We start from the raw sequence: 55,938 nt of genomic DNA, 5'->3' as shown, positions 1-55,938 counted from the left end.
ATTCGATACCGAACAGGATCTGCCCGTACTGCTCGACGATCCCGAGGATCAGGCCGCCGAGCAGCGCGCCGCGCAGGTTGCCGATACCGCCGAGCACCGCGGCGCTGAACGCCTTGATGCCGAGGATGAAGCCGCCCGAGTAGATGATCGCGGGTGGGATCTTGATCGCGTACAGCGTCGCCGCCGCGCCAGCGAGCACACCGCCGATGAGGAAGGTCAGCATGATCACCCGCTCCCGCGAGACGCCCATCAGCGTCGCGGTGTCCGGGTCCTGCGCCACGGCGCGGATGCCGCGGCCGAATTTCGTTCTGTTGATGAGCATTTCGGTGGCCATGGCGAGCACCACCGCGGCGACCACGATGAGGATCGCGATATTCGTGACGTCGGCGCCGCTGAAGCTGAACTGCACCGTCGGCTCGACGAGCTGGATCGGCTGCTGGGCGTTGGTGCCGCCGAGATCGGGATTGATCTTCGGCAGGATGAAGTGCACGAACTCCTGGATCACGAACGACATGCCGATCGCGGTGATCAGGAAGGCCAGCGGTTTGGCCCCGCGTTTACGCAGCGGGCGATAGGCGACCCGCTCGAGTCCGACCGCAGCGCCGCCGGAGACCAACATGCCGACGATCATCGCCAAACCGATGTAGACGACCGTCAGCAGTACGCCCTGGTTGTAGACATCGGGGCTGGCGGCGAAACCGAACAGCATCAGTCCGATCAACTGACCGAACATGCCCAACATGAATATTTCCGAATGGGCGAAATTGATGAGCCTGAGTACGCCGTAGACCAGGGTATAGCCCACCGCTACCAAGGCGTAGATGGAACCGTAGGTAACTCCGTCGACGGTCAGTCGCCAGAATTGATCGATCACTCCCTGATAGTCGAAGTCGATCGAACCGTCGGCGAGGTATGCCACGCCGGCCAGTGCTGATGCTGTCATTCGAAAAACGCCCTCACCCGGTGCCCCTCATGAAACAGCACGTACGGGGGCGTTACGGGCACCCCCGTACGTGCTGGGTTCGCGGTACTTACTTGACTTCGTAGATCCAGATCTGCGCGTTGGCCAATTCGCCGTTCGGGCTCCACTTGTAGTTACGCGCCAGACCAGGCCCGTCGTAAGAGCGCACGAATTCGAGCAGATCGGGGCGGGTGACCTTACCGCCGTCGATGCCCTTGGCCAGGATGGTGGTCAGGTCGTAGGCCTCCACCGAGTACACGCCGGGCGCCTGCCCGTTGAGCGCCTCGTAGTCCTTGGCGAACTTCTCCGGAGCCGGGCCACACGGGCAGGTGAGGTTCGCGCCCTTGGCCGCGCTGCCCGCCTGCGAGATGAACTGCGGGTCGTTGACACCGTCCGGGCCGACGAACACGGCCTTCACGCCACCGGACTTCAGCTGCTGCGCCAGCGGCGCGCCCTCGGCGTAGTAGCCGGAGAAGAAGACCGCGTCCGGGGCCGCCGCCGCGATCTTGGTGACGGTGGCCGAGAAGTCCTTGTCACCCTTCTTGATGCTGGCCGCGCACGCCGGATCGGCGGCGGCGCCCAAGCCCTCGGTGACGCTCTTGGCCAGGCCGACACCGTAATCGGTGTTGTCCTGCACCACGCACACCTTCTTGTAGTTCGCGGTGCCGACCAGGTACTTCGCCACCGAAGGACCCTGCACGTCGTCGTTGGCCAGGCCGCGGAAGAAGGTGGTCCAGCCGTTCTGGGTCAGCGTCGCGTTGGTCGCCGAGGAGGTCACCGCCACCAAGCCCGCGTCGCTCAGGATCTGGCCGGTCGCCTTGGTCTCACCGGAGAACGCCGGGCCGACCAGGCCGATGATCGACTTGTCGTTGACGATCTGCGGGATGACCTGGGTCGCCTTCTGCGGATCGCCCTCGGTGTCGAACTGCTTCAGCTCGATCTTGCAGCCCGGATTCGCCTTGTTGTGCTGATCCAGCGCCAGCTTCACGCCGTTGACGATGTTGATGCCGAGCGCGGCGTCCGGGCCGGTGAGCGCGCCCGCCATGGCGACAGCGGTACCGGGAGCACAGGTGGCCTTGCCGTCACCCGCCGGGTCGGCCGCCTTCGCTGGGTCGGTCTTCGGCACTTCCTTGCCCGCCGTGTCCACCTGCATGACCGGCTGAATGGACAGGCCTCCCGTACCGGCGCCGGTCGCGTCCGAGCCGCTGTCGGTGGATTTGTCGCTGCACCCGGTCAGCGCGAGCGCCGCGGCCGCACCGATGACCAATACACCCCGCGTCGAACGACTGCGCCATGTCGAACTAAGCACGTCTCACCTCTACGTCCTGTGCTCCCCCGGCAATCCGAGGAGGCCGACCACGTCAGCCCGGTCAGAACATAGCGTCGGCACGTTAGATCCGCATCACATTCGCATCATGCGGATGACATCGTGTCGAATTCTTTTTGGCGATCGCGTTTCCAGCGCGTAAATCTTTCCAGCCCACATCGACCCGAGGGGTGGCGCATCACTTCGGCGCCAGGTTCTCCAGCACCACCTCGGCGACCGCCTTCATGGTAGTCCGGCGATCCATCGCGGTCCGCTGAATCCACTTGAAAGCCTGCGGCTCGGACAACCCCTGCGTCTGCATCAGCACACCCTTGGCCCGCTCCACCAGCTTGCGCGTCTCCAGCCGGTCGGCCAGATTCGCGACCTCGCCCTCCAGCGCGGTGATCTCGTGGAAACGGCTCGCCGCCAACTCGATCGCGGGCACCAGATCCGACTTGGTGAACGGCTTCACCAGATACGCCATCGCGCCCGCGTCCCGCGCCCGCTCCACTAGATCACGCTGACTGAACGCGGTCAGAATCACCACCGGCGCAACACGTTTCGACGCGATCTCGGCGGCGGCGTCGATACCGTCACGGCGCGGCATCTTCACATCCATGATCACCAGATCTGGCCGGTGCTCCACCGCGAGATCCACCGCCTGCTGGCCGTCGCCCGCCTCGCCGACCACCTGATAACCCTCTTCGGTCAGCATCTCGACCAGATCCATCCGGATGAGCGCCTCGTCTTCGGCGACGACGACCCGCTTCGCACCGGCGTCCTTCTTCGTGCCGGCGCCCCCTGCTGCAGTAGTGCTCATAGGTATGCCCCTCTGGTTCCGATGCCTGTCCCGACACGCGCGAATGGGCCGAGACCCAACCAACCGGTCTCGCCCCACCCTGCACGCTATCGAGTGATGTAGAGAGTACCTTTCAGTTCGGCTCACAACGCATATACCCTGCGCAAAGAGGAAACTGTGGCGTACACGGCAACCCGTTCGCGGAAGGCCACACCGACCCGCTATAGTTCACAACCGGTGCGCCGGGTTGGCGGAACTGGCAGACGCGACGGTCTCAAAAACCGTTGTCCGAAAGGACGTGTGGGTTCGAGTCCCACACTCGGCACCAATGCTGGGTGAGCCCTGCTTGCGCGCTTCGCGGCGGCGCCGGGGCATTGGTGTTCGTGTTCATCTGGGGGTGCAACCCCCAGGCCCCGCCCGGCGGGGCTTCGCCCCCCCGGACCCCCCATGTGGGTGGTTGCGTTGGGTGGGTTGCTCGCGATTGATTCTCTGGAAACCGCTTGGTGTGTGCCCTCGGGAGCTTCTGCGGCCACATCGTTGTTCTGTCGCGGTGTGCGGGACCGCTGCGGAGCTCTTTGGGAACCGTTCGATGTGCGCGTGGGGGCGCTTTCCTGGTGCATTGCGAGCTGTCCGCCGCTGATATCGTTCCTGCCGACCGTGGAGTAGCTCAGCGGTAGAGCACCGACACGACACCTGGGAGGACGCTGGTTCGATCCCCGCCTCCACGGTCGCCTTCTCTGTCGCCCGGATGGCGACTCGGCCCTGATTTCCGAGTGCCTCTTCGGTGTTCGCGCTCTTGTTCCGCCATTGGCCGCCAGTCGGCCATGGATCTCTGCGGCGATTGTTGCGCGGGCTCTCGTCGTCGGCGTCGCCACGCGCGGCGGACGATCCGGATGAACCAAGGTCGCGGCTCACACGTACCTCGTAGGGTGGGGCGTACAGGTGCGCGCCGTTGCGGAGGTTGCGGTATGCGGGTGAGCAGGATGACCGTGGATCTGTCCGGGTATCCGGATCTGGTCGTCGTCTACCTCGGGATGCGGGTGCGGCGGCCGAGGGGGATGCTGCGGTTGCTGGGGTTGGGGCCGAAGCTGTATCGGTCGCATCGGGACCGGCCGGACGGGCTGCTGCTGCACGAGGACGTCGTGTGGGGGTTGTTTCCGCCGCACTGGGGTGCGCGGCAGTACTGGCGCGATCTGGACAGCCTGGAGCGGTGGACGCGGTCGGAGCCGCACCGGGAATGGTGGGCGCGATTCCTGAAGGACTCGGGCGGGACGGGGTTCTGGCACGAGGCCTACTTCGCGCGCGGCGGCATCGACGCGATGTACGACGACATGGCGCCGGCGACGGGGATGGCTCGGTTCGCACCGGTGATCGCCTCCCGTGGGCCGATGTTCTCCACGCGCGGGCGGGTGCACGGCGAAAAGTCGAAAGTTGCGCCGGTGGTCTCCGAAAGTTCTTATTACCGAAACGAATCCGAGTGAGTGAGCGCACAACGCCGCGACGGCAGGTCGATGATTGAAGATCGAAGCGGCTGGGTAAGTTCACCGATAAGCCCGGCGCTCGATCGTGACGTGCATCGAGAATCCGCCTGAATACCCGGGTGAGCTTTGTGTACGGCACGCGACACCGAGATGAATATGTGTCTGCGCACCTGTGATTCGATCTTGCGCGCCTTCAGGTCCGCGACCGGCCGAATTACCGTATTCCCATGCACGTCCTGTTCGTCTGCAACGGCAATGTCTGTCGTTCGGTCATCGCCGAACGGCTCACCCGCGCTCTCGCCGTCGAACACGACCTCGCCGGTCTCACGGCGGAAAGCGCGGGCACCCGCGCGCTGGTCGGATTCCCCATCGAACCGCTCACCGCGCAAACCATTTCCGGTCTCGGCGCGAATCCCGACGGCTTCCGCGCACGCAAACTGAAGCCGGAAATGATCGACCGCGCCGATCTCGTGCTCGCGATGACCGAACAAATCCGAGATCAAGCCGCCGACATGGCATTCGGTGCTGCCGCACGAACTTTCACGCTGCTGGAAGCGCACCGAATCGCCAAGGTCACCGGCGCGCGCACGGTCGCCGACATGAATTTGGCCCGCAACGACCTGTCCCTGGTCGGCAGGGAGAACATCGCCGACCCGGTCGGCCTCTCCGAGGCCGCGTACTGCGAAGTCGGCGACCGCATCGCCGAGGCGCTGGTGCCGCTGATGCTCGCGCTCGCCCCGCACGAACAGGCCAGGCCCGAAGACGACGACCGCACCGGACTAGTGCTGCAACCGGGCGCCGCGCCCGCGCCGCTCTCGGCTTTCCTGGCGGCACAGCGCATCCGGTGACGCACCGAGTCCGGCTGACACAGCCCATTCGGTGACGCAACGCAATCCGTCGCCGTCACACCAACGATGAACGTCACGAAATCAGCACGCGCGGGTGAAATCACACCCGGCTGTGTCACGTACGCCCACCGAGGCACTACACTCCCCGCGGACAGCATCCGCCGTTGATGGTTCGACACACGACAGGAACCAAACATGCCGAAACGCATATCGGATGTTTCGCTTCATGTTTATGTCACACCGGAAACGCTCGAACAGGTTGTCGAAACGGTGCGCGCGGTGGTGGACGACCACCTGCACGACCGCGACGTCTTCGCCTGGCGTTTCACCTTGCCCGTCGAGACCGACCACCCCGCCCACGTGATGCTCGAAACCCAATGGCGCGGAGGTCATCCCGGCAGCGAACCGGAGACGCGCCGCACCTATGAGATCGCGCTCAGCCTGGTCGGCGCACCGCGCGACCTGACCGCCCCGAGCCTGGCCGCGCTGGAACGGCGGCTGATGATCGAAACATCCTGCGGCACCGCCGATCCCGATGTGCCGCGCACGATAAGCACGCAGCGCAGGGACAGCTTCGATTTCGAGACGGAGCGGGAAATCCTCTAGCGCCCCGCGCCCGAAATCCTCTAGCGCCCCGCGCCCGAAATCCTCTAGCGTCCCGCGCTTGAGATCCGCTGGCGCGCCTTCACCGCCGGGACGGGAAGTGGCGGATCAGGCCTTCCTGCACCGTGGTGGCCAGGAGCTCACCGCTGCGCGAGTAGAACCGGCCGGTGGCCAGTCCGCGCGAGCCCGCCGCGACCGGGGACTCGGTGGAATACAGCGCCCAGTCGTCGAAGCGGAACGGACGGTGGAACCAGATGGAGTGGTTCACGGTGGCCGCGACGATCCGGTCCAGGCCCCAGGACAGGCCGTGCGTGGTGATGATCGAGTCGAGCACCGTGGTGTCGGACGAATAGCCGAGCGTGGCGACGTGGATCAGCGGATCGTCGGGTAGCTTGCCGTCGGCGCGCATCCAGACCCGATTGTGGTTGAGCCGCTCCCCCGTGCCCTTCAGGATCCAGGCCGGGTCGTTGGTGTAGCGCATGTCGATCGGATGCGGCGCGTTGACGAACATCTCCAGCTTGTCCTCCAAGCCTTCGAAGCTCTCCTCGACGCGTGGCAGCTGCTCGGGGTCCGGCACCTCGGGGTGGGGATGGGCGTGCTCCAGTCCCTTGCCCCAGTCCTGGAAGGCGGCCAGCATGACGAACAGCTCCTGATCGTCCTGCACCGCGGTGACCGTGCGGTTGGCGAAGGAGCGGCCGTCGCGGTGCCGGTCCACCCGGTACTCGATCGGCTGCTTCGGATCGCCGCCCCGCACGAAATGCGCGTTCACGGCGTGCACGGGCCGGTCGCCCACGGTGCGACCGGCCGCCATGATCGCCTGGGCGACCAGCTGTCCGCCGAAGGTCCGGCTCCAGACCTTCTCCGGATGGTGACCGACGAAGACGTCGGTGTCCATCTGCTCGAGCTCGAGCAGACCGAGCAACACATCCAGATCGGACCGCGTCGTCGACCCTGGGGTGCCGACGGGGTCGCTCAGCGAAGCACTCACTCTAATGGTCCTCCTCACCGATACGGTGCACGTGGATCAGGTTGGTGGAACCGACAGTACCGGGCGGGGAGCCCGCCACGATGACCACCAGATCACCTTTCTTGTATCGGTCCATCGACAGCAGCGCCTGGTCGACCTGATGGATCATCGCGTCGGTGGTCTTCACCGTCGGCACGATGAACGTCTCGGTGCCCCAGGTCAGCGCCAGCTGGCTGCGCACCTCGGGCAGCGGGGTGAAGGCGAGCAGCGGCAGCGGGGTGTGCAGCCGGGCCAGACGGCGCACGGTGTCGCCGGACTGGGTGAACGCCACCAGCGCCTTGGCGTTGAGCCGCTCGCCGATGTCGCGCGCCGCGTAGGAGATGACGCCGCGCTTGGTGCGCGGCACGTGGGTCAGCGGCGGCACCCGGGTGGAGGACTCCGCCTCGACCGCGTGCACGATCCGCGCCATGGTGCGCACCGTCTCGATCGGGTACGAGCCGACCGAGGTCTCACCGGACAGCATGACCGCGTCCGCGCCGTCGAGCACCGCGTTGGCCACGTCCGAGGCCTCGGCGCGGGTCGGGCGCGAGTTCTCGATCATCGACTCCAGCATCTGGGTCGCGACGATGACCGGCTTGGCGTTCTCCCTGGCCATCTGGATGGCCTTCTTCTGCACCAGCGGCACCTGCTCCAGCGGCAGCTCGACGCCGAGGTCGCCGCGCGCGACCATGATCGCGTCGAAGGCGAGCACGATGGCCTCGAGGTTGTCGATGGCCTCGGGCTTCTCCAGCTTGCCGATCACCGGGACGCGCCTGCCGACCCGGTCCATCACGTCGTGCACCAGCTCGACATCGGACGGCGAGCGCACGAACGAGAGGGCGATGAAGTCGACGCCGAGCTTCAGCGCGAATTCCAGGTCCTCGATGTCCTTCTCCGATAGCGCGGGCACCGAGACGTCCATGCCGGGCAGCGAGACGCCCTTGTTGTTGGAGACCGGCCCGCCCTCGGTCACCCGGCACACCACGTCGTTGCCGTCGACGGCGGTCACCGTCAGGCCGACCTTGCCGTCGTCGACGAGCAGGCGGTCGCCGGCCTTGGCGTCCTTGGCCAGCTCCTTGTAGGTGGTCGAGACGCGGCTGTGGCTACCGTCCACGTCGTCGACGGTGATGCGCACTTCCTCGCCGGTCGCCCACACCGTGCGGCCCTCGGTGAACCGGCCGAGCCGGATCTTGGGGCCCTGTAGATCGGCGAGAATGCCGACCGCTCTGCCGACGTGGTCCGAGGCCTGACGCACCTTCTTGTAGTTCTCGGCGTGGTCCGCGTGCTCGCCATGGCTGAAGTTCAGCCGCGCAACGTCCATCCCGCTCTCGACGAGTTCGCGGATACGGTCCTCGGTGGCAGTGGCCGGGCCGAGCGTGCACACAATCTTCGTCCGTCGCATCACGAGTAGAGCCTAGTCCTGCTGAGTGGTACGGGCCCGTCGCGGCCTCGATGAAGAATTGGTGAACTGGTCCTCACCTGGCCACGTGCCGGGATAGGCGCGTCTCCAGGCGAGTCTGACCGAAGCCGAGAATCAGGCAGATGACCCAGTAGTACAGCGCGGCAACCCCGTAGAGCGCGAAGAAGTCGAAGGTCGGCGCGGCCGCCAGCTGGGCGGTGCGCAGCAGTTCGGTGACCAGGATGGTCGAGGCCAGCGAGGTGTCCTTCACCAGCGAGATGAGCGTGTTCGACAGCGGCGGCACCGCGATGCGCGCGGCCTGCGGCAGGATGATCAGCCGCAGCATCATCGGATACGACATGCCGAGCGCCTGCGCCGCCTCCCACTGGCCGTGCGCCACCGACAGGATCGCGGCGCGCACCACCTCGGCCGCGTAACCGCCGACGTTCAGGCTGAACGCGATCACCGCCGCGGGGAACGGATCGATGACGATGTCGAACTGCGGCAGCGCGTAGAACACGATGAACAGCTGCACCAGCAGCGGCGTGCCGCGGATGATCGAGATGTAGAACCGCGCTGGCGCGGAAAGCAGCCAGGTCGGCGACATCCGCGCCAGCGCGACGAACACCGCGAGCACCAAACCGATCGCGAAGCTGATCGCGGTGAGCGGGATGGTCTTGGTGACGGTGGCCTCGAGCATCGGCCACAAGTTGCGCCAGATCAGCTCCCGAGTCGCGGCATCCACGGGCGGTTACTTGCTGACGTCGACGCCGAAGTACTTGTCCGAGATCTGCGCCAGCCTGCCCTCGGCGCGCAGCTCGTCCAGCGCGCGGTTCACCTCGGCGATCAGCGGGTCGCCCTTGCGGGCTGCGAAGCCCATCGTGCTGGTCTCGCCGGTCTGCGCGGCGATCTTCACCGACTTGTCGCCGGAGGTCTTGGTGTACTCGTTGAACACCAGGTTGTCGTTGACGGTGCAGTCGACGCGGCCGTTCTTCAGCAGCTGGATGGCCTGCACCCAGCCCTCGACGGCCTCCACCTTCGCGCCCGCGCCCGCGGCGACCGCACTCCAGTTGCTGGTGGCCGACTGGGCGGAGGTCTTGCCCGCGAGATCGGCGAGCGAGGTGATGGCGTTGTTGTCGGCGCGGGTGACGATGACACCCTCGGAGGTCGTGTACGGCTGGGAGAGCTCGTACTTGTTCTTGCGCTCGTCGGTGATCGAGACCTGGTTGGCGACCAGATCGAAGCGCTTGGACTCCAGGCCAGCGAAGATCGCGTCCCACGGGGTCTGCACGAATTCGACCTTGCGGCCGAGCTTGTCGGCTACGGCGCGGACCACGTCGACGTCGTAGCCGGTGAGCGCGCCGTCGGAGCCCTGGTAGCTGAACGGCGAGTAGGTGCCCTCGGTGCCGACCTTCAGCACGTTCGGGTCGTCGCCGCTGCCGCAGGCGGTGAGGCCGGTGGCGGCGACGATGGCGAGCATGGCGGCGGCGAACAGCTTGCGACGCACGAAATCCCTCTCTCCGGTGCGTGGAGGCCCCACACACGACACACAGATCCGGCCCAAGTTACGCCCGTTGCGGGCCGTTGCACAGTATTTCGCTTACCGTGCGCGAAAGGTCGCATCACGGAAACACGAAGGGCGCCGCCTGCTCGGCGACGCCCTCTCGGATGGCGATCAGTCCCGCAGGGGTCGCCCGTTGGCGTCGGGCACCTTGCCGGTAAGGATCATGATCCCGTCGATGAGCGACCAGATACCGCAACCACCGCAGGTGACGATCTGCAGGATGCCGATGGTCGTGTAGCCCAGGTAGAAGCGGCCGATGCCCAGGGTGCCGACCAGCAGCTGCAGGATGCCCGCGATCATCTTCTGCTTGTCGGAGAACGGCACGCCCATCATGTCACGGCCGTACGGGGCCTCCGGGTCGGCCGGGTTGTAGCCCTGCGGCTGCGGCTGTCCGTACGGCGCGGCGGGCGGGTAGCCACCGGGCTGCTGGCCGAACTGCTGCTGACCGTACGGGTCGACGGGCTGGCCGTACTGCTGGCCAGAAGCGTCCTTGTTCAGGTCCGGTCCGGTACCGGGCGGGCCGTACTGCGGGCCGCCGAAGCCCTGGTTGTTCTGGTAAGGGTCGGTCACTCATGTCCTCCTCATCAAGTGGGCACCCATTACTGGCCCCCGATTTCCACGATCGCCTCGAACAGGCCCGCGACGATCACCGGTCATTCTTGCCGGAATCGACCGATTTTGTCGCATCGGCGCCCATCGGGCACGGGGTCCGAGGAAATGAATTCCTCGGACCCCGTGTGGTTATCGCGCCCTATGGTGAATGTGTTGCCTACGCCGTCGATTTCGCGGCGGCGAGTTACTTGCCGTTGTCGGCGGTGGACTTCTCGCCTACACCCATGCCGGACTTCGCTTTCTCCGCGCTCGTCTGCGGCGAGTCGTCCGCCTCAGCGGATTCCTCAGCCGCGGCAGGCTTCTCGGCCGCGCTCGGCGAGTCGCCAGCCGCCGATTGCGCATCCGCGGCACTGACGGCCGACTTCTCGCTTACAGCCGCGAGGGACTTCTCGTTCTTGTCCGCCGACTTCCCGCCAGCACCCTCGGCGGACTTCCCCGAAGTCGCCCCTGCCGTCCCGCCGGGCTCATCCGACTCGCCGGCGACCGAGCCCACCTCGCCCGCGGCGTCCTTGTCCAGCGCCACACCGCTCGCCGACGCGGCGCCCGCCGCACGCAACGCGCCGATCTGCCACGGCCACGGTCGATTCATCGCGCCGGGTTGCAGCTGATCCGCGGTCTCGCGTCCCTTGGTGGCGAACACGAAATAGGCGATGGCCGCGAGGAAGACGAGCGCCGAGGTGAACGAGTTGATGCGGATGCCCGCGATCTCGGTGGCCTCGTCGTCGCGCATCAGCTCGACGAAGAACCGGCCGAAGCTGTATCCCGCGACGTAGAGCGCGAACAGTCGACCGTGGCCGATCCGCCAGCGCTTGTCGATCTGCACGAGCAGCACCACGATCAGCACGTTCCACAGCAGCTCGTAGAGGAACGTCGGGTGCACGATCTTCTCGACCACGCCGTTGGAGACGCCGTTCATCGGGTCGGGATCGCCGTTGGCGTCGAACCTCGGGTAGATCTCCAGCCCCCATGGCACGGTCGTCTCGCGGCCGTAGAGCTCCTGGTTGAAGTAGTTGCCGAGGCGGCCGATGGCCTGGGCGAGCAGGATCGGCGGCGCGATGGCGTCGCCGAACGCGGGCAGCGGGATGCGGTACACCCGGCAGCCGATCCAGGCGCCGACGCCGCCGAGGAACACCGCGCCCCAGATGCCGAGGCCGCCCTGCCAGATGTAGAGCGCCTCGATCGGGTTGCCGCCCGCGCCGAAGTACTTCTGCCAGTCCGTCGCCACGTGGTAGAGGCGCCCGCCGACCAGACCGAACGGCACCGCGAACATGGCGACGTCGAGCACCGTGCCCGGCTGACCGCCGCGCTCCTGCCAGCGCCGCTCGCCCCACCAGATGGCGACGACGATGCCGAGGATGATGCACAGGGCGTAGGCCCGTAACGGGATCGGCCCGAGTTGCCACACGCCCTGCGGGGGGCTGGGAATGTAGGCCAGCACATCGCTTCGTAAGGTCACGGTGGCCACCGTAGTCGAGGACCCGCCGAGTGCACGATCCGGCGGTGCGCGCGCCGTAGCTCCGGCTTCGCTCCGGCCGGTCCGAGGGACTTCGCCCGACGCCTACGAGGCGACTGTCGCCGAGCGCACGCCCTCGGCGAGTTCGCGCGTCAGCGCGCGTACCGCGTCCAGCCCCTCGCCCGCCGCCGTGACCAGCGCCGAACCCACGATCACGCCGTCGGCGTAGCTCGCGATCTCGGCGGCCTGCGCGCCGTTGCGGACGCCGAGGCCGACGCCGATCGGGATGTCGGAGTGGGCGCGGACGCGGGCGCACAGCGCGGGCGCCGCGGAGGACACGACGTCGCGCGCGCCGGTGACGCCCATGGTCGAGGACGCGTAGATGAAACCGCGGCTCGCCTCGAGCGTCTTCACCAGTCGCTCCTCGGTGGAGGACGGCGCGACCAGGAAGATGCGGTCCAGATCGTGCGCGGCCGAGGCGACGAACCAGTCGTCGGCCTCCTCCGGGATGAGGTTCGGGGTGATGAGACCCGCGCCGCCCGCCGCGGCCAGATCGCGCGCGAAACGGTCGACGCCGTACTTGAGCACCGGGTTCCAGTAGGTCATCACCACGGCCTTGCCGCCCGCCTTGGCGATCGACTCGACCACCGTGAACACGTCGCGCACCCGCACGCCACCGCGCAGCGCCTGCTCGGCGGCGGCCTGGATGGTCGGGCCGTCCATCACCGGGTCGGAGTAGGCGACGCCGACTTCGATGATGTCGCAACCGGATTCGACCATCGCGCGGCATACGTCGATGGAACCGGCGAGGTCCGGGTAGCCCGCGGGCAGGTAGCCGATCAGCGCGGCCCGGTTCTCCGCGCGCGCCGCGGCGAAGGTGTTGGCCAGACGGGACTGCTGACTCACGACTCGGTCTCCTGCGGTGCGTCGAACAGCCCGAACCAGCGGGCCGCGGTGTCCATGTCCTTGTCGCCGCGGCCGGACAGGTTGACCAGGATGATCGCGCCGGGGCCGAGTTCCTTGCCGAGCTTCAGCGCGCCCGCCACGGCGTGCGCGGACTCGATCGCCGGGATGATGCCCTCGCTGCGGCTGAGCAGCAGCAGCGCGTCCATCGCCTCGGTGTCGGTGATGGGCTGGTATTCGGCACGGCCGATGTCCTTGAGGTAGGCGTGCTCGGGGCCGACGCCCGGGTAGTCCAATCCCGCGGAGATGGAATGGGATTCGATGGTCTGGCCGTCCTCGTCCTGCAGCAGGTACGAGTAGGCGCCTTGGAACGCGCCCGGCGTTCCGCCGGTGAAGGTCGCGGCGTGCCTGCCGGTGTCGACGCCGTCGCCCGCCGCCTCGTAGCCGATCAGCCGGACGCTCGGATCGTCGAGGAAGGGGTGGAAGATGCCGATCGCGTTGGAGCCGCCGCCGACGCACGCGGTCACCGCGTCGGGCAGCCTGCCGGTCAGGTCCCGCACCTGCTGGCGCGCCTCGAGGCCGACGACGCGCTGGAGATCGCGCACCATGAGCGGGAACGGGTGCGGGCCCGCGGCAGTGCCGAAGCAGTAGTAGGTCTGCTCGGCGTTGGTGACCCAGTCGCGCAGCGCCTCGTTGATGGCGTCCTTGAGCGTCTGCGAACCGGTGGTCACCGAGATCACCTCGGCGCCGAGCAGCCGCATCCGCGCCACGTTCAGCGCCTGGCGGGCGGTGTCGACCGCGCCCATGTAGATGACGCAGTCCAAACCGAGCAGCGCGCACGCGGTGGCGGTGGCGACGCCGTGCTGGCCGGCCCCGGTCTCCGCGATAACGCGGGTCTTGCCCATCCGCTTGGCGAGCAGCGCCTGGCCGAGCACGTTGTTGATCTTGTGCGAGCCGGTGTGGTTCAGATCCTCGCGCTTGAGCAGGATGCGCGCCCCGCCCGCGTGCTCGGCGAGCCGCTTGCACTCGAACACCGGCGAAGGACGGCCGGTGTAATCGCGCTGCAGGCGGTCCAGCTCGTCGAGGAAGGTGTGGTCGGCGCGGCACTTCTCGTACTCGGCGGTGACCTCCTCGATCACCGCCATCAGCGCCTCTGGCACGTGCCTGCCGCCGTAGACGCCGAAGTGGCCGCCGAGATCCGGTTCGTGCGAGCTCGGGTGCGCGACGCCCGCGCTGGCCTGGGGTAGTCCGTGCACCGCCATCACCGGCCCCGCCGGGCCGGCTTGGGGCAGGACGGGTGAGTGCCCGCGGTCACCAGCTCGGACACCGCCGCGCGCGGGTCACCGCTGGTCACCAGGCCTTCGCCGACGAGGACGGCGTCCGCGCCCGCGCCCGCGTAGGCCAGCAGGTCGGCGGTGCCGCGGATGCCGGACTCGGCGATGCGGATGACCTCGGTGGGCAGTCCGGGGGCGATGCGGGCGAACACGTCCCGATCCACCTCGAGCGTCTTGAGGTTGCGGGCGTTCACGCCGATCACCGACGCGCCCGCGGTCAGCGCGCGGTCGGCCTCTTCCTCGGTGTGCACCTCGACGAGCGCGGTCATGCCGAGCGATTCGGTGCGATCGATGAGCGAGGAGAGCACGTCCTGCTCGAGCGCCGCGACGATCAGCAGGATGACGTCGGCGCCGTGCGCGCGCGCCTCGTGGATCTGGTAGGGACCGACCACGAAATCCTTGCGCAGGATCGGGATGTTCACGGTGGCGCGCACCGCGTCCAGGTCGTCGAGCGAGCCGCCGAAACGGCGTCCCTCGGTGAGCACGCTGATGACGCGGGCGCCGCCGTCCTCGTAGGCCTTGGCCAGGCTCGCGGGGTCCGGGATGTCGGCCAGCGGTCCCTTGGACGGGCTCGCCCGCTTGACCTCGGCGATGACGCCGATGCCGTCTTCGAGGAGTGCGGCGCGCGCGTCCAGCGGGGCGGGCGCGGCGGCGGCTGCGGCCTTGATGGCGGGGAAGTCCAAGAGGGCTTCCCGAGCGGCCACATCCGCGCGGACCCCGTCGAGAATCGAGTCGAGTACCGTCATCTGGCTCGAATCCTTTCTGGGGAGACGGACTTGCTGCCTGAGAATCCCCCCAGGCGCTGTCTCACCGATGCTGACAAAGAATAAATGGCTGTACCTCTTGTCTCCGCGCCGGGGTTCGGCTCCGCGCGCCGTCGATGGTCGCGGCGGGGAGTCGACCCGCGGGGCGGGGCGTGGGCGGTCACGTCAGCCCGCACCGCCGTCCACTGCGCGGCGGGGGGAATCGAGCTCCGCGTTCCGGCGCGAGTCGGAGGCGGTGTCTCGAAGTGAATCGGTTTCGGTGTCCGTTGGCGCAACAGAACTGGCGTCCCGGCGCGAATCGGAGCCGACGCCCGGGCGTGATTCGGACGCAACGTTGCCACCCGGTTCGGCGGACTCGGTGTGGCCCGCCGTGCCGCGTGACTCCGTTCCCGGCAGCGCGGTGTCGGTGTCCTCGGTCGGGTCGGTGCCCGCGTCCAGCGCGTCCCACAGCACCCGCTCGGAGAGTTGCCCGGAGTTGTCGGCGGCGCGGCGCTTGGTCACCTCTTCGGTGGCGGCCTCGCGGCGGACCACCGGGCTCTCGTATTTGCCGGAGAGCCTGCCCGATTCTCGCGGCATCCTGGCGAGCAGGACTCCGGCGGCGAACGCGGCGAACGCGGCGGCCAACGTGAGCACCGCGGGCAACGGCGCGGTGGTCACCTCGGTGACGGTGGCGCGGCCGGGCAGTTCGGCCAGCGCGGCGGCACGCTCCGCGGTCGCGCCCTGACCGGTGAGCAACGCGAAGGCGGGCACGGCGGTCGCCGCGGCGACGAGCGCGACCAGCACGCCGACCATCCGGCGCAGCCACCCTTTCGTGGCGAGCAGCGCGGCGATGGCCGCGAGCAGCACCAGCGCCAGCGGCGTGAGCGCGCCGAACCAGACGCTGCCGTTCAGCTCGTCGGTGCGCGGTTCGGTGAGCCCGTCCGAGGACGAGACCGTTACCCAGGTCAACCGCGACGAGCCCCACATCAGTGCCGCGGCGAGCGCCAGCAGAACGATCGCCCCGATCGGATACTTGCGGCCCGCCGGGGACTCGCCGGATTCGACTGCCTCGGCCGACGCGCCGGGATCTCGGTCCGGTTCCGCGCTCGTCATAGGGCGCCGCCGTCCTGATTCGCCGTTCCCACGGCGTTCACGCTCTCAGCGCCTGTGGTGCCCGTGCTCTCGGCACCCGTGGCACCCAGGCTCTCAGCGCCCGTGGTGCTCATGCTCTCAGCGCCCGTGGTGCTCATGCTCTCAGCGCCGCTGCCCACTGTCTCGGCGTCGGCGGCGCGCACGGAATCGGTGCCGTAGGCGCGCACCGTCTCGGCGGCGGCGACGGCCTTCAGCACCGCCATCGCCTTGTTGCGCGATTCCACGTCCTCGTAGTCCGGGTCAGAGTCGGCGACCACGCCCGCGCCCGCCTGGACGTAGGCGACGCCGTCCTTGAGCAGAGCGGTGCGGATGGCGATCGCGGTGTCGGCGTCACCCGCGAAGTCGAGGTAGCCGACGACGCCGCCGTAGACGCCGCGCCGGGTCGGCTCGAGTTCCTCGATGAGTTCCATCGCGCGCACCTTCGGCGCGCCCGAGAGCGTGCCAGCCGGGAAGCAGGCGCTCACCGCGTCCAACGCGACCTTGCCCGGCTTCAGCCGCCCCGACACCGTCGACACCAGGTGCATGACGTGGCTGTAGCGCTCGATGTGCCGGTACTCGGTGACGCGCACCGTGCCAGGCTGGCAGACCCGCCCGAGATCGTTGCGGCCGAGATCGACGAGCATCAGGTGCTCGGCGTTCTCCTTCTCGTCGGCGAGCAGGCCCTTCTCCAGCAGCAGGTCGTCCTCTTCGGTGAGGCCGCGCCAGCGGGTGCCAGCGATCGGGTGCGTGGTCGCCACGCCTTCCTTCACGGTCACCAGCGATTCCGGGCTGGAGCCGACGATGGAGAAGGCGGTGCCGCCCTCGCCGTCCGGGACGTGGATCAGGTACATGTACGGGCTGGGATTGGAGGCCCGCAGCATCCGGTAGAGGTCGAGCGGCTCGCCGTGGTAATCCATCTCGAACCGCTGGGAGAGCACGACCTGGAACGCCTCGCCCGCCTCGATCTCCTTCACCAGCCTGCGCACGCCAGCGCCGAATTCGTCCGAGGTGCGCTGGCGGCGGTAGGTCGGCTCCGGCTGGTCGAAGACCGAGACGGTGGACGGTGCGGGCGCGGCGAGCGCCTCGGTCATCCGGTCCAGCCGCGCGACCGCGTCGTCGTAGGCCTCGTCGACCCGATCGGCGGTGCCGTTCCAGTTCACGGCGTTGGCGATCAGGGTGATGGCGCCCTCGTGGTGGTCGAAGGCGGCCAGGTCGGTGGCGAGCAGCAGCACCATCTCGGGCAGCTGCAGGTCGTCGGCGGCCAGGTTGGGCAGCCGCTCGATGCGGCGCACCGCGTCGTAGCCGAGGTAGCCGACCATGCCGCCGGTCAGCGGCGGCAGATCAGGCAGCCGCTCGGTGCGCAGCAGTTGCAACGTCTCGCGCAGCGCGAGCAGCGGGTCGCCGCCCGAGGGGGCGTCGACCGGAATGTGGCCGAGCCAGGCCGCTTCGCCGTCCACCACGGTCAGCGCCGACGGGCTGCCCGCGCCGATGAACGACCAGCGCGACCAGGACCGTCCGTTCTCGGCGGACTCGAAAAGGAAGGTGCCCGCCCGGTCGGCGGCCAGCTTGCGATAGGTCGACAGCGGAGTTTCGGAGTCCGCCAGCACCTTTCGGGTCACGGGAACCACCCGGTGTTCCGCGGCGAGCAGATGGAACTGTTCGCGGGTCGTGGTGGTGGGAGTGGACGCGCCAGGCATTACTCCATCATCCCAGGGCGGGAGCTCGGGCTTCGTCCGGCCCGGTCCAAGGCCCCCATCGGCGCGTCGCCGCCGACCAGCGCACCCGGTACTGTCCTGATCATGCGCAAAGGACAGCTCGCCCCGCAGTTCGAGCTCCCCGACCAGTCCGGCACCCTCCGCTCCCTCGACGAGTTGCTCACCCACGGGCCGCTGGTGCTGTTCTTCTATCCGGCGGCGAACACCCCGATCTGCACCGCGGAGGCGTGCCACTTCCGTGATCTCTCCGCGGAATTCGTCGCACTCGGCGCGTCCTGCGCCGGCATCAGCGCCGACGCCGTGGACACCCAGGCGGGCTTCGCTACCAAGCAACGGCTCGACTACCCCCTGCTGTCCGATGCCGACGGCGCGGTGGCCGCGCAGTTCGGCGTCAAGCGCGGACTGCTCGGCAAACTCGCGCCGGTGAAGCGGCAGACCTTCGTCATCGACACCGACCGCACCGTGCTCGAAGTGATCACTGGAGAGTTGCGGGCCGACGTGCACGCCGACAAGGCGCTGACCTTCCTGCGCGAGCGCGTGCGCTGAGCTCCGCCGAGGCGAAACGCCGGGGCGCGCGCCGCCGACCGTAGACCGACCGGTCGGCCTACGCTGAAATCATGACTTCGAGCGAGGTTCGGCCGGACGGCAAATCCAGCGCGTCCGTCTGGCGCAATCGGATCATCGGCGGCGCGGCCCTGTTCGTGGCCGCCGTCGTCACCTACCTCATCCTGGCCGCCTTCATCCCGCGGTGGTGGGCGCAGCGGCTCGCCGAGATGGTGAACGGCAGCTTCGCCAAGGGCATCGGCTGGGGACTGCTCCTCGGCGGCATGTGCACCCTCGTCCCGCTGTTGTTGCTGCTGTTCGCGGTGCTGATGTGGCGCAAGCGGGCGGGCAAGTTCCTGGCGGGCGCGGCGGCGGTTCTCGCCGTCCTCGTGGCGATACCGAATCTCATGACGCTGACCATTGTGCTCGGCGGCAACAACGCAGCCCACGCGGGCGAGCGCATCCTGGACGTCGACGCGCCCGCGTTCCGCGGCGCCTGTCTGGTTGGCGCGGTGCTCGCGGTGCTGTTCTTCCTCGGCGCGGTGTATCTCGCCACCCGCCGCGAGATGCGGCGCAGGAAGGCCGCCAAGCAGAACGCCTCCGGGAACACCGCGACACCGACGGCCACCACGCCGGACACGTCTCCGACACGCCACGACCACCTGTGAATGAACTCACGACACGGGTGATCCGTATGACCGCCGAGCGAAGTCGTGGCAAACTCGTGCACGCGAGTGACCGTGACTACGTTTCCCTCTGATCGATAGGCTCCCTGACTATCCCACGTCACTTGGCTCGAAAGAAGGCGCATAGTGACGAAGTGGCTGGATCCCGTGGAACAACGGGCGTGGCGCGCGGTCGTGGCGCTGATGACACGGCTGCCGAGCGCGTTGGATACGCAATTGCAGCGTGAATCCGGAGTCACTCATTTCGAGTATTGGGTTTTGACGTTGCTTTCCGAGGAACCGGGACATCGGCTCCAAATGAGTGATCTTGCCCACAAAGCAAATGCCTCGCTATCGCGTCTGTCCCATGTCATTTCAAAGCTGGAGCGCATGGGCTGGGCGCAACGCTCGGCGACCGTCGGTCGCCGCGGCGTCCAGGCCGTCCTCACCGACGACGGCTACCTCAAGGTCGTCGAGGCGGCGCCCGGATATCTGGACGCGGTGCGGCGCTTGGTTTTCGACGGATTGGACGCCACACAGAAGGCGCAGCTCGCCGATCTCAGCGAGGTCCTCGCGCAGCGACTGACCGAGGTGATCGGCCAGCTCGCGTCGGCCGACGGCGCCGGGCGGCGGGACCGGGCAAGCGAGTGAACGCCTGAGCCGTCAGCTCGGTTCGCCGAGCAGCACATCCGAATCGAAGCAGGTGTGGGTGCCGGTGTGGCACGCCGCGCCCTCCTGGTCCACGACGAGCAGGACGGTGTCGCCGTCACAGTCCAGCCGCACCTCGTGCACGTACTGGGTATGACCGGAGGTCTCGCCCTTGACCCAGTACTGCTGGCGCGAACGCGAATAGTACGTCGCCTTGCGCGATTCCAGCGTGCGGGCCAGCGCCTCGTCGTCCATCCAGGCGACCATCAGCACATCGCCGGTGCCGCGCTCCTGCGCGACCGCCGCGACCAGCCCCGCGTCGTTGCGCTTGAGTCGGGCGGCGATGGCGGGGTCGAGTGTCATGCCACCGTTATAACAGGGCGGTCGCGGCGTCGGTCGATCGACCGGGGCGGGGTCAGCGGACGACGATGTTCTCCGCGCGCATGGAGTCTTTGACCTGGCCGATGGTGAGGTCGCCGAAGTGGAATACGCTGGCGGCGAGGACAGCGTCCGCGCCCGCCTGCACCGCGGGAGCGAAGTGTTCGAGGGCCCCGGCGCCACCGCTGGCGATGACGGGCACCGACACGGCGGCCCGGACCGCGCGGATCATCGGCAGGTCGAAGCCGGTCTTGGTGCCGTCGGCGTCCATCGAGTTCAACAGGATCTCGCCGACGCCCAATTCCGCACCGCGCACGGCCCATTCGACGGCGTCGATGCCGGTGCCGCGCTTGCCGCCGTGCGTCGTGACCTCCCAGCCGGAGGAGGTGTCCGGCTGGCCGTCGGGCACGGTGCGCGCGTCGACGGAGAGCACGATGCACTGCGAACCGAATCGCTCCGACATCTCCCGCAACACCTCGGGCCTTGCGATCGCGGCGGTGTTCACCGAGACCTTGTCCGCGCCCGCGCGCAGCAGCCGGTCCACGTCCTCGACGGTGCGCACGCCGCCGCCGACGGTGAGCGGGATGAAGATCTGCTCGGCGGTGCGGGTCACCACGTCGATCATGGTGCCTCGGTCGCCGGTGGAGGCTGTGACGTCGAGGAAGGTCAGTTCGTCGGCCCCCTGGGCGTCGTAGAGCGCGGCCAGCTCGACCGGATCGCCCGCGTCGCGCAGGTTCTCGAAGTTGACGCCCTTGACCACCCGGCCCGCGTCCACGTCCAGGCACGGGATCACGCGTACGGCCAACGTCATCGGCTCATCCTTCCTCGGCGGTCGACGGATCGGCGACCGTGCAGATCATCTCGAGCAGTTCTTCGTGTACCCCGGGTGCCGCCGCGAGCACCGAGCCGGAGGTGATGGTCCACGGCTCGCCCGCCAGGTCGGTCACCACGCCGCCCGCCGCGCGGACCAGCGCGACGCCCGCCGCGTTGTCCCACGGGTGATGGCCGAACACGATCGCGCCGCCGAGCACCCCGGCAGCGGTGAAGGCCAGGTCGATGCCGGTGGAGCCGTGCATGCGCACCCGGGAGGAGAGCCTGCTGAGCGGGCCGAGCAGATCGAAGCGGAAGCGGCCGGGGATGCGGCCGTCGGAATCGACGTTGAAGGCGCCGAATCCGATCATCGAGTCGGCCAGCTTCGCGGGCGGCAGCGGCGCGAGCGGTGTGCCGTTGAGCAGTACCGGCCCGCCGCGCATCGCGGCGTAGCGCTGCCCGAGGATCGGCAGCCAGGTCAGCCCGAGCACCGGTTCGCCGTCGCGCACCAGCGCGAGCAGCATGCCGGACAGGGGGTGGCCGGAGGAGTAGTTGAAGGTGCCGTCGATCGGGTCGAGCACCCACGCGGTGCCGGAGGTGAGCTGCGGACCGCCGAATTCCTCGCCGTGCACCTCGATTCCGGTGCGCAGGGCCAGCCCCTCGGAGACGGTGCGTTCCAGCTCCAGGTCGAGTTCGGTGGCGAAGTCGTTGCGGCCCTTGGTGACCGCGCTCGGCGCGCCGAGCCCCTCGACGAAACGCCCACTGGCGTCGTCGAGGATCTCGCTCGCCACGGCGAGCAGCTCGGGAAGCTCCGCGATCGGGTTGGCAGCCATCGGTTTTCGGTCAGCGCACCGCGGCGAGTGCCTCGGGCAGGGTGAACCGGCCCGCGTACAGCGCCTTGCCGACGATCGCGCCCTCCACGCCGTCGGGCACCAGCCCGGCGATGGCGACCAGGTCCTCGACCGTGGAGACGCCACCGGAGGCGACCACCGGGGCGTCGGTCGCCGCGCACACGTCGCGAAGCAGGTCCAGGTTCGGGCCGGTCAGGGTGCCGTCCTTGGTGACGTCGGTGACCACGTAGCGCGAGCAGCCGTCACGCTCCAGGCGCTCGAGCACCTCCCACAGGTCGCCACCGTCACTGACCCAGCCGCGGCCGCGCAGCCGGTGCTCGCCGTCGATGATGCGCACGTCGAGGCCGACGGCGATGCGCTCGCCGTGCCTGGCGATGGCGCTGGCGCACCACACCGGGTTCTCCAGCGCGGCGGTGCCGAGGTTGACGCGGGCGCAGCCGGTGGCCAGGGCCGCCTCGAGGGATTCGTCGTCACGGATGCCGCCGGACAGCTCGACCCGCACGTCGAGCTCGCCGACCACCTCGGCGAGCAGTTCGCGGTTGGAGCCGCGGCCGAACGCCGCGTCCAGGTCGACCAGGTGCACCCACTCGGCGCCCGCCTCCTGCCAGGCCAGTGCGGCGTCGCGGGGCGAGCCGTAGCTGGTCTCGCTGCCCGCCTCCCCCTGGACCAGGCGCACGGCTTCTCCATTGGCGACATCGACGGCAGGTAGCAGCACAAGACTCACTCCGAGCAGCATAGTCGGCCACTCCCCGCGCCCCACCTCCGGCCTGCGGAAACACCGACGAGCTCGCCGCCGGTCAAGATCGCGAGTGATCGTCCAGTATCCGGGTGAGCAGGCCGACCAGCTGGCGGCGCTCGGCGGCGGACAGCGCGGCGAGCAATTCGTCCTGCGCGGTGTCGAGGCGACCGTCCAAATCGTCGAGATGGCGTGCGCCGGAGCGGGTCAGGGTGACGATGTTGCGGCGGCGATCGCCCGGGTCGGGGTTGCGTTCCACGAAACCGCGGTCGGCCAAATCGTTGAGCGCCGCGACGATGTCGCTGCGATCGATGCGGGTGCGGCGGCCGAGATCGGCTTGGCTCGCTGGACCGAACTCGCGCAGCGTGGTGAGCAGGGCGTAGTGGTGTCGGCGCGACCCGGTGTCTTCCAGCGCCCGTTCCGTCGCCCGGTCGGCCACGAGGGCGACCTGGTTGATCAGCCGGGTGGGCAGCGCACGCAGCCTGCCCGCGACGCCATTGTGCGCGATCTCCATGGCACCAATCTAGCAACCCACTTGTTGGCGCGACCAACATTCTATATCGTTGGACTTACCAACGTTGGAGACGCCAACATTCGATACGAAAGGCCATCGCCATGAAGAAGATCAGCCTCGTCCTCCCCCTCGCCCTGCTGTCGATCGCGGTGCTGGCCGCCTGCTCGTCCACCTCGACGGCCGCCGACCCCGAGCGGCGGGAGATCCGAGAGCTGTTGGACCGCAACCACATAACCGCACTCGTCGACCGCCTCGGCCAAGTGCTGGACGAAGGCGCGTTCGAGGACTTCCGGGAGATCTACACCGCCGACGCCACCGCCAGCACGCCCGGCGGCACCGCACGAGGAGTCGACGCGATGATCGCGCAGGCGGGCCGAAGTCACTCCGCGGACAAGAAGATTCAGCACTTCATCAGCAATGTGATCGTCGACGTGCGCGGGGACACGGCCGCCGTGCGCGCCAACCTGCTGGCCACCTTCGCGCCCGCGGCGGAGGGTACATTGACCGAGCCCAAGTACACCCTCGGCGAGATCTACAGCTTCGACGCCGTGCGAACCGCGGAGGGATGGCGGCTCTCCCGGGTGCAGAGCACGCCGCAGTGGGCCATCGGTACGCGGTTCTAAGTGTGTCGGGGTGCTGGCACACACTTCGTGCACTCCTCACACAGGCGGTGGCTATGCGAGGCGTACACGAAGTGTGTGGAAGCTGCGGGTCAGAGGGAGTCGATCCAGTTGCGCAGCAGGTGAGCTCCCGCGTCGCCGGACTTCTCCGGGTGGAACTGGGTGGCGGACAGGGCGCCGTTCTCCACCGCGGCGAGGAACGGCACGCCGTGTTCGGCCCAGGTGAGCTTCGGGGAGGCGAAGTGCTCGCTCGCGGGGAGGTCCCAGGTCTGGGCGGCGTAGGAGTGGACGAAGTAGAAGCGGGTGTCGGCGTCCATGCCCTTGAACAGCACGCTGTCCGACGGCGCCGACACGGTGTTCCAGCCCATGTGCGGGAGCACCGGGGCGGACAACCGCTCCACCACGCCGGGCCATTCGGCGCACCCTTCGGTCTCGACGCCGAACTCGACGCCGCGCTCGAACAGGATCTGCATGCCGACGCAGATGCCGAGCACCGGACGCCCGCCCGCCAGGCGCTGGCCGATGATGCGTTCCCCGCGCACCTCGCGCAGCCCCGCCATGCAAGCCGCGAACGCGCCGACGCCGGGCACCACGAGACCGTCGGCGGCCAGCGCGATCTGGGGATCGGCGGTCACCTCGACGCGCGCACCCGCGCGCACCAGCGCCCGCTCCGCGGAGTGCAGGTTGCCGGAGCCGTAGTCGAGCAGGGCGACGGATTTCGTTGTCACAGCGTTCCCTTCGTCGACGGCACACCGCTCACCCGCGGGTCGAGCTCGACGGCCGCGCGCAGCGCCCGCGCCACCGCCTTGAACTCGGCCTCGGTGATGTGGTGTTGGTCGCGGCCGTAGAGCACCCGCACGTGCAGCGCGATACGGGCGTTGAGCGCGATCGACTCGAAGACGTGACGGTTGAGCACCGTCGAGTACGGCGCGCCCGGCTCGGAACGGCCACGCACCGGGCTGCCCGGAATCACCGCGTGCAGAAGGTGTTCCGGCTCGCCGGTGTGCACGCAGTACGGCCGTCCCGACACGTCGACCGCCGCGTGCGCGAGGGTCTCGTCCATCGGGATGAAGGCGTCGCCGAAGCGGCGGATGCCGGACTTGTCGCCCAGTGCCTTGCCCAGCGCCTGGCCGAACACGATGGCGGTGTCCTCCACCGTGTGGTGCGCCTCGATCTCTATGTCACCCTCCGCGCGCACGGTCAGGTCGAAGCTGGCGTGCGCACCGAGCGCGGTGAGCATGTGGTCGTAGAACGGGACGCCGGTGGAGATCTCGGTCTTGCCGGTGCCGTCCAGATCCAGTTCGACGACGATGCTGGATTCCTTGGTGATGCGCTCGACCCGCGCGGTTCTGGTCATCGGTGTGTCCTCCACGGGGTTCATCGGGGCGTGAGTTCGGTGGCCGCCAGCTCACCGCTGACGCGCAGGAACTCGTCGTTCTCGGCGGCGAGGCCGATGGTCGCGCGCAGATAGCCGGGGATACCGACGTCGCGAATGAGCACGCCGCGATCCAGGTATCGCTGCCAGGCGCGGCCCGCGTCGGTGAACCGGCCGAACAGCACGAAATTGGCGTCGCTCGGCACCACCTCGAAGCCGAGCTCGGCGAGCGCGGCCGCGACCCGATCGCGCTGCGCCGCCAATTCCGCGACGCTGCCGAGGGTTTCGTCCGCGTGCCGAAGGGCCGCGCGCGCGGCGGCCTGGGTGACCACCGACAGGTGATACGGCAGCCGCACCAGCAGCATCGCGTCGATCACCGCGGGCGCGGCGACCAGGTAGCCGAGGCGGCCGCCCGCGAACGCGAAGGCCTTGCTCATGGTGCGGCTCACCACCAGCTTGGCCGGGAAACGGTCGATCAGCGCGATCGCGCTCGGCGCCGCCGAGAACTCGCCGTAGGCCTCGTCGACCACCACGATGCCTGGCGCGGCATCGAGGATGCGCACCAGGTCGTCCTGCGGAATGCTGTGTCCGGTGGGGTTGTTCGGGCTGGTCACGAAGACCACGTCCGGCTTGCGTTCGGCGATGGCAGCCAGCGCGTAGTCGATGTCGAGGGAGAAGTCGGCATTGCGCTTTGCCTCGACCCACTCGGTGTCGATGCCCTCGGAGATGATCGGGTGCATCGAGTAGGACGGCACGAAACCCAGTGCGCTGCGGCCCGGTCCGCCGAAAGCCTGGAGCAGCTGCTGCAAGATCTCGTTGGAACCGTTGGCCGCCCAGACGTTCGCCGTATCCACCGTGACGCCGGTCTGGCGGGTCAGGTAGTTCGCCAGGTCGGTGCGCAGCGCCACCGCGTCGCGATCCGGGTAGCGGTGCAGGTCGGCGGCGGCGGCGCGGATGGACTCGGCCACGTCGTCGATGAGGGCGCGGCTCGGCGGGTGCGGGTTCTCGTTGGTGTTCAGTTGCACAGGAACGGTCAATTGCGGTGCGCCGTAAGGCTTCTTGCCGCGCAGGTTCTCGCGCAGCGGCAGATCGTCCAGGCCGATGGCCGACCCGGGCGCGACGAGCTGACCGGTCATGACAGCGTCTCGAATCGCACCGTGACGGCCTGGCCGTGCGCCGGAAGATCCTCGGCGTTGGCCAGCGCGACCACGTGCCCTGCGACATCCTTCAGCGCCGCCTCGGTGTACTCGACGACGTGGATGCCGCGCAGGAAGGTCTGCACGCTGAGTCCGGACGAGTGCCGCGCGCAGCCCGCGGTGGGCAGCACGTGGTTGGAGCCCGCGCAGTAGTCGCCCAGGCTGACCGGCGCGTACGGGCCGACGAAGATCGCGCCCGCGCTGCGCACCCTGGCCGCGACCGCGGACGCGTCGACGGTCTGGATCTCCAGGTGCTCGGCCGCGTAGGCGTTCACCACGCGCAGGCCCTGGTCGATGTCGTCGACGAGCACGGTGCCGGACTGCTTGCCGGTCAACGCCTCTCGCACCCGGTGCCCGTGCTTGACGACGGTCATCTGGGTGCTCAGCGCGGCGTCCACCGCGTCGGCGAGCTCGACGCTGTCGGTGACCAGCACGCTGGCCGCCAGCACGTCGTGCTCGGCCTGGCTGATCAGGTCGGCCGCGACGTGCGCCGGATCGGCGGTGGCGTCGGCCAGGATGGCGATCTCGGTCGGGCCCGCTTCGGCGTCGATGCCGACCAGGCCGCGGCACAGCCGCTTGGCCGCGGTCACGTAGATGTTGCCAGGACCGGTGATCAGGTCGACCGGCTCGAGTTCCGCGCCGTCGGTGTCGACGCCGCCGTAGGTGAGCAACGCGACGCCCTGCGCGCCGCCGACGGCCCACACCTCCTCGACGCCGAGCAGTTGCGCGGCGGCCAGGATGGTCGGGTGCGGGAGCCCGCCGAACCGGGACTGCGGCGGCGAGGCAACCACCAGCGAACCGACGCCCGCGGTCTGCGCGGGCACCACGTTCATCACCACGCTGGACGGGTAGACGGCGTTGCCGCCGGGCACGTACAGCCCGACCCGCTCCACCGGCACCCAGCGTTCGGTGACCGTGCCGCCGGGCACCACCTCCGTGGTGGTGTCGGTGCGGCGCTGATCGGCGTGCACCGCGCGAGCCCGCGCGATCGATTCCTCCAGCGCGGCGCGCACCGCCGGGTCCAGCTCGTCGAGCGCCTTCACCAGCTCGGACCGCGGGACGCGGACGGTCGCCGGAATCACACCGTCGAACCGCTCACCGAACTCAAGCGCCGCCGAGACGCCATGGTCGCGGACCGCCTCCACCACCGGACGCACCTGATGCAGCACCGAGTCCACGTCGACTCCCCCGCGCGGCAGCGCGGAGCGCAGCTCGGCAGCGGAAGGAGTACGACCGCGCAAGTCGACGCGGGCGAGCTCGATGCGGGATGTCATGTCGGTGTCGATCCTTGTCTCCAGCTGGTCACAACAGGAAAGTTGCCGCTACCAGCCTAGTGGACGCCGCCGGACGCCAGTCCGCCCGTAGCCCGCGCACGGCCGGAGCGCCCTCTTCAGCCGATTCGGCGGTAGATCAGGTCGAAGTCGTGTTCCCAGCGGGCGCCGTCCGCCGAGGTCTCCCAGGCCCCGCGCAGGGTCGTCCCCGTCTCGTCCAGGGTCGCGGTGAATCGCTGCGAGAAGCCGGGGGCGTCCCGCCAGACTCGCCAGTGCCCGCCGCCGAAGGCGCTGCGATAGACCCTGGACACCCCGCGTTCGTCGTGGTGCAACACGGTGAGTCCCTGCTCGTCGTCATCGGCGCCGATGACCCAGGTTCCGCTCGGACCCGGCTCCGGCACGGTGTCGCGCAGCAGCAGGTACGCACCGTCGGCCAGCCATTCGACGACGGTGCGGCCGGGCGGACCGGGGAACTGCGGGCTGTTCACCTCCCAGGTCCCGACCAGGACCCCGAGTTCGACGAGCTGCGCCGCCATTCGTCTCTCCTCCCGCCGGTGTCGAACCTCATTGTCGCGCCGAACCGCGCTCCGCCTGCCGGATTGCCGAACGCGACGCTCACGCGGAGCGACGGCGCAATTCGGCGACCCCCTCGCCTTCGAGCTCGTCGAGCACCACCGGACGCCCGACCATCGCGAGAGTGAGGGCCTCCGCAGGCCCGCGCACCTCTGGCCCGCTGCCGTCGGCCCAGTCCAAGTCCGTGGCCACCAGCCGCAGCCCCTTCGTACGTCGCCCCGGCCGGACGAACGGGTCGGGATGCTCGACCAGGTAACGCATCCGCTCGACCGGGATCGCGCGGGTGCGGCCGAGCGGGCGTCGAATGTCCTGCTGGTGCACGAACAAATCGGCAAGCACCAGCGCCGGACCGAACTGGGAGAGCTTGCCCGCGGCATTCTCGAACTCGTCTATCAGCCGGTCGGTCGACAGCGTCCGCGTCTTACGGACCAGCCGATCGTTGACCCGGTCGATCGAGAACCCGCACCGGACGACGATGCCCCCGTAGGTCAGCGGCGCGATGGTGTCGTACAGCAGATGCCCGACCACGTCCCGCACGGTCCACCCCGTGCACAGCGACGGCGCCTCCCACTCCTCCGCGCGCAGGTCGCGCAGCAACGCGATGAGCTCGGCGCGTTCCTCCGCCAGCATCCCCCTGATCGTCATGCCGGAAGCCTACTCGGCCGCAAGCGAGCGGCGATATACACAATCGCGCCAAGCTGTTTCGCCGGCGCCCCTAACCGAGACCCCTGCGCGACGGACCCGCCGCGGCTCAGCGGGTTTCGCTGTCGATGAGCAGCCGCCCGCCGCTGTCGACGACCCGCAGCACCAGCTGCTTGGACTCGCCCTCCACCGTCAGGTTGCCAAGCCGCATGTCCACCGAGCCGTCGGCGTTGTTGGAGCCGGTGGCCGCCTGGATGCTGGAGAACGTGTCGACGATGCGCGAACCCCAGTAGTCGCGGAACGCCTGCTCCCCGCCGTAGGCCTTCTGCGCCGCAGGGGTGAGCAGCGACCAGGACCCGCTCGGGTTGCTGTAGAAGTCGACGATCAGCTGACCGGCCGGTCCCCACTCGACGGTGCCCGCGCTCGGCGTGCGGCCGAGCGCCGGTGCCGTCGTGGTCGCCTTGCCGGAGGCGGTGGCGCTCGCGGACGGCGGAGTGGCCTGCGCCGCAGGGGAATTCGAGTCCGACTGGTTCAGGCTGCCGATCAGCAGCGCGGCGACGGCCACCACCGCGCCGACGACGCCGCCGATGAGCACCGCGCGCCGCTTGCCCGCCGAGGAGCCGGACGCCGGACGCGGCTGGGCCGCCGTCCTCGGGTGCGCGGCCGTGTTCGGGTGCGCGGCGGCGTGCTGCGGCGGAGGCAGCGGACGGACGTGCCGTTCGGTCGGCTGGTGGGTCGGCTGCGGCACCGGCGTGCGCAGCGCGCGCGTCGCCGCCTCCGAGGCCGACTGGCGCGCGAAAGTCTCACTGGCCGGGACGAATCCGACCGGCACCGGGTTGGCGCCGGAGTCGGCGAAGGCGGCGAGAGTGTCGCGCGCGACGCGCATGCTCGGCCGTTCCTCCGGGTCCGGGTTCAGCAGCGCGAGCAGGAAATCGGTGGCGGGCCCCGCGTTTCGCGGCTGGCTCACCTGACCGTTGGCCGCCGCGTAGAGCACCGCGAGCGGATTCGCGCTTGCGCCGTAGGGCGGTTCGCCCTCCAGCGCGTGAAAGAGCGTGGCGCCGAGGGAGAACACGTCGGCGGCGGGCGTCGGATCGGCGCCGCGGGCCACCTCGGGCGCGAGATAGGCGGCGGTGCCGCAGATCAGGCCGGTCTCGGTGAGCGTGACGTCGCCGGTGGCGCGGGAGATACCGAAGTCGGTGATCTTGACCGTGCCGTGATCGTCGAGCAGCACATTGCCCGGCTTCACGTCGCGGTGCACGATGCCGGCCTGGTGCGCGGCGATCAGCGCCGAGGCGACCTGCTCGCCGATGCGCGCGACCTGGGTCAGCGGCAGCGTGCCCTGCGCGGAGAGCACCGCGGCCAGGCTGCGCGACTTCAGGTACTCCATCACCAGACACGGGTCGCCCTCGTGCTCGGTGATGTCGAACACCACGATCGCGTTGGGGTGCTGGAAGCGCGCCGCGTTCCTGGCCTCGCGGGTCGCGCGCTGGCGCACGATGTCGCGTTCGGCCTCCGGCAGGCTCGCTTTTATGTGGATCTGCTTGATCGCCACGGAACGCCGGAGTCGCTCGTCGGTGGCACGCCAGACGACACCTGTGCCGCCGCTACCAATCCGCTCGACCAGGCGGTAATGCTCCGCGATCAACTGACCGGTATCGATGGCGCCTACTCCGAACCTTCTCGAAATCGTGACATCCCGCATATTGACCGCTGACGCGGCCCGCCGACGAGTGTAGCGGGCGCACCGAACGCGGTCCGCGCCAGCCGGGATATATCCGCCGCCCAAATCGCCCGAACAGCAGACGCAGAAGGTTATCGCGGGGCGCGCAGCATCCGACCGGCGGCCTCCACCGCCGGAGCGGAGCTGCCCGCGTCGGCGACGAACACCGCGAAGGCCAGGTCACCGTCGATTCCGACGAACCAGCCGTGCGCGTGCGTGTCGTCGATGTACTCCGCGGTGCCGGTCTTGCCGAGCAGGCCGGGGATGTCGCGCAACTGCGTCGCGGTGCCGCCGGTGACGGTCTCGCGCATCATGGTCTTCAGCTGGTCGTCGACGGTTCCGGGCAGCGGCTCCGGCTGCCGATCCGCCACGCCGGGCCTGCCCTGCACCACGGTCGGCGTCGGCACCGAGCCGCGCGCGATCGAGGCGGCGACCAACGCCATGCCGAACGGCGACGCTGTCACCTGTCCTTGACCGATGCTGGACTCGACGCGCTCGGCCGGGGTGTCGGCGGTGGGCACCTTGCCGGTGACCGTGGTCAAGCCGGGTGTGACGTAGTCGATGCCGAGCCCGAGCTGGGCGGCGGCCTTGGTAAGCCCGTCCGGCGGCAGCTGCACGCCGAGCATGCCCATCGTCGTGTTGCAGGAGCGGGCGAAGGCGGTGTGCAGCGGGACCTGACCGAGATCGAAGTTGTCGTCGTTGGGGATTCGGCGGCCTTCGATGTCCGCGGAGCCGGGGCAGGGCAACACGGTGTCGGGGTTCACCTCACCCGCCTGGAGCGCGGCCGAGACCGTCACCGTCTTGAAGGTCGAGCCCGGCGGGTACAGGCCGGTCAGCGCGATCGGTCCCTGCGCGTCCGCGGCGGCGTTCTGCGCCATGGCGAGCACGTTGCCGGTGGAGGGCTGGAGCGCGACGATCGCCGCGGGCTGGGCTATCGGGGCGAGGGCGTCCTCGGCGGCGCGCTGCAATCCGGTGCTCAGCGTGGTGGCGATGTCGGCGGTCGGGCGCGGATCCGCACCCGCGATGCGTTCGGTGCCGGTGGGCGTCTTGGCGCGCACCGCCCAACCCGCCGCCTCGTCGGCGTTCTGCTGCCACAGCTCGGCGATGCCGGTCATGGTCGGCGAGGACAGCGCTTTGTCGACGGTCAGCAGCCGGGTCTGCGGTGCGAGGGTGACGCCGGGCAGCGCGGCGAGCGCGTCGTTGATCGGCGCGATGTCGGCGGCGCGCAGCGTGATCGCGGTGACCGGTTTGCCCTGCGCGGCCGCGAGTTCCGCGTCAAGGGACTGTGCGGTGATGCCCGGGGCCAGCGGCGCGAGCAGGGCCGCGACGGCGGCGGTGTCCACGCCGGACGTGAGATTCACCAGGGTGACGATCTGTTCGGTCATGAGATCGCCGCCCGCGCCGTCGAGGACGCGAGCGGGCTTGGCGAAGGCGAGTCCGTAGGTCAACGGGCCCGCGGCCAAGCCGGGCGCGACGGTGGCGGGATCCCAGCGGATCTTCCATTCGCCGTTCTCGGCGGCCTCGCCGACGGTCGTGTAGCTCCACTCGTTCCTGCCGCCCTTGCCCAGGTGCCAGGTGGCGGCGAGGGTGAACCCGTTCCCGTCGGTCGAGCGCACCTCGAAGGTGACCTCCTTGCCGAGACCGTCGTAGAGCTGATTCAGCGTGTCGGTCGCCTTGGCGGGGTCGTCAGTGAGCCCGGCCGCCGCGGCGACGTCGTCGCGGTTCAGCGCGTCGGCGAACTGACCGGCCACGGTGTCCGGCTGTTCGGGCCCGGAACCGCACGCGGCGAGGGCGAGCACGGGCGCTGCGGACAGGACCAGGAGCTTCCGGTGGGTGCGCACCCAGCCGACGGTACCCAAACCGTCCGTCGGCGCGGCGTACCCGCGCCGACGGTGTCGCGGTCAGCGGTCGAGCCAGGGTGCCGTGCTCAGCTCGGCGGCGTCGGCCGGATCGACTTCGATGTCGAAGACCTCTTCCAGGATCTTGGGCAGTTCGCCGGGCTCCAGCTCGCGGGTCTCGCTCGATCCGTCGGGGCGTTCGGTGACGAGATTCAGGCCGTCGAGCACGTGGTGGACGTCAGGCAGGAAGCGCTGCACGAACGGGCGCGCGGTGAACGGCGAGCGGGCCGAGGTGGACACGAAGTGGTTGCCGACCTCGAAGTCGATGCGGTACTGCGGGGTGGTCGTGAAGGTGTAGCGGTCGATCCAGCCGTCGCGACCGAACTGGTGCAGCACCCACAGATCGGTGTCCAGCTCGCCGACGGTGCGTTCGAGTCGGAATCGCCACTGGCCCAAGGCGAACTCGCCGGGACGTTCGACCAGCTCGAAGGGCTCGAGCGGGCCCGAACCGAACCCGACGTCGCAGATCCAGACGCGGTCGTCGTCCGCGGTCGTCACGCGCAGCAGGGCGTGCGTCGCGGGGCGCAATCCGCCGGAGCCCATCGTCACCCGGCCGCTGAGTCCGGTGACCCCGAATCCGAGGCGTTCCAGCGCGGCGGCGAAGAGCCCGACATTCTCGTAGCAGTAGCCACCGCGACGGCGGCGCACCAGCTTGTCCTGCAAAGTGGCCAGGTCCAGCGGGATCGGGCGGCCGAGCACCGGCTCCAGGTTCTCGAACGGAATGGCGGTGGTGTGCAGGCGGACGAGTTCGCGCAGCGTCGCGAGGGTGGGGGCGCGTTCGCCGTCGAAGCCGATCCTGTCCAGATAGGCGTCCAGGTCCAACTCCGCGCCGTTCCAGTGGTATGCGGCATCCGCCGGCTTGCTCATCTCACGCCTCTCTTCGTCGTTGTCGAACCGAACAACCGACGACCGGCGGGAAGTGTTCCGCGATTAGTATTCGCCTATGCGTTCGATAGATGCCGCCGAGCGGCGTGCGCGACTGGGAGTGCGGCACCGGCTGGCGGACGCGCACCGCACCGACGACATCACGGATATCGCGAGGTCGCTGGTGGTTCTGCACGCCACCGACCCGGCCACGGTGTTCCTTTCCCTCGGCGCGCGCAGCCTGCTTGCGACACCCGCCGGCGTGGAGCGCGCGCTGTACGACGAGCGGACGCTGCTGCGCATGCTCGCGATGCGCCGGACCATGTTCGTCGCGCCCGTCGACCTGGTTCTGGTGCTCCAGGCCGCGTGCGCGAACGCGTTGGCGGACAAGCAACGCAAGACCTACGGGCGTTTCCTCGAACAGGCCGGAGTCGGCGACGGCGATGTCGCGAGCTGGTGGGCCGAGGTCGAGGAGGAGACCCACCGCGCGCTGCTCGCTCGCGGCGCCGCCACCGGCGCGCAGCTCGGCAAGGACGTGCCGCGGCTGCGCACCCAGGTGAATCCGGCACCGGACAAGGCGTATTCGAAGCCGACCAACATCACCACCTGGGTGCTGGTCACCCTGGGTTGCGAGGGTCGCATCGTGCGCGGGCGGCCGAACGGCAGCTGGGCGAGCAGCCAATACCTGTGGGCGCCAGTCGAATCGTGGCTGCCCGAGGGCGTCGCGGACATGCCCGCCGACGAGGCACGCGCCGAACTGGTGCGCCAGTGGTTGGCCGCCTTCGGCCCGGCCCCGCTCAGCGACCTCAAATGGTGGACGGGTTGGTCACTGGCCGAGGTCCGCAAGGCGCTTGCCCGGCTGGAGGTGGCGGAGGTCGACTTGGACGGCACACCCGGCCTTGTCCTCGCCGACGACCTCGAACCCGTTCCGCCGCCCGAGGATTGGGCCGCCCTCCTCCCCGCGCTCGACCCGACCCCGATGGGCTGGCAGTCCCGCGACTGGTACCTCGGCCAGCACGCCGCGGCCCTCTTCGACCGCAACGGCAACATCGGCCCCACCCTCTGGTGGAACGGCCGCATCGTCGGCGGCTGGGCCCAGCGCAAGGACGGCGAGATCGTCTGGCGCCTCCTGGAAGACATCGGCTCCGAAGCGGAGTCCCGCATCGAATCCGAAGCCAACCGCACCGCGAAGTGGTTCGGCTCCGTCCGCGCCATTCCGCGCTTCCGCACCCCGTTGGAACGCGAACTCACCGCCTGACGCCGCGGACCGCAGGCACCCCTACTCGTGACCACGCGTTCGGGTGGGACGTCTCCGCACCGCGATCAGCCGCACTTCCCTCGCCCGGCGTCCCGATGATGCGCGCTGTCGCATACCTCCGCATACCTCCACACGTCTCAATGGCCTACAAAGCGTCCAAAGGTCTGCGAAGCGACCGACCACCGCATGGCACGCCGCGGACAGGCGCTCGCACCGCTGTGCGCAACCATCCCTGTCCGGATCTGGCGGCTGCGAGCGAGGAGCCGCGCCCGAGTCCGACAAGCAAGCACTGCGACTTGCCCTGGACCCGCCCATGGACCGCAGCGTGCACCCGTCCCACAAGGCCGCACCTTGTGGGACGGGTGACCGTGTGCCGGACTCAGGGAGTGGCGGGTTCGTCGACCGCAGGGGTCGAAGCCGGCTCCGGACGCTGGCGAATGGACACGGTCGCGGCCAAGGCCAAGAGGAGCAGCCCCGCGCAGGCGTAGGCGGTGAGCGCTAGACCCGAGGACATGGACTCGCGGGCGGCCGCGGCGATCGGGGCGGTGGCGGGATCCGCGGCCAGTGCGGGGATGGCCGATCCGGCGCTGGCCGTGACGGCGTCGGTCAGGCCGTCGGCGCCGGGGGTTTCCACCAGGCGATCGCGCAGGTCGTTGCCGAGCACGCTGAAGAACAGCGTGGTGAGTACGGCGATACCGAGGGCGGAGCCGAGTTCCCTTGCGGCGCTTTGGATGCCAGAGCCTTGGCCGGCGCGTTCGGCGGGCACTTCGGTGAGCACCACGTTCGTCACCTGCGCGGTCGCGAAGCCGACGCCGACGCCGTAGACGAAGAGCGCGAGGACGATGGCCCACCACGGGGTATTCACGGCCGCGACGAACGCAAGCAACGCCAGCCCCGCGGCCTCCAGCAGCAAGCCGATGCGCACCTGCGCCATCGCCGACGCGGTCATCGAGAAGCTCGCCCCGCTGGCGAAGAAGCTGCCGACCGCCAGCGCGGCGAGCGCGAGCCCCGTCTGGAAGGCGGTGTAGCCGAGGGTGAACTGCATCCACAGCGGCAGCACCGCGATGATCCCGAATTCGCCGACACCCACGACGAGCGTGACGACATTGCCGTTGCGGAACGAGGCGATCCCGAACAGCCGAACATCCAGCAGTGGTTCACCGCCCGTGCGCACCAGCCGACGCTGCCGCCGCCAGAACAGCGCCAGCGCGGCGACCGCCACGAGGAACGCGACGAGCACCGGCGACGGTCCACCGCGCCAGGCGATCTCCCCGACGACCAATGGCTCGATCGTGCGCACCCACCCGTAATGACGTCCTTCGATCAACGCGAACGACAGCAGCCCGAGCCCCAGCACCGACAACGCCGCACCGCGCAGATCGAGTCCGCCGCCGACTTCCCTCCGGCCGTGCGCGGAACCGTCGACGGCCTCCGTACCGCGCCGATCCGGCAGGAACCGCAGCACCGCCGCCACGATGACGAGCACCAGCGGAATGTTGATCCCGAACGCCCACCGCCACGAGAAGTCGGCCAGCCAGCCGCCGAGCAGCGGGCCGACCGCCGCCGCGGCGCCGATGGTCGAACCCCAGATCGCGAACGCCTTGGCGCGCGCCGGACCCGCGAAACCCGCGTTCACCAAGGCCAGCGAGGTCGGCAGGATCATCGCGCCGCCGACGCCCTGCAGGAAGCGGGCGGCGATGAGCGCGCCTCCGCTCGGCGCCGCGGCGGCCAGCAGGCTCGTCGCGCCGAAGATCACCAACCCGATCACGAAAAGCCTTCGCGCACCGTACAAGTCGGCGAGGCGACCGGTGACCAACAGCAGCGCCGCGAAGACGATGGCGTAGGACTCCTGGATCCATTGCGCCTCGATCGAGGTGATGCCCAGGTCGTCGATGATCGGGGCGACGATCACGTTGACGATCGTCAGGTCCACCACGATCAGCGCGACACCCAACGAGACGGCGATCAGCCCGAACCAGCGCCGGGCGGAGGGTGTATCGGTTTCGGCTGACAATTTACCTCCATCATCAAGTTACTTTATGATGAAGTTATTCCGCGACCGGGTAAGTTGTCAATCCGTGCGGGCACGGGCTCGTGCTCATCGAGCGAAAGGAGTGCGGGTGTCGAACGACCATGCGGCGCAACGCGAACGGCTGGCCGCCGGCCTGCTGTCCTACGGCGCGAGCTTCGCCGAGCTCGGCCGCCGCTTCGCCGCGGAACTCGGCGTGCATTCCACCGACGCCTTCGCGCTGTTGGAGATCGCCTCCGCGGAGTCGCTCGGCACGCCGATCTCACCGGCGCTGTTGAGCAAGCGCATCGCGCTGACCTCGGGCGCGATGAGTTCGCTGCTCAACCGGCTGGAAGACGCCGGGTACATCACCCGCACCCGCGAGCACACCGACCGGCGGGTGGTCACGCTGCGCGCAAGCGCGCAAGTCAAGGAGCGTGCCGACGAATTCTTCCGCCCGTGCAACGAACGCCAGGACGCGATCCTCGCCGAGTACCCGCCCGAGATCCTGAATCAGTTCGAGACGCTGCTGCGTCGGCTGACCGCGAGCTTGACGAGCTGACACCCACGCCTCGGAGACGCTGAACTCCTTCGCGGCGGTACGTTGGGTGCCGTGGAGATTCGCCGGTTCACCGAGTCCGATCGCGACGAGCTGCGCGCCCTCGCCCGCCGCGCCGGCGCGGGCGCACCGACCGAATCACTGTGGGGGCACGCGGAATCCGAGGCGGCGGTGTACCTCGACCCTTACCTGGACATCGAACCGAAATCGCTGTTCGTCGCGGTGCGCGACGGCGCGCTGGTCGGCTACCTCGCGGGCTGCGTGGACAGCGCGGCGTTCCCCAGCGAAGACGAGCGCATCGAAGCGGCGATTCGCCGGTACCGCTTGGTGTTCCGGCGCGGACCCGCCGCGTTCTTCGCGCGCGCCGCACTGGACGCATCGGTCGCGAAGCTGCGCCGCCAACCCACCGCGGGCGACTTCACCGACCCGCGCTGGCCCTCGCACCTGCACATCAACGTGGCCGAGGAGGGCAGGGGCACCGGCGCGGCCGACGGACTGATCGCGCGCTTCCTCGAGCACGCCACAGCGGCCGGATCCCCCGGCTGCCACCTCCAGACCCTGGTCGAAAACACCCGCGCCGTAAGGTTTTTCGAGCGGTCGGGCTTCACCGAGCACGGCCCGGCGCCGCTGGTCCCCGGCCTGCGCCATCGGGGCAAGCCGGTGCATCAGCGAACAATGGTCCGCGCCCTCTGATCAGCGCTCGAAACGGAAACTCACTCCGGAGGACCTCCCCCGCGCTTGGCGAAGTGCGCCTTCTCCGCCCGCTCCATCAGCCGCATGAACTGATCCGTCCGCAGGTGGACGAGTTCCTCGTGATCCCCGGCCTCGAAATAGACGTCGGGCACCGTGGTGAGGCTTTCGTCCATCAACGTCTGCACGCCGTACGCGGTGCAGACGGCCGGGATCGCGCCGACCTCGCAGTCCTTGAAGACCGAGCGAAGCTCGGACTCCTTGGCGAGGACCAGATGCCGTCCGGTCTGCGCCCAGAGTTTCGACAGGCGCAGGTGATGGGTCGATGGCAGCACCGCGCCGACGTAGCCCTGATCGTCCTCGAGCATGATCGTCTTGGCGAGACGATCCGCGGGGATGTTGGCCACCGACGCGGTATGGGCGCTGGTGTAGCTGTGCGGATGACGCACGACCTCGTATTCGACGCCCGCATCGCGCAGGCATTCTTCCACCGTCGATGACATGGACATCGCGTACCTCCACTCGTTTGCTGGCACGCCACCGGGTCCCGGCGACAACGCCAGTCGGATGAACCGCGTCAAGCCGTTCTACGAGTAAGTTTGCGCCTTTTGCCGTCGATTGCCGACCCCCATTTGCGATCGGGTTGCCAGGGAGCGACCAACGACCGCGCGCCTACCTGCGGCCGCGTCCGCTCACATGTCCAAACCGAGGTCGAGCACCCGCACCGAGTGCGTCAACGCCCCGACCGCGAGGTAGTCGACACCCGTGCGCGCGTAATCGGCCGCCATCTCCAGGGTCAGCCCGCCCGAAGACTCCAGCTTGGTCCCCGGTGCGACGGCGTTGCGCCGCTGCACGGCGGCCTGGGTCTGCCAGAGGGGAAAGTTGTCCAGCAGTACCAGTTCCACGTTCTCGGCGAGCACGGCGTCGAGCTGCTCCAGGCTGTCGACCTCCACTTCGCAGGGCAGATCGGGCGCCAGTTCGCGCACCGCGCGCAGCGCGTCGACCACCGAACCCGCCGCGACGACGTGGTTGTCCTTGATCAGCGCCGCGTCACCCAGCCCCATCCGGTGGTTCACCCCGCCGCCGACCCGCACCGCGTACTTCTGCAGGCCGCGCAGGCCGGGCAGCGTCTTGCGGCTGTCGCGGATCGCGCACGCGGTGCCCTCGACCTCGTCGACCCACGCCGCGGTGGCGGTGGCGATGCCGGACAGGTGGCACATCAGGTTGAGCATGGTGCGCTCGGCGGTCAGCAGCCCGCGCGTCGGCGCGACGACGCCGAGCACGACGTCGCCAGCGCGCACCCGGGTCCCGTCGGCCACCCGCTCGGTGATCTCGTACTCACTCGCGCCGATCACCTCGTCGAGCACCAGCAGCCCCACGTCGATGCCCGCGACGGTGCCCGGCTGACGGGAGACCACCGAGGCCTTGACCGCCGCGTCGGCGGGCACGGTCGCCATCGTGGTGATGTCCGGTCCGTAGCGCAGATCCTCGTCCAGCGCGGTGCGAATGAGCGCGAGCACCTCGTCGCGGTCCAGTGCGGCGTCCAGCGCCATCAACGCACTCCTCCTCTGTCGGCCCGCGACGGGCGCGGGCGAAAGTCGATATCGGCGTTCACGGAACCGCCAGGGTCAGCGCCGGGGCCTCGGGGTCGTCGGCCAGGCGGGAAGCCAGCGGTTCCCCTTCCGGTGAGCCGCCTGCCAGGAACACGTCGGGTCGTCCGTCGGCGTCCAGGCGAATCGGAATGCTGTGCCGCAGCGCCTCGTTCGGCTCGGGATGGTCGGATCGCGTGTGGCAGCCCCGGCTTTCGGTGCGGGCCGCCGCGGCGAGCAGCAGCACGCGGGCGGTGAGCGTCAGCGCGCCGTCCTCCAGTTCGGCGATCCGGCGCGCGGCCAGATCCTCCGGTGCGGGCGGCACGACGGCACTGTCCGCGGCGAAGCGGCTCGACATGCCGCGCAGCACAGCGCGTTCCAAGGTCGCCGTCGCGCTCGCGAGCCCGTCCCTGTCCCGCACCACGGCGGCGTGCGCGGTCATCACTTGCTGAAGCGCCGCGCGCGGCACCCGTGGCATGGTCCGCGGCCGCACGTCGGTGACCTCCGCGGGCGCGCCGAGGCGCTCCACGGCCGCCGCACCGGCTCGTTCGCCGACGACCAGACCCTCGAGAAGGCTGTTGGACGCCAACCGATTCGCGCCGTGCAACCCGGTCCGCGCCACTTCACCCGCCGCGTACAGTCCGGGCACCCCGGTCCGGCCGTGCGCATCGGTGACGACACCGCCGCACTGATAGTGCGCCGCGGGCGCGACGGGAATCAGGCAGGCGCGCGGGTCGATCCCCGCGGCAAGGCAGGACGCGGTGATCGTCGGAAAACGTTGCGCGAAACCGTCGATCGCCCGGGCGTCGAGGAAGACGTGATCCGTGCCGAGCTCGCGCATCCTGGCGGCGATGGCCCTGGAGACCACATCGCGCGGCGCGAGATCACCGCGCGGATGCACCCCTGCCGTCACCGAATTGCCCTCGGCATCAACGAGGGTCGCGCCTTCGCCGCGCACGGCCTCGCTGATGAGTGGCCGACGCCCAAGCCCGCCCGGCGTGTACAGCACGGTCGGATGGAACTGCACGAACTCGAGGTCCGCGACCGCCGCACCCGCCCACAGCGCGAGCGCGACGCCGTCCGCGGTCGCGCCTGCCGGATTCGTGCTCAGCGCGTAGAGCTGGCCGAGCCCGCCGGTGGCGAGCAGCACGGCCGGGGTGTGCACCACACCGAAACCCTTGTCCGACACCGCGATCACGCCCTGCACCCCGCTCGGGCCGGTGACCACCTCGCAGGCCGCCGCACCGAACAGCACGGGCAGACCCGCCGCGTTGAGGGCGCGCTGCACCTCCGCGCCGGTCGCGTCACCGCCCGCGTGGATGATGCGGCGCGTGCTGTGCCCGCCCTCCCTGGTGCGCGAGATCTGGCCGTCGCGACCGAGATCGAACACCGCGCCGAGGTCGGTCAGCGCCGCGACGGCCGCCTGCCCGCCCTCGACGATGGCGCGCACCGCGCTCGTCTCGCACAGCCCGGCGCCCGCCTCCACCGTGTCCCGCACGTGCGACTCGATCGAATCACCGTGCGGCGCCACGACGGCGATGCCGCCCTGCGCGTACTGGGTGGAGGTATCGATCGGGCCGCCCTTGCTGAGCGCGAGGACCCGCAGCCCGCGCAGCGACGCGGTGCGGGCCGCCGTCAGTCCGGCGACCCCGCCGCCGACCACCACCAGGTCGGCCGAGGCCTCCCACTCGATTACCGGAGCATTCATCTCCGCCAGCCTCTCGTTCCGAGCTCGGGCGCGAACATCGCCGCACCCGCCGAGGTCATGCGGCGCCGCTACGCGCCCGCCGCATGTCGTCGGCGTCGGCTCACTCGCCGCCGCCCGGATTGCCGATCGCGATCATTCGCTGCACCGAATCGCGGCCGAGCGCCGCGGTTTCCGGATCGACGTGCACCTCGTCGGCGCCGTCCACCAGGCAGCGCAACAGCGCGGCCGGGGTGATCATCTTCATGTACTTGCAGGAGGCGCGGTCGTTGACGGCCTGGAAGTCGATGCCGGGGGCGGCCTTGCGCAGCTGGTGCAGCATGCCGACCTCGGTGGCGACCAGGACCTGTGTCGACTTCGCAGCCTTGGCGGCGTCGATCATGCCGCCGGTGGACAGGATGTGCACCCGGTCGGCCGGGAAGGCGCCCTCACCCGCGAGGTACAGCGCCGAGGTGGCGCAGCCGCACTCGGGGTGCACGAACAGCTCCGCGTCCGGGTGGCTGCGCGCCTGCTCGGTGAGCTCGTCGCCGTTGATGCCCGCGTGCACGTGGCATTCGCCCGCCCAGATCTCCATGTTCGCCCGGCCGGTCACGCGCTTGACGTGCGCCCCGAGGAACTGGTCCGGCAGGAAAAGCACCTCGCGGTCGGGATCGATGGAGGCGACCACGTCGACCGCGTTGGAGGAGGTGCAGCAGATGTCGGTGAGCGCCTTCACCTCGGCGGTGGTGTTCACGTAGGACACCACGACCGCGTTCGGGTGCTCGGCCTTCCACGCGCGCAGCTCGTCGGCGCTGATCGAGTCGGCCAGCGAGCAGCCCGCGCGCTGATCCGGGATCAGCACGGTCTTCTCCGGGCTGAGGATCTTCGCGGTCTCGGCCATGAAGTGCACGCCACAGAAGACGATGGTGTCCTCGGGCGCCTCGGCCGCGATCCGCGAGAGCGCCAGCGAGTCGCCGACGTGATCGGCCACGTCCTGGATCTCGGGCAGCTGGTAGTTGTGCGCGAGAATGGTCGCGTTGCGCTCCCGCGCGAGACGCTTGACCTCCTGCGCCCACTCGGGCGTCGCCGCGACACCCGTGTAGCCCGAGGGCCCGTCGAATACCTGCCCCATCAGCGGAGGCGCCAGTTTCGCACCCGTCGTCGCCATGATGGCTCCCTTCCTCGTGCGGCCGGCAACACCGCCGATTCGCACCAAACCAGGTTTTCGACTTACAATCGAAAACGTGGCCCATAGTAGCACCATCCACGAATCGCTCACCGCGGTGTTCCAGGTTCGCCGCTTCCCCGCAGACAAAGGCTCAGGTCAGAGCGCTGCGAGCGGTGTCATGGGCCCGTGCCCGCCCGATCAGCGCACCGAGCTCGCGGTGTTGCTGTGGGAGCGCGCGCTCGACCCGCAGAAGGACACGTGGTCGCTGCCTGGCGGGCGGCTCGGCGACGACGAGGATCTGGACGCCTCGGCGCGCCGCCAGCTGGCCGAGAAGGTCGACGTGCGCGAGCTGACGCACCTCGAGCAGCTCTCGGTCTTCAGCGACCCGGACCGCGTGCCAGGCCCGCGCCGCATCGCGTCGGCCTATCTCGGCTTGGTTCCGCTGACCGCCGAACCGGAGCTGCCCGAGGACACCGCGTGGCATCCGGTCTCGGCGCTGCCCGCGATGTCCTTCGATCACGGCACGGTCGTCGACCACGCTCGCACCCGGCTGGCCGCCAAGCTCTCCTACACCAATATCGCCTTCGCGCTCGCCCCGTCCGCGTTCACCATGTCGACGCTGCGCGAAATCTACTGTGCGGCACTGGGTTACGACGTCGACACCACCAACCTCCAGCGCGTCCTCGCGCGCCGCAAGGTGATCACCCCCACCGGAGCCACCGCCGCCCCCGGCCGCGCGGGCGGCCGCCCCGCCGCCGTCTACCGCTTCACCGACTCCGGTCTCCGCGTCACCGACGAATTCGCCGCCCTCCGCCCCCGGTCCGAGTGATCCGGCCGCCTGCCCGGTCCACGGGAGGTCGCGAAGTTAGAATGAGAAAAAGTAAGATTCGATCTATGTTTATATGGCAGGAGGTCCCGTGGAATTCACCGGCAGGGCCACCGACCTCGACATTCTGGCTCGGCAGCGCGACCTCGTCACCGAGAATGCCGGGCCGACGCGGGGGCGCGCGGTCATCTTGACCGGCCGTCGGCGAGTGGGTAAGTCACGACTGGTCCAAGAGTTCTGTGATCGCTCCGGGCTCGCCTACGTCGTCTTCCAGGCGACCCGCGGACGCAACCCCGTTGCCGAGCGCGAGGACTTCCTCTCCACCGTCGCTCACTCCGCACTCGGTGGCGCGGAGTTGATATCCGGCTTGCACGCCACCGATTGGAATCAGGCGCTGCGCGCCCTGGCCATCGCGATTCCGGACGACTCCCCGACCATCGCGGTGATCGATGAGGTCCCGTGGCTGGTCGAGCAGGACGGCGAGTTCGAGGGCGCACTGCAGACGGTGTGGGACCGTCACCTATCAGCCAAGCCCGTTCTCCTGATTCTGGTCGGCAGCGACATCTCGGTCATGGAGGCGTTGCAGTCCCGCGACCGACCGTTCTTCGGGCGAGCCGCCAAGATGACCGTCGAACCGCTGCATCTGGCCGACGTTCAGTCGATGACAGGTCTCGATCCGGCCGATGCCGTCGACGCACTGCTGATCACCGGCGGCTTCCCGGAGATCGTCCAGTCATGGCGGCCCGGCATGAGCAGAATCGACTTCCTGCGCGCTTCGACAGACAACCCGCTGTCTCCGTTGCTCGTAGCGGGGGAACTAACGCTGCTCGGCGAGTTTCCCGAAGCCTCGCGATCGCGTGCGGTGCTCGAGGCGGTGGGCAGCGGTGAGCGCACTTTCAGCACCATCGCGGCACAGGCGGGCGGAGCGGGCGCACTTCCCGCCGGAACCTTGACACCACTGCTGACCACATTGCAATCGAAACGAATTGTCGCGGCCGATCTTCCGCTGTCGACCAAAGCCGACAGCAAGAACAAGCGCTATCGAATCGCCGATTCCTACCTTCGATTCTGGCTTGCCTTCCTGCAGCGTGGAATTCCGCTGGTCGAACGAGGTCGTGGCGATGTCGCCCGCACTCGGATCGAACGGTCGTGGACGACCTGGCGTGGGCGTGCCGTCGAACCGCTGATCCGCGAATCGCTACTGCGCCTGCTGCCCGATGAGCGCTGGCCCGATACCGAGGCGGTCGGCGGGTGGTGGAACCGGCAGAACAATCCCGAAATCGATCTGATCGGCGCCGATCGTGAGCCGGTCGCGGGCGCGATCCACTTCCTCGGATCGATCAAGTGGCTCGAGGAGCGGCCGTTTGATCGCCACGACTACGACGCCCTCGCCCGGGCGGTACTCTCGGTGCCGGGTGCCGACACTCGAACGCCGCTTGTCGCGGTGTCCCGCGCGGGTCTCGGTGCCGAACTCCCGCTCGCGATGCATTGGGGTCCTGCGGATCTCGTCGACGCTTGGCGCTGAATTTTCCCGACGGACCCGACGGACCGGTCCCATGCCGCAGAGGGCGCCCGGAAACCCCGAGGCGAATCAGGCTTCGTGAGAACGGTTTCGGTGTTTCGGCGTGCGGCGGTACTCGCGTTTGCCGGGGATCGGGCGGGCCGCGTTGGAGCGGCGAAGTTCGTGGCGGCGGCGCCAAGCGGTGAGATCCGGGCGTTCCGAAGGGGTTCGGGATGCGTCGAGCTGGGACGCGGTGTGCGCGTGGGCGGGCATGGTGTCACCTCCCCCCCTGGCCCGTTGCTTGCCGGATCACGGTAGCGACGACCGCCTTTCGGGCTCCACCCATTTTCCGCCGTGCGAGGCGCGGATGGGCATCGACCGAAGGGCGCGCGACTGGTTCGGTGCGAATCGTCTTGCGGTGTCAGCCGCTCCCGCATCGAGCGTCACGGCGGGAGCGAGGGGTCGGCGCCGATTGCCTAGGGCGCGGCACTGCGAATCGGTTCAGGCCGTCTTCATCTGGGGCTTCGGCGGAGGCGCGGCCGTATGGGCGACGAGCCGTCCACCGGCCCAGAACACCAGCTCCACCACCCAGAACAACCACAGGAACAGCGTCACCACGATCACCGGTATGGCGAGGAACAGCACCGAGGGCATCGCGATCAGCAGGAACAGGGCCCAGTCGCGCGGGCTCGCGCCGCGCAACCGGTTCGCCGAGCGCACCGCCGCCCACATCATCCAGCGGCGCGGCACCGAAATGCCGAATTCGCGCAGGCAGCGTCGGAAGAGGCCGTCGGCGTCGGCGCTGCTCACTTCCCGCGAGCGCAGCAGATAGTCGTGCAGGATGGCGGCGCGGGTGTAGGCGCCGTAGCGGGGAATGAGCCAGACCAACGCGCGCGGCACCGAGGCGAAGTCGGTGCGGAAGCCAGCGGGCACGGTGAATTCCTGAACATCGCCCCGATAGACGAGCGGCTCGGACAGCCGCCAGAACTTCGCGTCGATCTCCTCGACGATCGGACCGCCACCTATGAATGCCACGACCCGCCCCTCTCCGAATGCCCGTGTTTCCACCATTTTACGTGGTAGAGGCACCGAAACGGCTCGGAGCGGCAACGGTTGGGTGACGTGTCAGCGAGCCGGGCGCGACACCGAATCCGTCCCGCCCTCGGCGGCCGGATCGTAACGGCCGTAGGAGCTCCCGTACTGCGCGCCCGCTCCGGCGGCGTCGAACCCGATCGGCGTGAACGCCTCGACCGGACGCGAACGACCGAATGCGCTGCCGTAGCCGGTGCCCAGATCCTCCGACGGATTGAGCGCCGCGAGGAAAAGCAGGACGAGCGAGGCCACCAGCGGCTGCACGACCAACGCGAGCGCCGTGCCGACTTGCGTTGGGAGCTCGATGATCTGGCCGACGGGCGGGTCGTCCGGACGCGGATGCAGCAGCTCCGCGACCGTCTCCCCCACCAGCACCATCGAATACGCGCCGAGCAACGAGCCGGACACCAGCCCGAGTTGCAGCAGCGGTCCACGCACCGTGCGCAGACGCCAAGCCGCCACCGCGGTGAGCAGTCCGGTCACCCCGCCCGCGCAGACGAACAGCGCGACGGCGTCGAACTGGTGGGTGCTCTCGCCGGTCAGCGGCGCGCCGCGCCCCGGTTCGGTGACGAGCAGCTGTTCGGTCGGCGCCAGGAAGCCCCACAGCACGCCGACGAGCACGCTGCACACCACGACGGCCGCCGAGACGAGCAACGCCGCACCCGCCTCGGTTCGCACACCACGGGCCGCCACTAGCGGTGTTCCAGACTCTTCGAGTCGATCACGCCGTGCCGCGAGCACTTGGCCCACCAGCCGTCGGGACTCACCTGCACGATCATCCGGCGCCCGCACTGCTCGCAGAACCGCGGCGGCTCGAGGCCGAGCGCGGCCGCGGCGGGCACCGCGTCGTCGAGACCGGGCACGATCCGCTTGCCGGTGAACGGGTTGTAGCGCTCGTCCATATCCATGACAGTACTCATGGCCAGGCCCTACAGCGTTTCGTTGAGCGCCTTGATCGGCATCTTCAGCTCGCCGAGCAGATCCAGGTCCGCCTCGGCGGGACGGCCGAGGGTGGTCAGGTAGTTGCCGACGATGACGGCGTTGATGCCGCCGAGGATGCCCTGCTTGGCGCCGAGATCGCCGAGGGTGATCTCACGGCCGCCCGCGAAGCGAAGGATGGTGCGCGGCAGCGCGAGACGGAACGCGGCGACGGCGCGCAGCGCGTCGGCGGCGGGCAGCACCTCGAGGTCGCCGAACGGGGTGCCCGGACGCGGGTTGAGGAAGTTCAACGGCACCTCGTCGGGCTCCAATTCGGCCAGCTGCGCGGCGAATTCGGCGCGCTGCTCCAGGGTCTCGCCCATGCCGAGGATGCCGCCGCAGCACACCTCCATGCCCGCCTCGCGCACCATGCGCAGGGTGTCCCAGCGCTCCTCCCAGGTGTGCGTGGTGACGACCTGCGGGAAGTGCGACTTGGCGGTCTCCAGGTTGTGGTTGTAGCGGTGCACGCCCATGGCGGCCAGCTGGTCGACCTGCTCCTGGGTCAGCATGCCCAGCGAGCACGCGACCTGGATGTCGACCTCGTTGCGGATCGCCTCGACGCCAGCGGCGACCTGCGCCATCAGCCGCTCGTCCGGTCCGCGCACCGCGGCGACGATGCAGAACTCGGTCGCGCCGGTCTTGGCGGTCTGCTTGGCGGCCTCGACCAGGCTGGGGATGTCGAGCCAGGCGGCGCGCACCGGCGACTGGAACAGACCGGACTGCGAGCAGAAGTGGCAGTCCTCGGGGCAGCCGCCGGTCTTGAGGCTGATGATGCCCTCGACCTCGACCTCAGGACCGCACCACTTCATGCGCACGTCGTGGGCCAGCGACAGCAGCTCCTCGAGCCGGTCGTCGCCGAGGCGCAGCACCTCGAGTGTCTGCTCCTGGGTCAGGCCTTCGCCGCGCTCGAGCACCTGCTCGCGGGCGATCGAGAGAATATCGGTGTCAACGGGTGCCTGCGTCACTGGACGGATCCCTTCGGCTGAACTGCCTGTCGGCGCGCCTCGCGCCCGAGGTGGCCGTGCAACTTGAACGGTGTTCAGGCTAGGGTAGCGGTAGGAGTGAGTCAAAACACGACGGGGAGGAATCCGGGTGCAACTGCACAGGGCGGACGTGGTCGACGGCGCCATCGCCATTCTCGACCAGTACGGCCTCGCCGATCTGACCATGCGCAGGCTGGCGAGCTCGCTTCAGGTGCAGCCCGGCGCGCTGTACTGGCATTTCCCCAACAAGCAGGCGCTGCTCGGCGCCGTCGCCGACCGCATCCTCGCGCCGATGGAGGATCCGGTGACCGCCGAGGAGTGGTCCGGCCAGATCTCCGAGCTCGCGCACCGGCTGCGCGACTGCCTGCTCGCCTACCGCGACGGCGCCGAGCTGGTCTCGTCCACCTACGCCTCCCGCCTGACCACGAGCAAGGGCCGCGAACGCCTCGCCGTCGCCGCCATCCGCGCGGGCATGCCGCGCCAGGAGGCCGAGCTGGCCGCGTTCACGCTGCTGTACTACGTGCTGGGCCAAACCGTCGACGAACAGTCCCGCATGCAGATGGATTCGGCGGGCGCGCTGCCCGAGGACAGCACCCCCATCGACGAAACCCCGGACGCGACAGCCCGTTTCGACTTCGGCCTGCAACTGTTCGTCGCGGGCGTCCGGCACCTGCTCGGCAGCCGCATCCGCTGAGCGCGCCCGGCTACGCCGCGGCGTTCGCGAGCCGCCGATAGAGCCGCGCCAGCTTCACGGCGTCCTTGCGCTCGAATCCGATCCCCTCGTCGATCTCGCGCGACAGGAGCTCGAGCCAGTCGGCGATCGCCGCGTGCTGCGCGGGGCGGAGGCCGCGTAGCGTCGTCTCGTCGTCGCGTCGCGCACTGCCGAGAAAGCCGCTGAGATGGATCCAGAGCTCGAAGTCGTACGGTGGGATCAGCATCAACTTCAGCACCGCCGGAAGGTAGTACTCGACGGCCCCCGCGGTCATGTACGCGAAGTCTTCCATGTGCAGGCTGGGCAGAAAGCTCGAGCGATCGATGTCCGCCCGCGAGCGGCCGTGAAAATGCGCGATGACGTACGGCGCCTCGATGCTCGGAGGCGCCAGTTCGTCCTCGGTGAGCGGCTGCGAGCCAGCGAAGACCTCATCGATTCGGTGCGTGACCTCGTCGCGACTCCTCATGGCACGCACAAACTACCTCACCACCGGCAGACCCGAGAGCACCGTCTGCCGACGCGGTGATCGGCTGGCGCGCAACTTCTTCGACAAGCACGATCGCCCGCCAGGATCACCCCGCCAGCGCCGGTCGTCGAGCGTACCGGCTCTCCGGCCGCGCGAGACCGAAGTGGTCGCGCAGCGTGGTTCCGGTGTATTCGGTGCGAAACAACCCGCGCTCCTGCAAGATCGGCACGACGGTCGAGGTGAAGACCTCGAGCCCGCCCGGGTAATACGGCGGCATCACGTTGAAACCGTCGGCCGCGCCGTGCCGGAACCACTCCTCGATGGTGTCGGCGACCTGTTCCGGCGTGCCCGCGAAGACGCGATGACCGCGCGCTCCCGCCAGTCGGTGCAGCAACCCGCGCAGGGTCGGCCGGTCCCGCCGCACGATGCCCGCGACCACCTGGAGCCGCGACTGCGCGTTGTCGGTGACATCGCCCGCGCCGTCGAATTCCTCGACCGGGACGAGATCGTCCAGCGCCAGGTGCCGCAGGCTCTTGCCCGCGATGCTCTCCAGTTGCGCCAGACCGTATTCCGGCACGGTGAGCTCGTTGAACTCGCGCTCCAGTCGTTTGGCGTCGGCCTCGGTGTCGCCGATGAACGGACTGATACCGGGCAGGATCTTCACCTGATCGGGGTCACGCCCGAATTCCCGCGCCTTGGCCTTGATGTCGGCGTAGAAAGCCTGCGCGTCGGTCAGCCGCTGGTGCGCGGTGAAGATGGCCTCGGCGTAGCGGCCCGCGAAGGACCGGCCCTCGTTGGACGCGCCCGCCTGCACCAGCACCGGATAACCCTGCGGCGTCCGCGCCGCGTTGAACGGTCCACGAACCCTGAGGTATTCGCCCTCGAAGTCGATGCGGTGGATCTTGTCCGGATCGGCGTAGACGCCTGCGGCCTGGTCGAGCAGGATCGCGTCGTCCTCCCAGCTGTCCCACAGCGCCACCACCGCGTCGACGAATTCCCGTGCGCGGGCGTACCTTTCCGTGTGGTCGGGATGCCGGTCGAGGCCGAAGTTGGCCGCCGCCAAGTCGGTTCCGGTGGTGACGATGTTCCAGCCCGCGCGACCGCCGGAGATGTGGTCGAGACTGGAGAACAGCCTTGCCAGGTTGTAGGGCTCGTAGTACGTGGTGGACGCGGTGGCGATCAAGCCGAGATGCGTTGTGGCCGCGGCGATCGCGGTCAGCAGCGTGATCGGCTCCAGGCCGGGCGCCGCGTTGTGCTCGACGCTGGTGCGCAGGGCCGGTCCGTCGGCGAAGAACACCGCGTCGAGTTTCGCGGCCTCGGCGGTGCGGCCGATCTCCTGGTAGTAGGTGACGTCGTAGATCCGGTCGGGGCGGCTCTGCGGGTGCCGCCAGGCCGCCTCGTGGTGGCCGGACGGGTAGATGAACGCGTTCAGGCTCAGCTGGCGCGGTTGCTCGGTCATGAGGCTTGCTTCTCTTCCTCGTGAAAATGGGGGTCGGCCGCGTCACCGGCCGTGCTGACAAGGGGATCGACGCCGAGCCCGGCAAGCAGCCGCTCGCGCGCCGCGATGAACGCCGGATCGCTGTGGCGGCGCGGACGTTCCGGGTCGATGCGCAGGTCGATGGCGATGCGGCCCTCGTCGAGGACGAGCACGCGGTCGGCCAGCAACACGGCCTCGTCGACATCGTGGGTGACCAGCAGCACCGCGGGCTTGTGCTTGGCGCACAGCTCCTGCAGCAGCGCGTGCATCCGAATCCTGGTCAGCGCGTCCAGCGCGCCGAACGGTTCGTCGGCCAGCAGCAGTTCGGGTTCGCGCACCAGCGAGCGGGCCAGCGCCACGCGCTGCTGTTCGCCGCCGGAAAGCTCCTTGGGCCAGGCCTTTTCGCGACCCGCGAGGCCGACCTCGGCGAGCGCGGCGCGGCCACGATCCGCCGATCCCACACCGCTGAGGCCGAGCGTCACGTTGTCGAGTACCCGAACCCACGGCAGCAGACGCGAATCCTGGAACACCACGGCGCGTTCGGAGGGCACCGCGAGATCGCCGGAACCCGGTACGTCGTCGTCCAATTCGGCCAGCGCGCGCAGCAGCGTGCTCTTGCCCGAGCCGCTGCGGCCGAGCAGCGCGACGAATTCGCCGCGGGCGATGTCTAGGTCGATGCCGCGCAACACCACCCGGTCGCCGAAGCCGCGGCTGAGGTTTCGGGCGCGGACCACGTTCAGTCCGCGAGTGTCTGGCGCCATGCCAGCGTCCTCCTTTCCAGTGCGCGCACGGCGATGTCGCCGAACAAACCGAGCAGGCCGTAGATCACGAGCCCGACCACGATGACGTCGATCTGGCCGTAGGTGCGCGCCTGCGTCATCAGATAGCCGATGCCGCTGGTGGCGTTGACCTGTTCGACGACAACCAGCGCCAGCCACGAGATGGTGACCGCGAGGCGAAGGCCGATGAAGAAGCCGGGCAGCGAGCCGGGAAGTGCGATGCGCCGGATGAATCCCCACCGCGAAAGCTGGACCGTCTCGGCGAGTTCCACGTAGCGGGCGTCCACGCTGCGCAGGTGGGCGTGCGTGTTGATGTACACCGGAACAAGCACGCTGGTGGTGATGACGATGAGCTTCATCTCCTCGCCGATACCGAACCACACGATGAACAGCGGGATCAGCGCCAGCGTGGGAATCGCGCGCTTGATCTGAATCGGACCGTCCAGCAATGCTTCTCCGACACGGCTCAGCCCGGCGGCCAGCGCCAGCACCACACCGATGGCGACGCCGAGCCCCAAACCGAGACCGGCGCGCTGCACCGAGGTCAGCAGATTGGACTGCAAGCGGCCGTCGGCGATCAGATCGCCCGCGGTCTGCGCCACCGTCCACGGCGCGGGCAGCGTCTCCGGATCCAATGTGCCCGTGGCAGAACCGATCACCCATGCGGCCACAAGCAGCGTCGGTCCGAGGGCGATGCCGAACGGAATCGGCTTGCCGGGACCGAGCCTGCGCCGCGACACCTTGCCGCGCGCCCGGAGTTCGACGGGCGCTGTTCCCGCCCTGCCGAATCGGCCGAGTACGCCCGCTTCGAGTGTCGCCATCATCGCTCCTTCGGTTCGTGCGACGCGCCGGATTCGGCGACCGCGCGCGTCACGACGGCGTCGTAGCGCAGGTCGAAACCGTTGGTGGCGCTGACCTTCTTGGGCAACTCGCCCGCGGCGGCGATGGCGTCGATGGTGGACTGCTGCCGGTCGACGAGCCGCTGATCGAGATGCGGGAAGGTGTACGTCCCCAGCGATTCCACGATGCGCCGCGCGTCCTCTGGGCTGACCTTCTGGTTGTCCACGTAGTACTTCTGCGCCCACTCCTCCCGGTGGGTGTTCACCCATTGGTAGGCCCGGATATAGGCGCCGACCAGCGCGCCGACCGCGGCCGACCTGGCCGGATCCTGCGTCACCGCGCGCCGCGCGTACAGGTAGGCCAGGCCGCCGTAGATGCCCGCGGTCTCGGCGTCCGGGATCACCGACGCGCCGGGCGTGCGCAGCAGCCGGGTCACATTCGGCTCGATCAGCGGGGCGATGTCGACCTGGCCGGTACGCACCGCGTCGAGAAACTCGGCCAGCTGCAACCGGACCAGCTGCACGTCACCGGTCGTCAACCCGGCCTTGTCCAGGGCGCGCAGCACCGCGGCCTGCTGCGCGGTGCCCTCGGCGTAGGCGATCTTCTTGCCCTTCAGATCCGCCAGCGTGGTCGCGGTGCGGCCCGGAGCGACCGCCAATTTCAGTGCGGCCGGGCTGGTTTGCTGCGCGGCCACGATCGGCACGTCCTGACCGGCGGCCAGCGCGTGGATCGGCGGCACGTCACCGACCGGCGCCACGTCGGCCGCGCCCGCGCGGAACGCCTCCAGGATGGCGGGGCCGCCGACGAAATTGGCGAACTCCACCTGGAACGGGAGCTTGTCCAGCTCACCGGAGACGCGCAGCACGCTCTGCAGGCGCTCCTGCTGGTCGGCGACGATCAGCTTGGTGCCCGCGGGCACCTCGGTCGGCAGCGGGGTGTCGGCGGTGTCGACGACCGGTGTGTCGTCCTTCGCGCATCCGGTCAGCCCGAGGGTCGCGACGGTCGCCACGGCGAGCAAGACGGCGGTGGCGCGGCGGCCACGGCGGCCGGGCGGGAACGTACTCGGTCGAAACATGCTCGGTAGTCAAGCAGGACGAAACGGGCCCGAACACGGTTAACGGCAGGGTGATTCGAACCGGTGTCAGCCCGATGCCGCGGCACTTCCCGCAACCGGGCGCCGCTGTGCCAGCCGGACGCCGCGGCGCGACATCAGCCCGGCGCCGCCGCGCTGCGCACTCCGCGCACCTGATCCAGATACCGCTGCATGAACGGCATGACCTGCTGGTCGATGACCTTGTTGTACTCCTGCGGCGCCTGCCGCGGGTTCGCGTGACCGGTGTTGCGCGGCATCACCACCAGGAGGCTGCCGTCGACTCCGCCCGCGCGCTCGACGAGCACCTGGTGCGAGTACTCGACATCGACGACGCGGTCCCGCTCGGCGTCGCGCGGCCGGATGAACACGATGGCCGGGCGCGGTTTGCCGTTCACCGGACGGGACAGCGCGCGCAGATTATCGATCGCGCCGCCACCGACGATGGCCAGGAACTGCGATTCGATGAGACCGTTGCTCGCGGCGTTGCTCGACAAGACCTTCTCGGTCGCTACTTCGGCGAGCACGTCCCCCAGTTCGGCGAATCGAATCGTCGGCACCGGATCGGCTGCGCGATCGACGAAGCGCTCCCGGCGCGCGTAGGTCTCCACGGCGAGTCGCAGGGCCCGGCTCTCGCGCGCCCCAGGCAACCAGCCCATCCAGCGCAGCATGTCCTCGCCGCGTCCGCGACTCTCCGGGCGCACCGCGTTCAGATCGACGGGGGTGCAGTCCAACAGCACGCCGGCCAACCGCCGGTCGCTGTCCAGATGGATGTGCTGCCCGACCTCCAGCGCGATGACCCCGCCCATGCTGTGGCCGACGAGCACGACGTTCCGCACGCCCGACATCTGCGCGGCGCGGACGACGAGATCGGCGATCACCTTGCTGTCGATGCCCTGATTGTCGTATTTGATCGCCCAGACCACGCCCATCCGCCGCAGCGCGGGCAACGACTCCGCCGTGTCGGAGGCGTTCAGACCGCCCAATCCGACCAGATCGACGACCGCGGTGTCCCAGTTCTCCTGCTGCGCGGGAGTCGCGACGGGGAGCAGCGCGGGCTCGGTCAACGCGAGTCTGGCGCGCTCGGGAGCGACATCGTGCACCCAGTACTGAGTGAACACGGTGAGTACGAGTATCAGCAGTGCGGCGACCCGCAGCAGTGTCAACCTGGTGCGGCGCAACGTCGTCCACCGGTGCCCGAGGCGGGTCTCCCGGAGTCGAGCCTTCCGTCGCGCATCATCCCAGTCGGTGACGGTGGACGGGTGCCGATCGTCCAACGGCGACATCTCTTCACGGTATCGACGGATGCGGAGGGCTGCCACGTTGTCCGCATCGTGCTCGCAGCCGACCCCGCAATGCTTCGGCAAGTGCGCGCCCAGCTGCCACCTTCGACAACGCGCCCCGGCTCGCCGTCGTCTGCGGATCTGAACTCCTCGAAAGGCTGTGCGCGAACGCACAAGAGCGGTCTGCACTGCTCCCTGTACCGTCGAATCCGGAGGGATCGGTATCGCCCGCAACAGCGGTGGAGCCGGCTCCGAGGGAGAGGACCCGTCGCATGATGCCTCAGATCTCGAGCGTCATCGAGAGACGTCTGCTGGTCAATTACCGCGTCGAACCCGACGTTGCGGCGGCTCTGCTACCGGCGCCACTGCGACCACATCTGGTCGGCGACTGGGCGGTGGCGGGAATCTGTCTCATCCGGCTCGGCCGAGTACGTCCGGTCGGTCTGCCGAGCGCGGTCGGTGTGCGCAGCGAGAACGCGGCGCATCGAATAGCTGTCGAATGGGACGGTCCGGATGGGGTCGAGAGCGGCGTCTACATTCCGCGCAGAGACAGCGGCTCACCACTGAACGTGCTGCTCGGCGGGCGCCTGTTTCCCGGTGTCCACAGCTTCGCCCGATTCGACGTCGCGGAGAGCGGGCACGACCTGCACGTCGCCTACACGAGCAGGGACAATTCGACCAAGGTCAGTGTGGATGTACGCACGGTCGACGAGTTCGAGGGCAGCGCGATGTTCCCCGATCTGGCCACAGCTTCGGATTTCTTCCAGCGGGGACGCAACGGCTTCTCCGCCAGCCGTAATGGCACGCGCCTCGACGGCCTCGAACTGGACACGCACGCATGGCAGGTGAGCCCGGCGCACACCCACGCCGTCCGTTCGACCTTCTTCGAGGACCGGACCCGATTCCCGCGCGGCAGTGCGACTCTCGACTGCACGCTGCTCATGCGTGATGTCCCGGCTGTCTGGAACGTCACCGCGCCGATGCGGATTACGACGATGGTCTGACTGCTCGGCCGGACCACGTCCTCAGTCGAGCGAGCCGGTTTCGGCGAGCGTGGCGAGTTTGGCCAGTGCGAGTCGCCAGCCCAGTTCGTTGTCCTCCGGTTTCACCGCGCTGGGCAGGCCCTCGTGGATCGCCACCAGATCCGTGCCGCCGTCGGCCGCGTCGGAAAGGGTGACGGCGACGGTCATCTCGCCGCCCGCGGCCGGATCGTCGCTCTCGAATTCGATGATCTCCACAACCTGTTCGTCGGGGATCAAGGTGACGAAACGTCCCTGATAGGTGTCGGATTGGGCGGTGGTCTTGCCGGTGTCGGTCGGGTCGTCGTAGGTGAGGGTGATGCGGAATCGGCCGCCCTCGCGCGGCTCGAATTCGTGGACGTGGCTGGTCATTCCAGTGGGCACCCGCCACCGCGCGACCGCGTCGGCGTCCAGCAGCAGGCCGTAGACGGTCGACCGCGATGCGCGAATGTGCTTGCCGATCCTGGTGCTGGACATGTGCACCACGGTAGTCCGCGACTTCGGCGCGCGAGGAGCCTCGATACGGCGAGCCCCGAAATGCCTCCTGCCACGGTCGGGGCCTTCGCGGTTGACGGACATCCGCCGAACGCAAAAAGGCCCCCAGCTGATGCTGGGGGCCTTTCGCAATGATGTTCCGGCGGTGTCCTACTCTCCCACACCCTGTCGAGTGCAGTACCATCGGCGCAGGTGGCCTTAGCTTCCGGGTTCGGAATGGGACCGGGCGTTTCCCCACCGCTATAGCCGCCGTAACTCTATGAAACTATCCACACACCG

The 55,938-nt window shown here is 69.1% G+C and carries 57 protein-coding genes, 2 tRNA genes, 1 rRNA gene and 2 pseudogenes (1 of these 62 only partly in view); 17 read left to right on the top strand and 45 right to left on the bottom strand.

Annotated features, from left to right (window positions below; all coding sequences use genetic code 11):
- The 3 genes from CRP45_RS32225 to CRP45_RS32215 form a co-directional block, all read right to left on the bottom strand.
- Positions 1-943 carry the 5' portion of a branched-chain amino acid ABC transporter permease gene (locus CRP45_RS32225; protein ID WP_097248399.1) on the bottom strand. 95 nt of this gene lie to the left of the window's left edge, so 943 of the gene's 1,038 nt are visible here — the first part of the coding sequence; the start codon lies at positions 941-943; its stop codon lies beyond the left edge, outside the window.
- A gap of 88 nt (positions 944-1,031) precedes the next feature.
- Positions 1,032-2,108 carry a branched-chain amino acid ABC transporter substrate-binding protein gene (locus CRP45_RS32220; RefSeq protein WP_245910675.1) on the bottom strand — a complete coding sequence of 359 codons (1,077 nt, stop codon included), beginning with the start codon at positions 2,106-2,108 and terminating at the stop codon, positions 1,032-1,034.
- 358 nt (positions 2,109-2,466) lie between these two features.
- Entirely contained in the window at positions 2,467-3,087 is a 621-nt protein-coding gene (locus CRP45_RS32215) for an ANTAR domain-containing response regulator (RefSeq protein WP_097248397.1), read from the bottom strand.
- A gap of 220 nt (positions 3,088-3,307) precedes the next feature.
- Here CRP45_RS32215 and CRP45_RS32210 point away from each other — a divergent pair.
- The 5 genes from CRP45_RS32210 to CRP45_RS32190 all read left to right on the top strand — a co-directional run bounded on the left by CRP45_RS32210 (position 3,308) and on the right by CRP45_RS32190 (position 6,001).
- Positions 3,308-3,394: transfer RNA gene (locus CRP45_RS32210), tRNA-Leu, on the top strand.
- A gap of 328 nt (positions 3,395-3,722) precedes the next feature.
- Positions 3,723-3,794: transfer RNA gene (locus CRP45_RS32205), tRNA-OTHER, on the top strand.
- A 240-nt stretch (positions 3,795-4,034) separates the two neighbouring features.
- A complete protein-coding gene (locus CRP45_RS32200) occupies positions 4,035-4,547 on the top strand; it encodes a monooxygenase family protein (protein WP_097248396.1) in 513 nt (170 codons plus the stop codon).
- A 227-nt stretch (positions 4,548-4,774) separates the two neighbouring features.
- Entirely contained in the window at positions 4,775-5,395 is a 621-nt protein-coding gene (locus CRP45_RS32195) for an arsenate reductase/protein-tyrosine-phosphatase family protein (protein ID WP_097248395.1), read from the top strand.
- A 195-nt stretch (positions 5,396-5,590) separates the two neighbouring features.
- On the top strand, positions 5,591-6,001 hold the full coding sequence (locus CRP45_RS32190) for a hypothetical protein (protein WP_097248394.1): 411 nt from the start codon (positions 5,591-5,593) through the stop codon (positions 5,999-6,001).
- 79 nt (positions 6,002-6,080) lie between these two features.
- Here CRP45_RS32190 and CRP45_RS32185 read toward each other — a convergent pair whose 3' ends face one another.
- The 11 genes and pseudogenes from CRP45_RS32185 to CRP45_RS32135 all read right to left on the bottom strand — a co-directional run.
- The gene (locus CRP45_RS32185; RefSeq protein ID WP_245910674.1) at positions 6,081-6,893 is read right to left on the bottom strand and encodes an acyl-CoA thioesterase; all 813 of its coding nucleotides are present in this window, start codon (positions 6,891-6,893) and stop codon (positions 6,081-6,083) included.
- Positions 6,894-6,987: 94 nt separating this feature from the next.
- Complete coding sequence (gene pyk / locus CRP45_RS32180) at positions 6,988-8,409, bottom strand: pyruvate kinase (RefSeq protein WP_179831088.1); 1,422 nt, start codon at positions 8,407-8,409, stop codon at positions 6,988-6,990.
- 70 nt (positions 8,410-8,479) lie between these two features.
- The gene (locus tag CRP45_RS32175) at positions 8,480-9,148 is read right to left on the bottom strand and encodes an amino acid ABC transporter permease (RefSeq protein ID WP_097248392.1); all 669 of its coding nucleotides are present in this window, start codon (positions 9,146-9,148) and stop codon (positions 8,480-8,482) included.
- 6 nt (positions 9,149-9,154) lie between these two features.
- Positions 9,155-9,910, bottom strand: a complete 756-nt coding sequence (locus CRP45_RS32170; protein ID WP_179831087.1) for an amino acid ABC transporter substrate-binding protein — start codon at positions 9,908-9,910, stop codon at positions 9,155-9,157.
- 168 nt (positions 9,911-10,078) lie between these two features.
- Complete coding sequence (locus CRP45_RS35035; RefSeq protein WP_067793250.1) at positions 10,079-10,537, bottom strand: TM2 domain-containing protein; 459 nt, start codon at positions 10,535-10,537, stop codon at positions 10,079-10,081.
- Positions 10,538-10,763: 226 nt separating this feature from the next.
- Entirely contained in the window at positions 10,764-12,035 is a 1,272-nt protein-coding gene (lgt, locus tag CRP45_RS32160) for a prolipoprotein diacylglyceryl transferase (protein ID WP_097248485.1), read from the bottom strand.
- 102 nt (positions 12,036-12,137) lie between these two features.
- Positions 12,138-12,938, bottom strand: coding sequence for a tryptophan synthase subunit alpha (gene trpA, locus CRP45_RS32155; protein ID WP_097248391.1), 801 nt, complete (start codon positions 12,936-12,938; stop codon positions 12,138-12,140).
- Positions 12,935-14,197, bottom strand: coding sequence for a tryptophan synthase subunit beta (gene trpB, locus CRP45_RS32150; protein WP_097248390.1), 1,263 nt, complete (start codon positions 14,195-14,197; stop codon positions 12,935-12,937). The genes trpA and trpB overlap by 4 nt, the downstream gene beginning before the upstream one ends.
- Positions 14,197-15,015, bottom strand: a complete 819-nt coding sequence (gene trpC, locus CRP45_RS32145; protein ID WP_067793253.1) for an indole-3-glycerol phosphate synthase TrpC — start codon at positions 15,013-15,015, stop codon at positions 14,197-14,199. The genes trpB and trpC overlap by 1 nt, the downstream gene beginning before the upstream one ends.
- A gap of 408 nt (positions 15,016-15,423) precedes the next feature.
- A pseudogene (locus CRP45_RS32140) lies at positions 15,424-16,125 on the bottom strand (TIGR02234 family membrane protein); the annotation flags it as partial.
- Positions 16,126-16,310: 185 nt separating this feature from the next.
- Positions 16,311-17,840 (bottom strand): annotated as a pseudogene (locus tag CRP45_RS32135) (anthranilate synthase component I); the annotation flags it as partial.
- 102 nt (positions 17,841-17,942) lie between these two features.
- On the opposite strand from CRP45_RS32135, the gene CRP45_RS32130 reads away from it, so the two are divergent.
- The 3 genes from CRP45_RS32130 to CRP45_RS32120 all read left to right on the top strand — a co-directional run bounded on the left by CRP45_RS32130 (position 17,943) and on the right by CRP45_RS32120 (position 19,717).
- The gene (locus CRP45_RS32130; RefSeq protein ID WP_067793254.1) at positions 17,943-18,404 is read left to right on the top strand and encodes a peroxiredoxin; all 462 of its coding nucleotides are present in this window, start codon (positions 17,943-17,945) and stop codon (positions 18,402-18,404) included.
- A 68-nt stretch (positions 18,405-18,472) separates the two neighbouring features.
- Complete coding sequence (locus CRP45_RS32125; protein WP_425436999.1) at positions 18,473-19,069, top strand: permease; 597 nt, start codon at positions 18,473-18,475, stop codon at positions 19,067-19,069.
- Positions 19,070-19,270: 201 nt separating this feature from the next.
- Complete coding sequence (locus CRP45_RS32120) at positions 19,271-19,717, top strand: MarR family winged helix-turn-helix transcriptional regulator (RefSeq protein ID WP_143861606.1); 447 nt, start codon at positions 19,271-19,273, stop codon at positions 19,715-19,717.
- Positions 19,718-19,729: 12 nt separating this feature from the next.
- Here the strand turns inward: CRP45_RS32120 and hisI are convergent, their stop codons facing one another.
- The 5 genes from hisI to CRP45_RS32095 form a co-directional block, all read right to left on the bottom strand.
- Positions 19,730-20,077, bottom strand: a complete 348-nt coding sequence (gene hisI, locus CRP45_RS32115; RefSeq protein ID WP_097248387.1) for a phosphoribosyl-AMP cyclohydrolase — start codon at positions 20,075-20,077, stop codon at positions 19,730-19,732.
- 52 nt (positions 20,078-20,129) lie between these two features.
- Positions 20,130-20,903 carry an imidazole glycerol phosphate synthase subunit HisF gene (gene hisF, locus CRP45_RS32110; RefSeq protein WP_067793260.1) on the bottom strand — a complete coding sequence of 258 codons (774 nt, stop codon included), beginning with the start codon at positions 20,901-20,903 and terminating at the stop codon, positions 20,130-20,132.
- 4 nt (positions 20,904-20,907) lie between these two features.
- Entirely contained in the window at positions 20,908-21,735 is an 828-nt protein-coding gene (locus tag CRP45_RS32105) for an inositol monophosphatase family protein (RefSeq protein WP_067793262.1), read from the bottom strand.
- Positions 21,736-21,745: 10 nt separating this feature from the next.
- On the bottom strand, positions 21,746-22,477 hold the full coding sequence (gene priA, locus CRP45_RS32100; protein WP_067793361.1) for a bifunctional 1-(5-phosphoribosyl)-5-((5-phosphoribosylamino)methylideneamino)imidazole-4-carboxamide isomerase/phosphoribosylanthranilate isomerase PriA: 732 nt from the start codon (positions 22,475-22,477) through the stop codon (positions 21,746-21,748).
- 73 nt (positions 22,478-22,550) lie between these two features.
- Positions 22,551-23,003, bottom strand: coding sequence for a MarR family winged helix-turn-helix transcriptional regulator (locus tag CRP45_RS32095; RefSeq protein WP_097248386.1), 453 nt, complete (start codon positions 23,001-23,003; stop codon positions 22,551-22,553).
- Between the two features lie 101 nt (positions 23,004-23,104).
- Here CRP45_RS32095 and CRP45_RS32090 point away from each other — a divergent pair, with 101 nt between their 5' ends.
- Positions 23,105-23,626 carry a nuclear transport factor 2 family protein gene (locus CRP45_RS32090; protein ID WP_097248385.1) on the top strand — a complete coding sequence of 174 codons (522 nt, stop codon included), beginning with the start codon at positions 23,105-23,107 and terminating at the stop codon, positions 23,624-23,626.
- Between the two features lie 89 nt (positions 23,627-23,715).
- On the opposite strand, the gene hisH is transcribed toward CRP45_RS32090, so the two are convergent.
- From hisH to CRP45_RS32055, 7 genes are all read right to left on the bottom strand, one after another.
- Positions 23,716-24,351, bottom strand: a complete 636-nt coding sequence (gene hisH, locus CRP45_RS32085) for an imidazole glycerol phosphate synthase subunit HisH (protein ID WP_097248384.1) — start codon at positions 24,349-24,351, stop codon at positions 23,716-23,718.
- Complete coding sequence (gene hisB / locus CRP45_RS32080) at positions 24,348-24,980, bottom strand: imidazoleglycerol-phosphate dehydratase HisB (protein ID WP_097248484.1); 633 nt, start codon at positions 24,978-24,980, stop codon at positions 24,348-24,350. The genes hisH and hisB overlap by 4 nt, the downstream gene beginning before the upstream one ends.
- Before the next feature lie 20 nt (positions 24,981-25,000).
- On the bottom strand, positions 25,001-26,134 hold the full coding sequence (locus CRP45_RS32075) for a histidinol-phosphate transaminase (protein WP_097248383.1): 1,134 nt from the start codon (positions 26,132-26,134) through the stop codon (positions 25,001-25,003).
- Complete coding sequence (gene hisD / locus CRP45_RS32070; RefSeq protein WP_067793275.1) at positions 26,131-27,468, bottom strand: histidinol dehydrogenase; 1,338 nt, start codon at positions 27,466-27,468, stop codon at positions 26,131-26,133. Before hisD ends, CRP45_RS32075 begins: the two co-directional genes overlap by 4 nt.
- A gap of 116 nt (positions 27,469-27,584) precedes the next feature.
- Positions 27,585-28,001 (bottom strand): hypothetical protein, encoded by a 417-nt coding sequence (locus tag CRP45_RS32065; RefSeq protein ID WP_097248382.1) that lies wholly within the window; start codon positions 27,999-28,001, stop codon positions 27,585-27,587.
- 79 nt (positions 28,002-28,080) lie between these two features.
- Positions 28,081-28,683: a maleylpyruvate isomerase family mycothiol-dependent enzyme gene (locus CRP45_RS32060; RefSeq protein WP_245910659.1), complete on the bottom strand. Its 603-nt coding sequence runs from the start codon at positions 28,681-28,683 to the stop codon at positions 28,081-28,083.
- A gap of 106 nt (positions 28,684-28,789) precedes the next feature.
- A complete protein-coding gene (locus CRP45_RS32055; RefSeq protein WP_245910672.1) occupies positions 28,790-30,292 on the bottom strand; it encodes a serine/threonine-protein kinase in 1,503 nt (500 codons plus the stop codon).
- Here CRP45_RS32055 and CRP45_RS34840 point away from each other — a divergent pair.
- Positions 30,212-30,394, top strand: a complete 183-nt coding sequence (locus CRP45_RS34840; protein ID WP_245910679.1) for a hypothetical protein — start codon at positions 30,212-30,214, stop codon at positions 30,392-30,394. The two genes, CRP45_RS32055 and CRP45_RS34840, sit on opposite strands and share 81 nt — an antisense overlap.
- Before the next feature lie 98 nt (positions 30,395-30,492).
- Here CRP45_RS34840 and CRP45_RS32050 read toward each other — a convergent pair whose 3' ends face one another.
- Together CRP45_RS32050 and CRP45_RS32045 are read right to left on the bottom strand one after the other, a co-directional pair.
- Positions 30,493-32,241, bottom strand: a complete 1,749-nt coding sequence (locus CRP45_RS32050; protein WP_097248482.1) for a penicillin-binding transpeptidase domain-containing protein — start codon at positions 32,239-32,241, stop codon at positions 30,493-30,495.
- Positions 32,242-32,301: 60 nt separating this feature from the next.
- Entirely contained in the window at positions 32,302-33,165 is an 864-nt protein-coding gene (locus CRP45_RS32045) for an arylamine N-acetyltransferase family protein (protein ID WP_097248380.1), read from the bottom strand.
- Positions 33,166-33,241: 76 nt separating this feature from the next.
- Between CRP45_RS32045 and CRP45_RS32040 the strand changes: the two genes are divergently transcribed.
- Positions 33,242-34,420, top strand: a complete 1,179-nt coding sequence (locus CRP45_RS32040) for a winged helix DNA-binding domain-containing protein (protein ID WP_097248379.1) — start codon at positions 33,242-33,244, stop codon at positions 34,418-34,420.
- Between the two features lie 379 nt (positions 34,421-34,799).
- Here CRP45_RS32040 and CRP45_RS32035 read toward each other — a convergent pair whose 3' ends face one another.
- A complete protein-coding gene (locus CRP45_RS32035; RefSeq protein WP_097248378.1) occupies positions 34,800-36,434 on the bottom strand; it encodes an MFS transporter in 1,635 nt (544 codons plus the stop codon).
- Positions 36,435-36,540: 106 nt separating this feature from the next.
- Between CRP45_RS32035 and CRP45_RS32030 the strand changes: the two genes are divergently transcribed.
- Positions 36,541-36,990 carry a MarR family winged helix-turn-helix transcriptional regulator gene (locus CRP45_RS32030; RefSeq protein ID WP_245910658.1) on the top strand — a complete coding sequence of 150 codons (450 nt, stop codon included), beginning with the start codon at positions 36,541-36,543 and terminating at the stop codon, positions 36,988-36,990.
- Between the two features lie 51 nt (positions 36,991-37,041).
- Complete coding sequence (locus tag CRP45_RS32025; RefSeq protein WP_097248377.1) at positions 37,042-37,680, top strand: GNAT family N-acetyltransferase; 639 nt, start codon at positions 37,042-37,044, stop codon at positions 37,678-37,680.
- 20 nt (positions 37,681-37,700) lie between these two features.
- Here the strand turns inward: CRP45_RS32025 and CRP45_RS32020 are convergent, their stop codons facing one another.
- From CRP45_RS32020 to nadA, 4 genes are all read right to left on the bottom strand, one after another.
- Positions 37,701-38,186: an aminoacyl-tRNA deacylase gene (locus CRP45_RS32020; protein WP_067793292.1), complete on the bottom strand. Its 486-nt coding sequence runs from the start codon at positions 38,184-38,186 to the stop codon at positions 37,701-37,703.
- Positions 38,187-38,369: 183 nt separating this feature from the next.
- Positions 38,370-39,230: a carboxylating nicotinate-nucleotide diphosphorylase gene (gene nadC / locus CRP45_RS32015; RefSeq protein ID WP_097248376.1), complete on the bottom strand. Its 861-nt coding sequence runs from the start codon at positions 39,228-39,230 to the stop codon at positions 38,370-38,372.
- A gap of 58 nt (positions 39,231-39,288) precedes the next feature.
- Positions 39,289-40,974, bottom strand: coding sequence for an L-aspartate oxidase (locus CRP45_RS32010; RefSeq protein ID WP_097248375.1), 1,686 nt, complete (start codon positions 40,972-40,974; stop codon positions 39,289-39,291).
- A 100-nt stretch (positions 40,975-41,074) separates the two neighbouring features.
- Positions 41,075-42,118 carry a quinolinate synthase NadA gene (gene nadA, locus CRP45_RS32005; protein ID WP_097248480.1) on the bottom strand — a complete coding sequence of 348 codons (1,044 nt, stop codon included), beginning with the start codon at positions 42,116-42,118 and terminating at the stop codon, positions 41,075-41,077.
- A gap of 76 nt (positions 42,119-42,194) precedes the next feature.
- On the opposite strand from nadA, the gene CRP45_RS32000 reads away from it, so the two are divergent.
- On the top strand, positions 42,195-42,947 hold the full coding sequence (locus CRP45_RS32000) for an NUDIX hydrolase (RefSeq protein ID WP_067793298.1): 753 nt from the start codon (positions 42,195-42,197) through the stop codon (positions 42,945-42,947).
- Between the two features lie 88 nt (positions 42,948-43,035).
- Positions 43,036-44,469 (top strand): ATP-binding protein, encoded by a 1,434-nt coding sequence (locus CRP45_RS31995; RefSeq protein ID WP_097248374.1) that lies wholly within the window; start codon positions 43,036-43,038, stop codon positions 44,467-44,469.
- A 477-nt stretch (positions 44,470-44,946) separates the two neighbouring features.
- Here the strand turns inward: CRP45_RS31995 and CRP45_RS31985 are convergent, their stop codons facing one another.
- The 4 genes from CRP45_RS31985 to bioB form a co-directional block, all read right to left on the bottom strand.
- Positions 44,947-45,480, bottom strand: coding sequence for a DUF1353 domain-containing protein (locus CRP45_RS31985; RefSeq protein WP_097248372.1), 534 nt, complete (start codon positions 45,478-45,480; stop codon positions 44,947-44,949).
- A gap of 90 nt (positions 45,481-45,570) precedes the next feature.
- Positions 45,571-46,215 (bottom strand): DUF2567 domain-containing protein, encoded by a 645-nt coding sequence (locus tag CRP45_RS31980; protein WP_245910657.1) that lies wholly within the window; start codon positions 46,213-46,215, stop codon positions 45,571-45,573.
- Between the two features lie 14 nt (positions 46,216-46,229).
- Positions 46,230-46,457, bottom strand: a complete 228-nt coding sequence (bsaP, locus tag CRP45_RS31975) for a biotin synthase auxiliary protein BsaP (protein WP_097248370.1) — start codon at positions 46,455-46,457, stop codon at positions 46,230-46,232.
- 9 nt (positions 46,458-46,466) lie between these two features.
- Positions 46,467-47,480, bottom strand: coding sequence for a biotin synthase BioB (gene bioB, locus CRP45_RS31970; protein ID WP_097248369.1), 1,014 nt, complete (start codon positions 47,478-47,480; stop codon positions 46,467-46,469).
- 127 nt (positions 47,481-47,607) lie between these two features.
- Here bioB and CRP45_RS31965 point away from each other — a divergent pair, with 127 nt between their 5' ends.
- Positions 47,608-48,192, top strand: coding sequence for a TetR/AcrR family transcriptional regulator C-terminal domain-containing protein (locus tag CRP45_RS31965; RefSeq protein ID WP_067793311.1), 585 nt, complete (start codon positions 47,608-47,610; stop codon positions 48,190-48,192).
- Positions 48,193-48,202: 10 nt separating this feature from the next.
- On the opposite strand, the gene CRP45_RS31960 is transcribed toward CRP45_RS31965, so the two are convergent.
- The 6 genes from CRP45_RS31960 to CRP45_RS31935 all read right to left on the bottom strand — a co-directional run bounded on the left by CRP45_RS31960 (position 48,203) and on the right by CRP45_RS31935 (position 54,148).
- Complete coding sequence (locus CRP45_RS31960) at positions 48,203-48,676, bottom strand: hypothetical protein (protein ID WP_097248368.1); 474 nt, start codon at positions 48,674-48,676, stop codon at positions 48,203-48,205.
- A 106-nt stretch (positions 48,677-48,782) separates the two neighbouring features.
- A complete protein-coding gene (locus CRP45_RS31955; protein WP_097248367.1) occupies positions 48,783-50,135 on the bottom strand; it encodes an LLM class flavin-dependent oxidoreductase in 1,353 nt (450 codons plus the stop codon).
- A complete protein-coding gene (locus tag CRP45_RS31950; protein ID WP_179831086.1) occupies positions 50,132-50,914 on the bottom strand; it encodes an ABC transporter ATP-binding protein in 783 nt (260 codons plus the stop codon). The genes CRP45_RS31955 and CRP45_RS31950 overlap by 4 nt, the downstream gene beginning before the upstream one ends.
- A complete protein-coding gene (locus CRP45_RS31945) occupies positions 50,890-51,753 on the bottom strand; it encodes an ABC transporter permease (protein WP_067793316.1) in 864 nt (287 codons plus the stop codon). Before CRP45_RS31945 ends, CRP45_RS31950 begins: the two co-directional genes overlap by 25 nt.
- Positions 51,753-52,847 (bottom strand): ABC transporter substrate-binding protein, encoded by a 1,095-nt coding sequence (locus CRP45_RS31940; RefSeq protein ID WP_097248366.1) that lies wholly within the window; start codon positions 52,845-52,847, stop codon positions 51,753-51,755. The genes CRP45_RS31945 and CRP45_RS31940 overlap by 1 nt, the downstream gene beginning before the upstream one ends.
- Before the next feature lie 134 nt (positions 52,848-52,981).
- The gene (locus tag CRP45_RS31935; RefSeq protein ID WP_097248365.1) at positions 52,982-54,148 is read right to left on the bottom strand and encodes an alpha/beta fold hydrolase; all 1,167 of its coding nucleotides are present in this window, start codon (positions 54,146-54,148) and stop codon (positions 52,982-52,984) included.
- 269 nt (positions 54,149-54,417) lie between these two features.
- On the opposite strand from CRP45_RS31935, the gene CRP45_RS31930 reads away from it, so the two are divergent.
- Positions 54,418-55,149 (top strand): DUF2071 domain-containing protein, encoded by a 732-nt coding sequence (locus CRP45_RS31930; RefSeq protein ID WP_097248364.1) that lies wholly within the window; start codon positions 54,418-54,420, stop codon positions 55,147-55,149.
- 21 nt (positions 55,150-55,170) lie between these two features.
- Here the strand turns inward: CRP45_RS31930 and CRP45_RS31925 are convergent, their stop codons facing one another.
- Both CRP45_RS31925 and rrf read right to left on the bottom strand, forming a co-directional pair.
- On the bottom strand, positions 55,171-55,641 hold the full coding sequence (locus CRP45_RS31925; RefSeq protein ID WP_067793374.1) for an SRPBCC domain-containing protein: 471 nt from the start codon (positions 55,639-55,641) through the stop codon (positions 55,171-55,173).
- A 155-nt stretch (positions 55,642-55,796) separates the two neighbouring features.
- Positions 55,797-55,913: ribosomal RNA gene (gene rrf, locus CRP45_RS31920) — 5S ribosomal RNA — on the bottom strand.
- Between the last annotated feature and the right edge of the window lie 25 nt (positions 55,914-55,938).

Source organism: Nocardia amikacinitolerans (genome assembly GCF_900215415.1).
GTDB classification, from domain to species: Bacteria; Actinomycetota; Actinomycetes; order Mycobacteriales; family Mycobacteriaceae; genus Nocardia; species Nocardia amikacinitolerans.
The sequence above is the reverse complement of the archived record's forward strand: the minus strand, read 5'-3'. Positions and strand labels throughout refer to the sequence as shown.

Excerpts from the sequence above, each read along its gene's own strand:
- CRP45_RS31925 (WP_067793374.1), bottom strand. The coding sequence starts at position 55,641 with ATGTCCAGCACCAGGATCGGCAAGCACATTCGCGCATCGCGGTCGACC.
- hisF (WP_067793260.1), bottom strand. The coding sequence starts at position 20,903 with ATGACGTTGGCCGTACGCGTGATCCCGTGCCTGGACGTGGACGCGGGC.
- CRP45_RS32020 (WP_067793292.1), bottom strand. The coding sequence starts at position 38,186 with ATGTCCATGTCATCGACGGTGGAAGAATGCCTGCGCGATGCGGGCGTC.
- CRP45_RS32075 (WP_097248383.1), bottom strand. The coding sequence starts at position 26,134 with ATGACCGGTCAGCTCGTCGCGCCCGGGTCGGCCATCGGCCTGGACGAT.
- CRP45_RS32185 (WP_245910674.1), bottom strand. The coding sequence starts at position 6,893 with ATGGACACCGACGTCTTCGTCGGTCACCATCCGGAGAAGGTCTGGAGC.
- bsaP (WP_097248370.1), bottom strand. The coding sequence starts at position 46,457 with ATGAGTACTGTCATGGATATGGACGAGCGCTACAACCCGTTCACCGGC.
- hisB (WP_097248484.1), bottom strand. The coding sequence starts at position 24,980 with ATGACCAGAACCGCGCGGGTCGAGCGCATCACCAAGGAATCCAGCATC.
- hisD (WP_067793275.1), bottom strand. The coding sequence starts at position 27,468 with ATGACATCCCGCATCGAGCTCGCCCGCGTCGACTTGCGCGGTCGTACT.
- CRP45_RS31940 (WP_097248366.1), bottom strand. The coding sequence starts at position 52,847 with ATGTTTCGACCGAGTACGTTCCCGCCCGGCCGCCGTGGCCGCCGCGCC.
- CRP45_RS32090 (WP_097248385.1), top strand. The coding sequence starts at position 23,105 with ATGAAGAAGATCAGCCTCGTCCTCCCCCTCGCCCTGCTGTCGATCGCG.
- CRP45_RS31960 (WP_097248368.1), bottom strand. The coding sequence starts at position 48,676 with ATGAGGAGTCGCGACGAGGTCACGCACCGAATCGATGAGGTCTTCGCT.
- CRP45_RS32040 (WP_097248379.1), top strand. The coding sequence starts at position 33,242 with ATGCGTTCGATAGATGCCGCCGAGCGGCGTGCGCGACTGGGAGTGCGG.
- CRP45_RS32200 (WP_097248396.1), top strand. The coding sequence starts at position 4,035 with ATGCGGGTGAGCAGGATGACCGTGGATCTGTCCGGGTATCCGGATCTG.
- nadC (WP_097248376.1), bottom strand. The coding sequence starts at position 39,230 with ATGGCGCTGGACGCCGCACTGGACCGCGACGAGGTGCTCGCGCTCATT.
- CRP45_RS32010 (WP_097248375.1), bottom strand. The coding sequence starts at position 40,974 with ATGAATGCTCCGGTAATCGAGTGGGAGGCCTCGGCCGACCTGGTGGTG.
- CRP45_RS31930 (WP_097248364.1), top strand. The coding sequence starts at position 54,418 with ATGATGCCTCAGATCTCGAGCGTCATCGAGAGACGTCTGCTGGTCAAT.
- CRP45_RS32065 (WP_097248382.1), bottom strand. The coding sequence starts at position 28,001 with ATGGCGGCGCAGCTCGTCGAACTCGGGGTCCTGGTCGGGACCTGGGAG.
- CRP45_RS32130 (WP_067793254.1), top strand. The coding sequence starts at position 17,943 with ATGCGCAAAGGACAGCTCGCCCCGCAGTTCGAGCTCCCCGACCAGTCC.
- CRP45_RS32120 (WP_143861606.1), top strand. The coding sequence starts at position 19,271 with ATGACACGGCTGCCGAGCGCGTTGGATACGCAATTGCAGCGTGAATCC.
- trpC (WP_067793253.1), bottom strand. The coding sequence starts at position 15,015 with ATGACGGTACTCGACTCGATTCTCGACGGGGTCCGCGCGGATGTGGCC.
- CRP45_RS32195 (WP_097248395.1), top strand. The coding sequence starts at position 4,775 with ATGCACGTCCTGTTCGTCTGCAACGGCAATGTCTGTCGTTCGGTCATC.
- CRP45_RS31955 (WP_097248367.1), bottom strand. The coding sequence starts at position 50,135 with ATGACCGAGCAACCGCGCCAGCTGAGCCTGAACGCGTTCATCTACCCG.
- trpB (WP_097248390.1), bottom strand. The coding sequence starts at position 14,197 with ATGGCGGTGCACGGACTACCCCAGGCCAGCGCGGGCGTCGCGCACCCG.
- CRP45_RS32190 (WP_097248394.1), top strand. The coding sequence starts at position 5,591 with ATGCCGAAACGCATATCGGATGTTTCGCTTCATGTTTATGTCACACCG.
- nadA (WP_097248480.1), bottom strand. The coding sequence starts at position 42,118 with ATGGCGACGACGGGTGCGAAACTGGCGCCTCCGCTGATGGGGCAGGTA.
- hisI (WP_097248387.1), bottom strand. The coding sequence starts at position 20,077 with ATGACACTCGACCCCGCCATCGCCGCCCGACTCAAGCGCAACGACGCG.
- CRP45_RS31935 (WP_097248365.1), bottom strand. The coding sequence starts at position 54,148 with ATGTCGCCGTTGGACGATCGGCACCCGTCCACCGTCACCGACTGGGAT.
- CRP45_RS32095 (WP_097248386.1), bottom strand. The coding sequence starts at position 23,003 with ATGGAGATCGCGCACAATGGCGTCGCGGGCAGGCTGCGTGCGCTGCCC.
- CRP45_RS32105 (WP_067793262.1), bottom strand. The coding sequence starts at position 21,735 with ATGGCTGCCAACCCGATCGCGGAGCTTCCCGAGCTGCTCGCCGTGGCG.
- CRP45_RS31945 (WP_067793316.1), bottom strand. The coding sequence starts at position 51,753 with ATGGCGACACTCGAAGCGGGCGTACTCGGCCGATTCGGCAGGGCGGGA.
- CRP45_RS31950 (WP_179831086.1), bottom strand. The coding sequence starts at position 50,914 with ATGGCGCCAGACACTCGCGGACTGAACGTGGTCCGCGCCCGAAACCTC.
- CRP45_RS32060 (WP_245910659.1), bottom strand. The coding sequence starts at position 28,683 with ATGACGATCAGGGGGATGCTGGCGGAGGAACGCGCCGAGCTCATCGCG.
- CRP45_RS32045 (WP_097248380.1), bottom strand. The coding sequence starts at position 33,165 with ATGAGCAAGCCGGCGGATGCCGCATACCACTGGAACGGCGCGGAGTTG.
- CRP45_RS32215 (WP_097248397.1), bottom strand. The coding sequence starts at position 3,087 with ATGAGCACTACTGCAGCAGGGGGCGCCGGCACGAAGAAGGACGCCGGT.